Origin of the sequence: Mycobacterium sp. NS-7484 (genome assembly GCF_001953975.1) — a bacterium.
Lineage (GTDB): Bacteria > Actinomycetota > Actinomycetes > Mycobacteriales > Mycobacteriaceae > Mycobacterium.
Genome location: NZ_MBEJ01000051.1, coordinates 1 through 57,386 on the forward strand (window position 1 = coordinate 1; position 57,386 = coordinate 57,386).

Below are 57,386 nucleotides of genomic sequence, written 5' to 3' on the forward strand. Positions count from 1 at the left end.
ACGACCGCGCCCCGGCCGATCCGCACGCCCGGCATCAGCACACTGCCCTCGACGATCGCGCCGTCGTCGATCACGACGTTGGAGGACAACACCGAATTACGCACGGAGGCAGCCGAGATGATGCTGCCGGCACCGACCACCGACTCCTGGGCCGATCCGCCGTTGACGAACTTGGCCGGCGCCAGGTTCTCCGACTCACCGCGGATCGGCCAGCGCTTGTTGTACAGGTTGAACACCGGGTGCACCGACACCAGGTCCATGTGCGCGTCATAGAACGCGTCCAGGGTTCCGACGTCACGCCAGTAGCCGTGGTCGCGTTCGGTGGCTCCGGGCACCTCGTTGTTGTCGAAGTCGTAGACCGCGGCCATGCCGTCGGCCACCAGCCGCGGGATGATGTCGCCGCCCATGTCGTGATCGGAGTGGCCGTCGTCGGCGTCGGCGCGGATCGCGTCGATCAGCACCTTGGTGGTGAAGATGTAGTTGCCCATCGACACGAAGGTCTGCTCGGGGTCGTCGGGCGTGCCCGGCGGATCGGCCGGCTTCTCCAGGAATCCTCTGATCCGGCCGGAGTCGTCGGCGTCGATGCAGCCGAACGCACTGGCCTCCGCCCGCGGCACCCGAATCCCGGCGACGGTGGCGCCGGCCCCGCTGTCGATGTGGAACCGCAGCATTTGCTCGGGATCCATGCGGTACACGTGGTCGGCGCCGAAGATGATGATGTAATCCGGATCTTCGTCGTAGATCAGGTTCAGCGACTGATAGATCGCATCCGCCGATCCGGTGTACCACCGCGGGCCGAGCCGCTGCTGGGCCGGAACCGGGGTGATGTACTCACCGGCCAGGCCCGACAGCCGCCAGTTCTGGCTGATGTGACGGTCCAGCGAGTGCGATTTGTATTGCGTCAGAACGCAGATCCGCAAGTACCGGGCATTCACCAGGTTCGACAGCACGAAGTCGATGAGCCGGTACGCACCGCCGAAGGGAACTGCCGGCTTGGCACGATCGGCGGTCAACGGGTAAAGCCGTTTTCCCTCTCCCCCGGCCAGAACGATGCCCAGCACATGTGGCAACTCCCTCATGGGTCCAAACCTATCCGTGAACCAGGATGGCGGCCAGCCAATGGCAACTTCAAGTGTGCGGTGTGTGGCTGTACCCACTACGACCTACTACCGTCTCGGATATGCGGGTGGCGATGATGACTCGGGAATATCCACCCGAGGTGTACGGCGGTGCCGGAGTACACGTCACCGAACTCGTGGCGCAGCTGCGCCGGCTCTGCGAGGTCCACGTCCACTGCATGGGCGCGCCACGCGACGGTGCCGTCGTCGCCCAGCCCGATCCCGCCCTGCGCGGCGCCAACCCGGCCCTGTCGACGTTGTCCGCGGACCTCAACATGGTCAACACGGCTGCGGCGGCCACCGTGGTGCACTCGCACACCTGGTATGCCGGGATGGCCGGGCACCTGACCGGGTTGCTGTACGGCATTCCCCACGTGCTGACCGCGCACTCACTCGAGCCGCTGCGTCCCTGGAAAGCCGAGCAGCTCGGCGGCGGCTACCGCGTGTCGTCGTGGGTGGAGCGCACCGCCATCGAGGCCGCCGACGCGGTGATCGCGGTGAGTTCCGGGATGCGCGACGACGTGCTGCGCACGTATCCCGCCCTCGACCCTGACCGGGTTCACGTGGTACGCAATGGAATCGACACCGACGTCTGGTACCCGGCCCCGCCGGCCGATACCGACTCGGTGCTCGCCGAACTCGGGGTCGACCTGAGCCGGCCGATCGTGGCGTTCGTCGGACGCATCACCCGGCAGAAGGGCGTGGCGCATCTGGTCGCCGCGGCCCACCGGTTCAGCCCCGATGTGCAATTGGTGTTGTGTGCCGGCGCGCCGGATACCCCCGAGATCGCCGCTGAGGTGTCGGCCGCGGTGGCCGAACTGGCCCGGGCCCGCAGCGGGGTGTACTGGGTGCGCGAAATGCTGCCGATCAACAAGATCCGCGAGATATTGTCGGCGGCAACAGTTTTCGTCTGCCCGTCAGTCTACGAACCGTTGGGAATCGTGAATCTGGAAGCGATGGCATGCTCGACGCCGGTGGTCGCCTCCGATGTCGGCGGCATCCCTGAGGTCGTCGCCGATCGGCAGACCGGGCTGCTGGTGCACTACGACGCCACGGACCCGCGCTTCTTCGAGATGCGGTTGGCCGACGCAGTCAACTCACTCGTGGCCGAGCCGGAAACCGCGCGAAAGTACGGTGTAGCCGGACGCCAACGGTGCATCGCGGAGTTCTCCTGGGCACACATCGCAGAACAGACCCTGGAGATATACCGCAAGGTGTCCGCCTGAGCGGACACCTTGCGATTCGATCAGCTTGTGACGGCCTTGAGTTCGTCGCCGAGCGCGGCGGCCTCGTCGGGAGTCAATTCGACCACCAGGCGCCCACCACCCTCCAGCGGTACTCGCATAACGATTCCTCGCCCCTCTTTGGTTGCTTCCAGTGGACCGTCACCGGTCCGGGGCTTCATCGCCGCCATCGAGTGCTCCCTCCAACTGAGCCGACCCGCGGTCAGCGGGCCAGGTTGGGGCCGAAGCCGTCCACTCGTTGACGGCACCCGGCGCTGAACTGCTACTGAACTTCCCCTATTGTTCCTTATCCGCGGTGGTGGGTGTGCAAAGACCCTTCGGATACCGACTGATGTCACTTTCGATCGACTGCCGGGACCCAGCAGGATGCGACGTGATCGTCGACCATTCCGGTCGCCTGCATCAACGCATATGCCGTGGTGGGGCCCACGAATCTGAAGCCCCGCCGCTTGAGTTCCTTGGCCATTGCGGTCGATTCCGGGGTGACAGCAGGCACTTGATCCAGGTCAGCGGGCCGCGGCCGGGTCGGCGGCGCGAAGGACCACAACAGCTCACCCAGGTCGACATCGAGCTCGGTGACCGCCCTGGCGTTGGCGATGGTCGCCAGGATCTTGGCCCGGTTACGCACGATGCCCGCATCGGCCATCAACCGCTCGACATCGGCGTCGGTGTATTTCGCGACCGCGGCCACATCGAACCCGTCGAACGCGGCGCGGAAGTTCTCCCGCTTACGCAGGATGGTCAGCCAGCTCAGCCCGCTCTGGAATGCCTCCAGGCTGATCCGCTCGAACAGTGCGCCCGAATCCCGCAACGGCCGGCCCCACTCGGTGTCGTGGTAGTCGCGGTAGAGGACGTCGCCTGATTGCACGGCCCAGCCGCAGCGGATGCGTCCATCCTCGGTCACGGCTCCTCCGCGGTGCGCAGTTCCCCGGCGGTCGCCGAGACCTCCTCGTCCTCGTCGTCGTCGAGGTCGTCGGGCACGCCGTAAGCCGCGCGCACCGCCGCCAGCTCGCCACGCACCGCGTCGAGTTCGCGGCCCAGCCGATCCAGGACCCAGTCCACCTCGCTGGTCTTGTAGCCGCGCACGACCTGGGCGAACTTGAGCGCGTCGACATCGGCGCCGGTGACGCCCGAGGCCGGCAACACCGTCGCGGTGGTACCCCGGGGAAGCGGCGGCAGCGTCTCACCCCGGCCGAAGAGGACGCTGCCCAGCCCGAACAGCACCGTGGCCACCAGAACCAGCACCACCAGGTACAGCAGTATCAGTGTCACGCCCTCGATACTGCCTCACACCTGCGACACCTGGCGCGGGCGCTGCCTGACCGCGGACCTCGGCACGCGCCGAACGTGCACACAGATCGTGTTCGCCGCGATTTTCGCGATCTGAGTGCACCGTCGGCGTGCAAGGCCCAACCTCAGCGCGGCCGCAGGGTCACCATCGGCGGGCGGTCGGCCAGGGACACCGAGGACACCCGCGGGGTGAAGTCGTCGCCGTCGGCGTAGAACTGCGTCAGCCCCATCCCCGAATCGGCGATCCCGCACCGCGACAACAAGGTCGCGATGACCTGCCGGCTCATCGAGGCCAGCTCGGTCAGCGGCCGGTTGCGATGCGCCCGAACGCCGAGGTTCACCTGGGCGATGGCGTCCAGACCGAGCCGGTCGTACGTGTCGACCAGCAGACCGATCTCCACGCCGTAGCCGGGCGCGAAGGGCACCGACGTGAGCAATTCACGGGTACCGGCGTATTCACCACCAAGCGGCTGCAACACGCAGTTCAATTCGGGGCGCAGCGAGGCCAGCAGTGGGCGCGCGACGAGCTCGGTGACCCGGCCGCCGCCGTTGGCGTCCTCGGCGCCGCTGACCTTGAGCGGCCGCCGGTAGAACCCCTTGACCAGGTGCACGCCGTCAGCGGTGAGCAGCGGGCCCAGCAGCTTGGGGACGAACATCGGATCGGGATCGATCAGGTCGGAATCGACGAACGCGATGAGGTCGCCGGTGGTGGCAGCCAGTGACCGCCACAGCACCTCGCCCTTGCCTGGCTGCGGCGCCACCTCGGGCAGCGCCACCTCCCGGCTGACCACCCGGGCCCCGGCGGCGACCGCGCGGATCTCGGTGTCGTCGGTGGAGCCCGAATCGAGCACGATCAGCTCGTCGACCAGGCCACCCAGCAGCGGGGTGATGGTCTCGACGACGGAGGCGACGGTTTCTTCCTCGTTGAGCGCCGGCAGCACCACCGAGACCGTACGGCCGGCCTTGGCGGCTTCCAGCTCGGCGATGGTCCAGCTCGGCCGGTTCCAGCTGTGGTCGGTCAACCAGCGGTGTCCGATCACGCCGTCGGTGACGTCCAATTCGGGTATTGCAGTCATGCCAGTCCCCTCACCGTTCGTGCGGGTGCCCGCACTCCCTGGATCGACGCGACCATCTCCAGCACGCGCCGTGTGGGTCCGACCTCGTGTACCCGGAACATCGCGGCTCCATCCGCGGCGGCCAATGCCGTCGCGGCCAGGGTGCCCTCCAGGCGTTCGGTCAGATCCACACCCAGAGTCTCCCCGACAAAATCCTTGTTGCTCAGTGCCATCAGGACAGGCCATCCGGTCTTAACAAGATCTTTTACGTGGCGCAACAAACTAAGACCGTGATGAGTGTTTTTGCCGAAATCGTGGGTCGGATCGATGAGGATCTTCTCGCGTGGCACACCCGTTGCCACGGCCCGCTCCGCGGCGGCGGTCACCTCGGCGATGACGTCGTCGACGCCGCCGCGCTCGGTGATCCCGTAGTTCACCCGGAACGGCCGGGTGCGCGGTACCGCACCCCCGGTGTGTGAGCACACCAGGCCCGCACCGAACTCGGCAGCCACCTCCGGCAAGCCCGGATCGGCGCCGGCCCAGGTGTCGTTGATCAGGTCGGCGCCGGCCGCGCAGGCCTGCTTGGCCACGGTCGCGCGCCAGGTGTCGACGCTGATCAGCTGGTCGGGGTAGGTGTCGCGCAGCCATTCGATGAACGGGACGACGCGGGCGATCTCCTCGTCGGCGTCGACGGTGCTGCCGGGACCGGCCTTGACCCCGCCCACGTCGATGACGTCGGCACCCTCGTCGATCACCCGTGCCGCGGCGGACTTGGCGGCCTCGTCGGTGAAGGTGGCGCCGCGGTCGTAGAACGAGTCCGGCGTCCGGTTGACGATCGCCATGATCAGCGCACGGTCCGCCGCGACCGGGCGCCCGCAGAACAGGCCACTGGACGTCGTCAACACGCCTCCATAGTGCCCGGTGGCTCAACCGCAGCAGTATTCGCGCCAGCTTCCGCGCCGTTTTCTACCTGTTGGTCGTCACCGGACGCGATCGACGACCCAGGCGTGGAAATCGGCGCGGAGCTGCCCGCCCCGCCTACTTGGGTCGTTTGCCCGCGGTCACCTCGTCGGGGTATTCGGCATAGAACGGCACATAACCCTCGTCCCGCCCGGCCAAGACATACAGCGGATCCTCGATGTCGTCGCCGTAGCCCTGCTTGCGCAGATCGACCTTCTGGCTCTTGAAGGTCGAGGTGTGGGCCAGTTCAGGGACGACGCGGACGAACAACGGGACGGCATACGCCGGCAGGTGCCCGTAAAACGCGTCGGCCAACGCCTTGCCGTCGAACTCTTTGCCGCCCTTGAGCTGCACCGCGGCCATCCCGGCCCGGCCGCCGGCACCCGGCACCTCCACGCCGAACACCGTGCATTCCTCGATCAGCGGATTGCTTGCCACGGCAGCCTCCACCTCGGTGGTGGCCACGTTCTCGCCTTTCCACCGGAACGTGTCACCGAGCCGGTCGGCGAACGCGGCATGGCCCAACCCCTGCGACCGCATCAGGTCGCCGGTGTTGAACCAGACGTCGCCGTCCTTGAAGGCGTTGCGCACCAGCTTCTTCTCGCTGGCGGCCTTGTCGGTGTAGCCGTCGAACGGCTGCAGTGCGCTGATCTTGGACAGCATCAGGCCGGGCTCGCCGCGCTTGACCTTGCGCAGCCGGCCGTCGGCGCCGCGGGCGGGTTCACCGCTGTCGGCGTCGTACTCGACGAACGCCACCGGGCTCGGGCAGATGCCGGTGGACTTCGAGACGTTGAAGACGTTGACGAACGCGGTGTTTCCCTCGCTGGCAGCGTAGAACTCACACACCCGGGCGATGCCGAACCGTTGGGTGAACTCGTCCCAGATGGCCGGACGCAGCCCGTTGCCGACGATGACGCGAACCTTGTGCGCACGGTCGGTCGGCTTGGGTGGCTGGTTGAGCAGGTAGCCGCAGATCTCACCGATGTAGACGAATGCGGTGGCCCCGTAGTCGATGACCTCGTCCCAGAACCGCGACGCCGAGAACGACTTGCCCAGCGCCAGGGCGGCGCCGGAGTTCAGCGCCGAGCCGACCGAGACCGTCAGGGCGTTGTTGTGATACAGCGGCAGGCAGCAGTACAGGGTGTCGTCGCTGTGCAGCCGCAGCCCGAGACCGCCGAAGCCGGCCAGGGCGCGCAGCCAGCGGTAGTGCGTCATGACACTGGCCTTGGGCATGCCGGTGGTGCCCGAGGTGAAGATGTAGAAGGCCTTGTCCTTGGCCAGGACCGCCGATGTGGTGGCCGGGTTGGTGGTCGGTGCCGTGGCGGCCAGCCGGCGCAGCTCGTCGACCGTCATCAGCCCGTTGGCCTCGGCATCGCATTCGGTGACGTGCTCGATCAGATCGGACTCGGCGATCATTGCCGTGGCATTGAGCAACCCGATGCTGTGGGCGAGCACCTTGCCGCGCTGGTGGTAGTTGAGCATGCCTGCCACGGCGCCGCATTTGACGATCGCCAGCATCAACAGCACCGCGTCGGGTGAGTTGCGCAGCATCACCCCGACCACGTCGCCGTGGCCGACGCCTTTGGCGGCCAGGACCGCGGCATAGCGGTTGACCGTCTCGTTGGCCTCGCGATAGGTGATGCGCTCGTCACCGAACTTGAGGAAAACCCTGTCGGCGTATTGGGCGGCCCGTTCCTGGAACACCTTGCCGATCGAGGTCTTGGCAGTGGGCCGCGCCATCACACCGGTGAGCACACCCCGGACGATGACCGGCGCGTCCATCAGCAGACCGGGCACCTGGCCGGCGAGGTCGAGTAAGCCGACGCTGCTCCTGGTGCCCGATTTCCGGTCGGTCATGCCGTGTCCCCCTGCGCGTTGTCGTGGGCCGCTCGTGTGGCCAACACCTTAAACCGCGCCGGTTAGGGCCGTTACCGGCGGTTCTATGTAACCGGTGCGCACACGTCCAGCGCGGCGGCGACCTCGTCGACGACCACCAACCGATCCAAGGCCGCACTACTCACATAACCGGAGTCGACAAGTCCGCGCAGCCAGTTCAGCAATCCGTCGTAGTGGCCGAACGGATCGAGCAGCACCAGGGGCTTGTCGTGCATTCCCAGATAGCCGGCGGTCCAGGCCTCGAAGAACTCTTCGAGCGTGCCGATCCCGCCGGGCAGCGCGATGAACGCGTCGGACCGGTCCTCCATCACCTTCTTGCGTTCCCGCATGGTGTCGGTGACCACGAGTTCTTCGGCGTCGACGTCGGCGAGTTCCCGGTGCACCAGTGCCTTGGGGATGACGCCGACCGTACGGCCGTTGCCCGAACGCGCAGCCCGGGCCACCGCCCCCATGGCCGAGACGTTGCCTCCGCCGGAGACCAGGGTCCAGCCACGCTTGGCGATCGCGACGCCGACCTCACTGGCCAATGCCAGCAGTTCGGGGTGGGTGGGACCCGAAGCGCAATAGACACACACCGCCCACTGGCGGTCAATTTCACCGGACACGTACACAACGTAGAGGGTGCTGGTGAACCATCGATGTCCGGAGGGCGATGGACCTGGGATGGACTGAGCAGGTGTGCCCAGGGACACTGGGCTGAACTCGAAAGGCGATCTGGTGACTGATGATGTCGATCAACCGACTCGGTTGAGCCGCGAGTTCATCTTGGACACCGCGATCGAGCTGATCGACCGTGATGGTCTGGCGAAGTTGACCATGCGACGGCTGGGCACCGCCTGCGGCGTGGAGGCCATGGCGCTGTACCGCTATGTACACAGCCGGGGCGACCTGTTGACGGGCGTGGTCAACCACATCGTGGACCGCTTGTACGCCGATCAACTGGCCGCGCGCCGGCAGGAGGACGGTTGGCAGGACTTCCTGTTGCGGCTGGCTCACGGCGTGCGCCAGATCGCCCTGGAGCATCCCGAGGTGTTCCCGTTGGTCGCCACCGAGGCTCCCGAGGCGCCGTGGGTGCGGCCGCCGCTGCGCAGCCTGCGCTGGATGGAGACGTTCCTGGAGACGTTGATCTCCTATGGCTTCAGCGATACCGCCGCCGTGTCGGCGTATCGGACCTACACCACATTCCTGGTTGGCCAGCTGCTGCTGGAGGTGTCGGCGCGCGGGGTGGAGCTGAGCCCGGACGAGTCCAGCCTGCGCAACGAACCGCGGCCGGACACCTCGCTGGCCGACTATCCGAATCTGCGGCGCCTGCAACCGCTGCTGGCCGAGGATCACAGCACAGACGAGTTCGAAGAGGCCCTCGAGGCGCTGCTCGACCGCATCGAAACCTGGCTGCACAGACACTGACGGGTCCGTTTACAACGTAAACGGACCCGGTTATGCTGGGTTTCACCGTGGAATCGAACCAGCTGAATCACGAGCTGCACTGGACGGCTCGCATCGCTCCCGAAGGCCTCATCGTGCAGGTCTTCGGACAGGTCGATGCCCATAACGAGTCGTCCTGGCAGCGCATGCTCACCGAGCAGGCCGACGCCGCGCCCGAATCCTCGGTACTCGTCGTCGACGGCGGATCTCTGGATTTCATGAGCTGCGGAGCGCTGCTCGCCTTGGCCAAGCAGGCCGTCGACTGCCGTCAACGTGGGATCACGGTGCGGCTGGCCATCGGTCAGCCGAGCATCAGGCGCGTCATCGCCGAATGTGGCTTGGACGACGCGATCTCGGCGTACCCGGATCTCGATTCCGCGTTGAACGGCGGCGGCCCGCCATAGGATTCGGTGGATGGCTGTCGATTGGGTGATCGCACCGCGTGACCGCGTTCTCGACGGCTTGGAGACGGGCCTGCACGAGTGTGGCGGCGCGGCTCTGCTCGGACCGGCCGGGGTGGGCAAGACGTCGGTGGCCCGTACCGCGGCCGAGCACCTCGGACCGGACTTTCGTCGGGTCGTGTGGATCACCGGCACGGAATCAACGGCGGCGGTGCCGTTTGCCGCGGTAGCCCATCTGATCGAGATCCCGGCAGCGGGTCGGACCGCCGACGTGCTGCGGGCCGCGCGCGAGGCGCTGGGCTCCGAGTTGCTGCTGATCGTCGACGACGCGCATCTGCTGGACCGGTTGTCGGCGGCCCTGCTGTACCAACTCGCTGTCAGCCGAGCTGCCAAACTCATCGTCACTTCATCCGAAGAAGCACCCGACCATGTGGCGGCGCTGTGGGCCGACGGACTGGTACACCGCGTCGACATGTCACCGCCGGGCCATGATGACGCCCGACTCGCCGATCAGGTGGCCACCTTTTTGTCGGACCTCCCCGAGGCCGCGCTCGACGTGCTACGCCAATTGGCAGTGCACGAACCGCTGGCGGTCTCCGACGTCACCGCGCTGACCGGTCCCGACGCCGTTCAAGAGGCGCAGCGATGCGGCGTGGCCCGCGTCGAAGGACTTCAGGTGCGGTGTGTGCATCCGCTGTTCCTCCGCGCCGTACGGGCCGCCGTGGGCGGGCCCGATCTGCGACGGCTGCGCAACGCTGTGGTCGAGCAGCTGGCCGCCGGGCCACGTCCCGGCGTGGTGGACCGGCTGCGGGTGGCGGTGCTGGCCCTGGACAGTGACGTGTCCCTGCCCACCGACGAGCTTGTCGACGCCGCCGGCGAGGCATTGCGGTTGGGCGATCTGGAGTTGAGCGAGCGACTGGCCCGCGTCGCGGTGGAGTCCGGCGCATGTTTCGCGGGGCTGCTGACGCTGGCTTACGCATTGGCCTGGCAGGGACGCGGCCGGGAAGCCGACGCGGTGTTGGGGCAGATCGATCCGACCGGCCTGGACGACGACCAGCTGATGGCGTGGTCTTTGCCGCAGGCGGCCAACCAGTTCTGGATGCTGTCCGAGCCCGAACGCGCCACGGCGTTCCTGCGGGCCATCCGCCGCCGCGTGACGACGCCGAGCGCACAGATCACCATCGACGCGCTGGCGGCTACCTTCGCGATGAACGCCGGTGCGCCACAACGGGCTTTGGGTCTGGCACAGGAAGTGTTGGACTCCCCCAATGCCGACGACACCGCGATCGGATGGGCGGGGTCGACGGCAGCCCTGAGCTGTGCGCGGACCGGGCAGTTGGCCCGCGTGGAGGCCATGGCCCAGCGTGCGCTCGCTGCCGGGCATCCGGGGCTGTTGCGGTTCACCAGCGGCTTCGGGCAGACGACGGCGTTACTGATGACCGGTGAGCTCGACAAGGCCTGGGAATTGGCCTGCAACATCACCGATTTCACCCAGCTCCTGCAACCGGGACGAGCCATCGGTGAGGTGCTCATGGCTGACGTGTTGCTGGTCCGCGGTCAACTCGACGACGCGATTGCCTTATTGCGCAAGGCGGCCACCGCCTTGGCACCCACCGGCTACTCCTGGGGGCCGCTGGCCTGGATGCTGTTGGCCCAGGCGCTCGGCCAACGCGGGATGCCGATGGAGGCCGCCAAAGCACTCTCGCGGGCGGAATCCCGGCACGGGCTCAAGTCGATGTTGTTTGCGCCTGAGCTGGCCATGGCCCGGGCCTGGACGTGCTCTGCCCGTAACGATTCGGTGGGCGCGGTGACAGCGGCGCGCGAGGCGGCCAAGACTGCGGAGCGGGGCGGCCAATCCACGGTGATGCTGCGGGCCCTGCATGACGGTGTCCGACTGGGCGACACCCGCGCCGTCGACACGCTCGCCCGGATCGATGTGGACTTCGTGTTCGGTCAGCTGACGACGGACCACGCAAGCGCGTTGGCAGCCGGGGACGCCGCGGGATTGCAGTCGGTTGCGGGGCGATATCGCGAGGTCGGGATGCTCGCCGCGGCCGAGGATGCCGCACGTCAAGCCGGTAGCTGAACGCGGGTGACCAGGCAACTCTGGTCACATCAGCCACAGATTTCGGCCGGGTATCCGATGTGCCCGCCTACTAGCGACTTCTCAGCGACAATCGCCACATGGGCAACGCAGGTATCGACAGCCCCATTGTCGCTGGCCGATTTTGACACTCATGCACCACTGGCCCCCCGAGCATCACCTGTCCAGTGCCCGCATGCGAGCGACTCCGTCGCTGATAGCTGGACAACGCGAGTTTCGTGACAATTGAGGCGCGAGGACCCTGAAGTGACACAAGTAGTCAGTCGTCCTGCGACAAATGGTGCCCCTGGTGCTGATGCGGCGATTGTCGCTGAGAAGTCGCTGCTAGGCGGGCAGATCGTCACCTACTTGCCCGGCCCGCCACGCCGAACTCTCGAGTGGAACTTGCCGCTCGGCGCCCAACCGCGCCGACCGTAGAATGCGCAGATAGACCGCACGATCACAGGGGGCTCGATGAACCAGTTCATCGCCGATACCGCCGCGATGGGCAACTGGCAAGGGATCGTCGACGGGGTCAGTGGAGACGTCAGCAGCTTCAAGAACGCTTTCGCCGGCCCGTCCGATCTGGCGTCCAGCCACGGCGCCATCGGCTTTCCCATGCAGAACGCGTTCAACGGCGCACAGTCGTCGCGTGACGGTGCCCTCGGCGCCACCCAGGTCGCCGCGTCGCGCATGGCCGAACTGCTCGGTCAGGCCTCCAAGGCCTACGAGCGTGGTGACCTGGCCGCCGCCGGCCGGCTCAAGGCGCAGGCCGATCAGATCGAGGGCGCGGCTTCCCCGGCGGCGGCCGGTGGCGGCGGGGGCGGGGCAGCCGGAGGTGCCGGAGGTGCTGGCAGTGCCGGGCAGATGATGGGTCAGTTCAGCCAGATGGCCGGACAGATGGCGCAGTCGATCACCCAGCCCCTGCAGGGCCTCACGCAGGCCATGACACAGATGCCCCAGCAGGTCATGCAGGGCGTGCAGAGCATCGTCGAATCCGCCACTCAAGCGGCCGGTAGCGGCGGCGAGGCCGCCGGTCTGGCGGCAGATGCCGGAGCCGACGCCGCCGGAGCCGGGGCCGAACAGGCGGTCAAGGCGTCCGACACACACGGCCCGGACGACGGTGGCCCGGCAGATCCGGACGGCAAGACCGACGACAAGGATGCGAAGCACGGCGACGAACGGGAGCGTCCGACCGAGGTGGGAGCCGGCGCCGGCGGTGGGTCGGCCACCGAACTACTCGGTAATCGCGCCTCCACCGGGGTGACGCCGGAGGACCGCTTCGGCGTCGGCCCGGTGCCGACTCAGGCCCACAACGTCACCGGTCGGCGATAGCGGTCAGCTCGCCCCGGTCCAGCCGCAACCATCTGTCGATGCCGATGGCCTCCAGAAACCGCTCGTCGTGGCTGACCACCACGAACGCGCCCCGGTAGGCGTTCAGCGCCGACTCCAGTTGCCCCACGCTCTCCAGGTCGAGATTGTTGGTCGGCTCGTCGAGCAGCAGCAGTTGCGGTGCGGGCTCGGCAAAGAGCACACAGGCCAGGGTTGCCCGTAGCCGCTCACCACCCGACAGCGCAGCGATCGGTAGGTTGATCCGGTCACCGCGAAACAGGAATTGCGCCAACAGATGCATGCGCCGGGTGTGCGACAGGCCGGGCGCCGCCGCGGCCAGACTCTCGGCCACCGTGCGGCCCTCATCCAACAGATCCAGCCGCTGCGACAGCGTTGCCACGCGTCCCCCGGCCCGTTGCACGGTCCCGGCGTCCGGTTCGACCGCCCCGTCGATGATCCGCAGCAGCGTGGACTTCCCCGCACCGTTGGCTCCGGTCAACGCGATTCGTTCCGGACCGCGGATCGATAGGTTGATCCCGTTGCTGCAAAACAACTTCCGGCCGCCACGGCTGATCTGAACCCCCTCGCCGGAGAACACCGTGCGCCCGGCCGGAACCACAGTATCGGGCAGGTCCAGCGCGATCACTTTGTCGTCGCGAAGCGCCCGCTCGGCTTCGTCGAGACGTGATCGGGCGTCGTCGACCCGACGAGCATGCACATCGTCGGCGCGGGCCGCTGATTCCTGCGCATCGCGTTTGAGCTGGCCTGCCACGATCTTCGGCAGCCCGGCATCCTTGAGGTTGCGTGCGGCATTCGAGGAGCGCCGGGCAGCCCGTTCGCGGGCTTCCTGCAACTGACGCTTCTCTCGCTTGAGCTGCTGCTCTGCGTTGCGAATGTTGCCTTCCGCCACCGTCTGCGCGGCCTCCACCGCAGCCCGGTAGGCAGTGAAATTCCCTCCGAAGAAGGCGATTTCGCCCCGGTACAACTCGGCGATCTGATCCATGCGGTCCAGCAGCATCCGGTCGTGGCTGACCACAAGCAGGCAGCCGGTGTAGCTGTCGAGGGCGTCGTACAGGCGGTGACGGGCCTCGCGGTCCAGGTTGTTGGTGGGTTCGTCGAGCAGCAGAACGCTTGGCCGCTTGAGCAGTTGAGCCGCCAGACCCAGCGACACCACCTCCCCACCGGACAACGTCCCCAACCGTCGGTCCAGCGCCAATCCGTCGAGGCCGAGCCGGTCCAACTGAGCACGGGAGCGCTCCTCGATATCCCAGTCGTCACCGATCGCCGTGAACACTGCGTCGCCGGCGTCACCGTCAGCCAACGCCGCCAATGCGTCGAGCACATCGGCGACTCCCAGCACGGCGGCCGCGGTGAGTTCCGCAGTGAGAGGCAGTGTTTGGGGTAGATAACCGATGGGGCCGTCCACGTGAACCGAACCTGACGAGGGTCGGTACTCACCGGCGATCAGCTTGAGCAGCGTGCTCTTTCCGGCGCCGTTGGGGGCGACCAGACCGGTACGGCCGGGCCCGACGGTGAACGACAGGTCCGAGAACACTTCGGTGTCGTCAGGCCAGGCGAAGGACAAGTGCGAACAGACAATAGACATGCTGGTACTCCAAGGTGATGCGGGCAGCAGACCCCGCATTGAGGGACAGAAACGACTCAACTCGCGGGATCACCCGGAGATGTCGTCGTCTCCCAGCATGTTTTCGGCCCACCTCGACTCGACAGCAGATGCAGTACCCATAGTACGCAGCGATGCAACCGATTTAAGGTTCAGAATGTTCCGCGCAACCGATCCAGTTGTCGCCGTTCACGTTTCGTAGGCCGGCCGGCCCCTCGATCACGGACCGGCACTGACGCCAGGATCTCCTTGGGCGGCGGTGGCGGGCTGCGGTCGATCATGCACTCCGACGCGAGAGCAGCCCCGACTCTCTTGGCGATCGGGCGGATGACCTCGACGATGCGTTCCCGTCCGTCCAGCCGGACCCGAACCTCGTCACCGGGGCTCACGTGTTGTGCCGGTTTGGCGGGCACGTTGTTGACCCGGACATGTCCGCCGCGGCAGGCGGCAGCCGCCGCAGACCGGGTCTTGGTGATCCGCACGGCCCAGATCCAGCTGTCGACGCGGACACTGCTCATGTCAGATAGCGCCGCAACATCTCGGCGACCGCAGTGATCTGGGCAGTCTCGACCCGCTCGTCGACCTTGTGCGCGAGGTTCGGATCACCCGGTCCGTAGTTCACCGCCGGAATCCCCAGGGCCGCGAACCGGGACACATCGGTCCAGCCGTATTTGGCGCGCACCTGTCCCCCGGCGGCGGCCACCAGCGCGGCCGCGGCGGGTTTGGCCAGGCCCGGCAAGGCGCCTGCGGCGGCGTCGGTCAGCACGATCGTGACGTCGAGCCCGTCGAACACCTCGTGCACATGGGCGACGGCCTGCTCGACGCTGCGGTCCGGGGCGAACCGGAAGTTGACGGTCACCGATGCGGCGTCGGGGATGACGTTGCCGGCGATGCCGCCGTCGACCCGCACCGCCGACAACCCCTCCCGGTAGACGCAGCCGTCGATGTCGACGCTGCGAGGCTGGTACGTGGTGAGCCGGTCCAACACGGCGCCGAGTTTGTGAATGGCGTTGTCGCCCAGCCATGATCGCGCAGAGTGCGCGCGGGTGCCCGCGGCGCTGACGACGACGCGGATGGTGCCTTGGCAGCCGGCCTCGATGAAGCCGCCGGAGGGTTCGCCGAGGATCGCGACGTCGGCCTGCAGCCAATCCGGAAGTTCGCGTTCGATGCGACCGAGGCCGTTTGCGCTGGACTCGATCTCCTCGCAGTCGTACATCACCAGGGTGATGTCGTGGCTGGGTTCGGCGATGGTAGCGGCCAGGTGCAGGAATACCGCGTCACCGGACTTCATGTCCGAGGTGCCGCAACCCCAGAGTTCACCGTCCTCGACGCGGCTGGGCAGGTTCTCCGCGACGGGCACGGTGTCGATGTGACCGGCCAGCATCACCCGCGAGGACCGGCCGAGATGGGTGCGGGCCAGGACGGCGTCACCGTTGCGGATCACCTCGAAGTGCGGCGCCTGGGCCCGCAGCGCGGCCTCGATCTCGTCGGCGATGTGCTGCTCGCGGCGGGATTCGCTGGGGATGTCCACCAGCGCGGCGGTCAGCGCGATCGGATCGGCTCGCAGGTCTAGCCCCATGGACGTCAACGGTACCCAGTAACCTAGGCCAACGTGACTGCAGCATCTGGCGTCGGCCTGGCCACCATCACCGCCGACGGGACCGTCCTGGACACCTGGTTTCCCGCCCCTGAACTCTCCGGTTCCGGCGATGCCGGCACTGTGCGGTTGTCGGTGGCCGAGGTGGCGCAGGCGCTGGCCGTCCTGACCGGCCCCGACGCCGACCGCGACGTCGAGGTCGTCGCCGTGCGCACCACGATCGCCTCGCTGAATGACAAGCCGGCCGACGCACACGACGCCTACCTGCGGCTACACCTGCTCTCCCACCGGCTCGTCACCCCCCACGGTGCCAACATGGACGGCATCTTCGGCCTGCTGACCAACGTGGTCTGGACCAACTTCGGCCCGTGCGCAGTCGAGGGTTTCGAGGCCGTGCGCGCGAAGCTGCGCCGCCGTGGCGCGGTCGCGGTCTACGGCGTGGACAAGTTCCCCCGGATGGTCGACTACGTGTTGCCGTCGGGCGTGCGGATCGCCGACGCCGACCGGGTGCGGCTGGGCGCGCACCTGGCCTCCGGCACGACGGTCATGCACGAGGGCTTCGTGAACTTCAACGCCGGCACCCTGGGCACATCGATGGTCGAGGGCCGGATCTCCGCCGGTGTCGTGGTCGACGACGGCTCCGACATCGGTGGCGGGGCCTCGATCATGGGCACCCTGTCCGGCGGCGGCAAAGAGGTGATCAAGGTGGGCAAGCGCTGCTTGCTGGGTGCCAACGCCGGCCTGGGCATCTCGCTCGGTGATGACTGCGTGATCGAGGCAGGGCTGTATGTCACCGGCGGCACCAAGGTCACCACGGCCGACGGGCAGACCACCAAGGCCATCGAACTGTCCGGGGCCAGCAACCTGCTGTTCCGCCGCAACTCTCTGTCAGGCGCGGTCGAGGTCGTCAAACGCGACGGCACCGGCATCACGCTCAACGAGGCACTGCACGCGAACTAGCTGTTGGGGCCGGCTCACGAGCCGCTCAGGTGCAGGGAATCCCATGGGGGCCGCCGATCCAGTGACCGGGCGGTGAGTGCCACGGGCACCACTTCTTGACCTGGCCAGGCGGAAGGTTGGGGCCCTGATGTTTCATCAAGGTGCCACCCACCATGTGGTCGATGGCCTCCTGCGGGTTGTTGCGCATCATGTCGGTATCGACCGGCCCCGGCGCCAGGGCGTTCACCCGGATACCGAGCGGGGCGAACTCGGCGGCCATCGACCGGGTGACCGACATGAGCGCGGCCTTGCCCGAGGCGTAGATCGACAGCGACGGCGCGAAGTTGAACGCCCCGACCGACACCATGTTCAGCACTGCTGCCTTGGCGCTGGCCTTCAGATGCGGCAAGGCCTCCTGCACGAGAAACACCGGTCCGCGCAGGTTCACCTCGTAGGACTTCGCCCAGGCTTCCGGCGTCATCTGGCCCAGGGGCTGGGCCAGTGCGTTGGCGGCGTTGTTGACCACCACGTCGATCCCGCCGAACTCGGCGACCGTGCGTTCCACCAGGGTGCCGAGGTCGTCGATGCTGCCGCTGTGGGTGGGCACCCCGATCGCCTGACCTCCGAGACCACGCAAATGCTCGGCCGCCTTCTCGCACGCATCCGGCTTGCGGCTGGCGACCACCACATTCGCACCGGCCAGGGTGAAACCCTCGGCGAGGGCCAATCCAATGCCGCGGGTACCGCCGGTGACGATCACGGTCCGGTCGGTCATGTCGAACAGATGGTCAAAGGTCTCCCGGTTCACCCCGTCAGTAGAACACCCCGACGGGGGGTGGATTGAGTCGCTACCACAGTGTCAGCATGGAGGGGTAGCCAAGATCGGAGGGACCAGGCTGCATGAGAGTCAATCGGCGTCGCTGGTGGGTGCTACGGGCACTCGGCCGGAACCCGCTCGTCCGGCGATCCGATCGGCTCGAAGCATGGGCCATGGTGCTCGTCGCGATCTTCGTCGTCCTGGTCATCCCGCACGCCGTCACCGTCGGTGAGAACGTCTACGCACACACGCTTCGCACCGCCGAGATCCAGGCGCAGACCCGCAAGCCGGTGCAGGCGACCGTGGTGGACGACACCCCCGCGACAGCCATGCCCGACGAGGGCACGACCGCCACAGCCACCGTGACGTGGACGGCGAACGGCACCCCGCACACCGGTGCGGTGCGCCCGACTCGCTCATTGAAGGCGGGTGACACCGTGCCGATCTGGGTCGACGAAAACGGGCGCCGCGTGCCGGCGCCGCTGTCGCCGTCCAGCGCCGGAACCTATGCGATCGCCGCCGCCGTGTCCGTCTGGCTGGGCACAGCGGTGTTGTGCGGCCTGGCCATCGCCGGGCTGCGCGCGCTCCTCGACCGGCTCCGGATCCGCACCTGGGCCGCTGAGCTTCGGGTACTGCTCGACCGTGGCGACGGCCGAACCAGATGGCACCACTGAATCTCAACCCAGAGTTCGCGTGCTGACGAACTCGCGGTCGGCGCCGCTGACCGGGTCCGTGAACGCCAGACGCTGGGCCAGCAGCTGCAGCGGATGGTCAAAATCGTCTGGGCTGACCTCGATCACGTTGGGGTACAAGGAATCACCGACAATCGGCAGGCCGATCGAGGCCATGTGCACGCGCAATTGATGCGTCTGCCCGGTACGCGGGGTGAGCCGGTATAGCCCATTCCCGAGGGGTTCGACGTAGGTTTCGGCATTGGGTTCACCGGGTTCCTCGAAAGCCTGTAACCGACCGCGCTGCTTGATGATCCGACTTCGCAGCGTGGTCGGCAGAGCCACCGTCGGGGTGCCGGTCGCGCGGGCCAGATAGGTCTTGCGCACCCGGCCCTCGGCGAACAGTCGCTGATAACTCCCCCGAATCTCACGGCGCACGGTGAACAACAGCACGCCGGCGGTGAGCCGGTCCAGCCGATGCGCCGGACTCAGTTCCGGCAGGTCCAGATCCCGGCGCAGCCGCACCAACGCGGTCTGGGCGACGTGCGCGCCGCGGGGCATGGTGGCCAGGAAATGAGGTTTGTCGACGACGACGATGTCGTCGTCGCGGTAGAGCACCGGGATGCCGAACGGAACCTCTACCTCCTCGACCAGGTCCCGGTAGAAGTAGACGTACGCCCCGGCGGGAAGCGTCGTCGTCTCGTCGACGATCGAGCCGTCCGGTAGAACCACTTCGCCGGCAAGCACTTTCGCGCCGATGCCGAAACGGCTGTCCAACTCGTCGCGCACGTTGCCCCCGAGAAGCCGCAACCGGGCCGGGCCCAGACCGTCCCGCACCGGTAGCGGGGGCGGCTTTCTCAACGCACCCTCAATTCAGCGGCACGGGTTCGAGGATCTGCGCGCGGGCCTCGGGCGCGGCCTGGCGCAGCGCGTCGGCGGACTCGTCATCGGGCTGGCGTTGCGACTGCACCTCGGCCTCCACCCGGGCGATGTAGGTGGCCACCTCACGATCGACATCCTCGGCGCTCCAACCCAGCACCGGGGCAACAACTTCGGCGACCTCGCGGGCACAGTCGCGGCCTCGGTGCGGATACTCGATCGAGATCCGCATCCGCCGCGCCAGGATGTCCTCCAGATGCAGCGCCCCCTCGGCCGCGGCGGCATAGTAGGCCTCGACCTTGAGGTAGACCGGTGCATCGGTGATGGGTTCCAGCAGATCGGGCCGCCCTTCGGCCATCTGTAGCACCTCACCGATCAACGAGCCGTAGCGGTCCAGCAGGTGCCGAACCCGGTAGGGATGCAGCCCGTAGTGCTTGCCCACCGACTGGGTCTGATTGATCAGGGCGAAATACCCGTCGGCGCCCATCAACGGGACTTTCTCGGTGATCGACGGTGCCACCCGGGCCGGGATGTACTCTGCGGCAGCGTCTATCGCGTCGGCCGCCATCACCCGATAGGTGGTGTATTTGCCGCCGGCAATGGCCACCAACCCCGGTGAAGGCACCGCGACGGCGTGCTCACGCGACAGCTTGGACGTTTCCTCGCTCTCACCGGCCAGCAGCGGACGCAAGCCGGCGTAGACACCGTCGATGTCGTCATGGGTCAACGGCGTGGCCAGCACGGTGTTGACATGGCCGAGGATGTAGTCGATGTCGGCTTTCGTCGCTGCGGGATGCGCGAGGTCGAGATTCCAATCCGTATCGGTCGTGCCGATGATCCAGTGTGTCCCCCACGGGATCACGAACAACACCGACTTCTCGGTACGCAGGATGATCGCCACTTCGCTGACGATCCGATCGCGCGGCACCACGATGTGCACACCCTTGGAGGCGCGCACGCGAAACCGCCCACGCTCCTTGGACAGTGCCTGGATCTCGTCGGTCCACACCCCGGTGGCATTGACCACGACGTGGCCCCGCACTTCGGTGACGGCGCCGTCCTCGGAGTCACGCAGCGTCACCCCGACCACCCGATCACCCTCCCGCAGGAGGTCGACCACCTGACTCGACGAACGCACCACCGCGCCGTAGTGGGCGGCGGTGCGGGCCACCGTCATGGTGTGACGGGCATCGTCGACGACGGTGTCGTAGTAACGGATTCCGCCGATCAGCGAGCTCCGCTTGAGCCCGGGCGCCAGCCGCAGGGCCCCGGACTTGGTCAGATGCTTTTGTGCCGGAACGGATTTCGCGCCACCGAGCTGGTCGTACAGAAAGATCCCGGCCGCCACATACGGCCGCTCCCACCACCGGTTGGTCAACGGGAACAAAAAGGGCAGCGGCTTGACGAGATGCGGTGCCAGCGTGGTCAGGCTCAGTTCCCGCTCGTGCAACGCCTCACGGACCAGACCGAACTCCAACTGCTCCAGGTAGCGCAGCCCACCGTGGAACATCTTGGAGCTGCGGCTCGATGTCCCGGAGGCGAAATCGCGGGCCTCCACGAGCGCCACCTTGAGGCCGCGGGTCGCGGCATCGAGGGCCGCACCGGCCCCCACCACACCGCCACCGATGACCACTACGTCGAATTGTTCACCGCCGAGTCGTTGCCAGGCTTGCGCCCTTTGCTGCGGACCGAGGAAGGTTTGCCCGTCGCCCGGTGCTGAGATCGGGTCAGTCACAATTCCCAGGCTACGTGGACGATGGGGTATCCGCCTGATTCTCTAGTCCAGGTCGTCGTGTTTCATCAACTGGCGCGCCGCCTCGGTGATCGAGCCCGACAGCGACGGATACACCGAGAAGGTCTGGGCCAGGTCGGTGACCGGAATGCCGTTCTGCACGGCCAACGCGATCGGCAGGATCAGCTCGGAGGCGATCGGCGCCACCACCACGCCGCCGATCACCACACCGGTGGCCGGGCGGCAGAAGATCTTGACGAAGCCGCGGCGCAGGCTGGACATCTTGGCCCGGGCATTGGTGTTCAGCGGCAGGGTCAGGGTGCGGGCCGGCACGGACCCGTCGTCGATCTTGGCCTGCGGAACACCGACCGCCGCGATCTCTGGCCGGGTGAACACCGCCGCGGCGACGGTGCGGAGCCGGATCGGGGCCACCGCCTCACCGAGAGCGTGGTACATCGCGATGCGTCCCTGCATGGCGGCGACCGAGGCCAGCGGCAGCAGACCGGTACAGTCGCCCGCCGCGTAGACACCCGGCACCGACGTCCGCGACACCCGGTCGACGGTCAGGTAATTGCCGGGGCCGAGCTCGATGCCGACCCGTTCCAGGCCCAGACCGCTGGTGTTGGGCACCGAACCGACCGTCATCAGGGCGTGGCTGCCCTCGACGACGCGGCCGTCGTTCATCGTCACGCGCACCCCGCTGTCGGTACGGGTCACCGACTCCGCGCGGGCGTTCTTGACCAACGTGACACCGCGTTCGGAGAACACCTCCTCCAGCACCGCGGCGGCGTCGGAGTCTTCGTGCGGCAGGATCTGGTCGCGGCTGGCCACGACCGTCACCGTCACGCCGAGCTCGGTGTAGGCGTTGACGAACTCGGCGCCGGTGACCCCCGACCCCACCACCACGAGATGCTCGGGCAAGGTGTCGAGGTCGTACAACTGACGCCAGTTGAGGATGCGGTCGCCGTCGGGCGCGGCGTTGGGCAGCACCCGCGGGCTGGCGCCGGTGGCGATCAACACCACATCGGCGGTGAGCTGGCTGACCTCGCCGTCGTCGGCAGTGACCTTGACCCGATGCTGGGCCATGCCCGGCACGTCGTCGATCAGCTCGCCGCGGCCTGCCACCAGGTCGATGCCCTCGCTGCGCAGCCGCTGGGCGATGTCCACGGACTGCGCGGCGGCCAGCGTCTTCACCCGCTCGTTGATCTGGGGCAACGAGATGATGGACTGCTCGAAGTCCAGCGAATAGCCCAGGTTGGGTGCGCGCCGCAACTCGGTGCGCACCCCGGTGGAGGCGATGAAGGTCTTCGACGGCACACAGTCCCACAGCACGCACGCGCCGCCGATGCCGTCGCTGTCGACGACGGTGACGTGGGCGACCTCCGGGCCGCGGGCGGCGGCGACCAGCGCCGCCTCATATCCGGCGGGTCCGCCGCCGATGATCACGATGCGGGTAGCCACTGGACCAACCTAACGAACTTCGCCGATTAAGCTGTCTAACCGTGCCGCTGTACGCCGCGTATGGATCGAATATGCACCCGGAGCAAATGCTCGAACGGGCTCCGCACTCGCCGATGGCGGGTACCGGGTGGTTGCACGGCTGGCGGTTGACGTTCGGCGGTGAAGACATCGGCTGGGAAGGCGCGCTGGCCACCGTCGTCGAGGACCCGCTGTCCAAGGTGTTCGTCGTCCTCTACGACATGACATCGGCCGATGAGCACTCGCTGGACCGCTGGGAGGGCTCCGAACTCGGATTCCACAAAAAGATCCGCTGCCGGGTGGACCGGTTGTCGTCGGACACCACCACCGATCCCGTGCTGGCCTGGCTATATGTGGTCGATGCGTGGGAAGGCGGTCTGCCCTCGGCCCGCTATCTGGGGGTGATGGCCGACGCCGCGGAGATCGCCGGCGCGCCGGAGGAATATGTGCACGATTTGCGCACCCGCCCGTCCCGCAACATCGGTCCCTGACTGGTCTGACGCCGCGCGAGCGTGATTCAAGCGGGGTCGACGTAAGGCGCGGATCTGAGCACTGGCGAGATCAGGCCAAGATGTCCGCGCGTTCGGCTCGCAGCAGGGTCAACTCGTGGTTGGCCGCCTGCGCGCGCTGATCGAGTTGCCTGAGGATCTGCTTGACGCCCGTAATGGCCTGGCCGACTTTCCCCTGCGCCTCGATGATCCGGTCGCGCACCATGAAATCGGTGAAGAAATTGTCGAACCACACGTCGAAAACGCTGGTCATGGAGCGGAGTTCGACGAGCCGCACGCCCTCCATATGGACGTCGGCCAGCTCGACGGTGAACTGCTTGAGATGGGTGTCGGCAGAACGCAGCGACCATGACACGCTGTCGAGCCTGCCCTCCTTGACGATGCTGGCGATCATGCCGCCGTCGAACCAGGTGTCATATGCCGACCATGACCGTGCGCTGTCGAGCTGTTCAGCGGCGGTGCGCAGATCCGTCAACGCCAGTCGGCCGGCCGAGGTGGCCTCCGCCATCTCGTTGAGCTCAGCCGTCAATTCTCCACGGCGACCAGCGATTTCAAGGAGCCTGGTCGACCCGGGACGATGGTTGTCCTGAAGCCAGCGTTCCTTGGCGCTCAGCGCCTGCTCCAATGCGAGAGCCACGTCGCCGAGTGCCGCGAGGCGGGCGGTCAGATGCTCGACGAGGCGCTCGTCGGCCTCGGCACGCGCCCGCTGGGTCAGGTACTCGTACTCCGCGGCCTGGTGTTCGGCGGTCTCACGCGCCAGGTCGTCGTGGTGCGAACCTTTGAGGTGGGCCCAGATCTTGGTCAGCGAAAACGATTCCAGCTTGTGGACGTCGCGCGCCTCTGCGCCCAGGCGGCCGCCCGCTTCACCGGCGCGCGCAGCCGACTCCTCGGCATGCGCCCGCGCCGCGGCCAGTTGCCGTTTGAGCGACTCGGACTCCCGTATCGCCGCCGTCGCCGAAGCCAGTTGATCGTCAGGCGCAGCTGTCATGTCGACAGCCTAGGAGCGCTCATGCGCGACGAGTGACACCAAAATGTCGACGAAATGCGGCGTGTCTGGAGGCAAACACGCACGCTCGCGGGGCAGAGGGGGCCGAAAGTTACCCAGAGGCGGCGACGATGTTGACCATCGTGCGCACGCCCACGCCGAGCGCGCGCTCGTCGATGTCGAAGGTGGGCTGATGCAGATCAAGTTGTGGCCCTTGACCGCTCCACACCCCGAGACGGCCCATGGCACCGGGAACGTCTTCGAGGTACCAGGAGAAGTCCTCCCCGCCGCCGGACTGATGGGTGTCGGCGAGGACGTCGGGGCCGACGGCCTCGATCGCGTGGGTGAGGATGCGCGTGGACACCTCTTCGTTGACCACCGGGGGCACCCCGCGCCGGTAGTTGAGGCTGTGGGAGATGTTGAGCGGGGCCAGCAGCGACGTAACTGTCTCTTCCACAATGGATTCCAGCGTGAGCCAGGTGTCGCGACTGGCGGTGCGAATGGTTCCGGCCAGGGTGCCGATCTGCGGGATGGCGTTGGCGGCCACGCCCGCATTGACCGCGCCCCACACCATCACGGTGTCGTGGCGCGGGTCGATGCGACGCGACAGCACGCCGGGCAACCCGGTGATCAGCGTGCCGAGCCCGTAGACCAGGTCACCGGTCAGGTGCGGCCGGGAGGTGTGCCCCCCAGGTGAGTGCAGGGTGATCTCGATGGAATCGGCCGCCGAGGTGATGGGGCCGGGCTTGGTGGCCACCTTCCCCACCGCCAGCCGCGGATCGCAGTGCAGGGCGAAGATTCGGCTCACCCCGTTGAGCACGCCGGCATTGATCGCGTCGATCGCGCCGCCGGGCATCAACTCCTCGGCCGCCTGGAACAGCAGGCGCACCCCCACCGGCAACTCGGGGACCGACGACAGGGCCATCGCCGCGCCGAGCAGCACCGCAGTGTGCGCGTCGTGCCCGCAGGCATGTGCGACGTTGGGCACCGTCGAGGCGTACGACGCGCCGGTCCGATCGGCCATCGGCAAGGCGTCCATGTCAGCCCGCAGGGCGATGCGTGGCCCATCCTCCGGCCCGAAGTCACACGTCAACCCGGTACCGCCGGGCAGCACTTTGGGATTCAGCCCCGCGTCCGCGAGGTGGTTGGCGACGAATTCGGTGGTGGCGAACTCTTGGCGGCCCAACTCCGGATGTGCGTGCAGATGCCGACGCCACGACACCATCTCGTCGTAATGGGCCGACAACCAGCGGGCAGCGGCGTGCTGCAACACACTCATGACGCCCGCCTCACCCGCTGGGCCTCCAGCACCCGGTCGCGCTGCGCCGGTGTCTCGGCCAGCGCAACCACGGTGCGCGCCAACATGATCGCGCCTTCCACCACAGCCTGGTCGGCGCTGGGGCCGGCCGCTGCCGCGGTGAACGCCGGCTGGTGGATCGCCGCCCCGCCCGAGTCGATACCGATCACCGGATGGATTCCGGGCATCACCTGGCTGATGTTGCCCATGTCGGTACTGCCCAGCGGCACACTTGCCTCCACGTTCTCCGGTAACGGGTTTCGGCCCAACCGCACCATCTCGGCCCGGATGGTCTCGGAAAGCCATGGGTCGGGCACCATTTCGGCATAGGCCGGTCCGATCTCGGTCACCCGGTGTTGGCAACCCGTGGCCAGCGCCCCGGCCGAAAAGCACCCGGCCATCCGCTCTTCCAACTCGCGCAGCGCCGGCAGGGCGGTGGCCCGCATGGTGTAGCGCATCTCGGCGTGCCCCGGGATGACGTTGGCGGCCTGCCCGCCGTGGGTGACGATGCCGTGCACCATCTGCCCGGGCATGAGCTGTTGACGTAACAAGCCGATGGCCACCTGCGCGACCGTGACCGCGTCCCCGGCATTGACCCCCAGATACGGCGCCACGGCCGCGTGCGACTCCCGGCCGACGTAATCGACGGTCACCTCCGACAGCGCCAGGGAGCGGGCGGCGGCGATGTCCACCGGGCCGGGGTGCAGCATCACCGTCGCGGCGATGTCGTCGAACACTCCGGCGTTGAGCAGCAACACTTTTCCGCCGCCGAGCTCCTCGGCCGGAGTACCGACCAGAACCACGGTCAGGCCGAGGTCGTCGGCCACGTCGGCCAGCGCCAGCGCGGTACCGACAGCCGAGGCCGCGATGATGTTGTGCCCACAGGCGTGACCGATCTCGGGCAGGGCGTCGTACTCGGCGCAGACGCCGATCACCAGCTCGCCGCTGCCGTACGACGCGCGGAACGCGGTGTCCAACCCACCGGCACCCGCGGTGATCTCGAAGCCGTACTCGGCCGCCAGCGCCTGGGACTTGGCGCAGCTGCGGTGCTCGGCAAACGCCAGCTCGGGCTCGGCGTGGATCGAATGAGAGAGCTCGATGAGGTCGCCACGACGCCGGTTGATGGCGTCTTCGACGCTCAGCGAGGCGGTGGCGGACGGCATCCTCGCAGTATCTCACTGCTCGTTTCCGACGGTTAAGCTCGCCTATCGTGACCGATCTCGAGGCCTCAGCGCTGTCATCTGCCGAAGCCATCGCCGAACGCACCGGAGTTCGCCACCACGATGTCGCCGTCGTGCTCGGCTCGGGTTGGGCGCCCGCGGTCGCCGAGCTCGGAGATCCCGTCGCCACGGTGCCGATGGCCGACATCCCCGGACTCGTCCCGCCCAGCGCGGTCGGGCACCGCGGTCAGATCCACTCCACCCGCATCGGCGCTCACCGGGTGCTGGTGCTGGCCGGCCGGATCCACGCCTACGAGGGTCATGACCTGGACCATGTCGTGCACCCGATCCGCACCGCGGCGGCCACGGGTGTGTCCACCGTGGTGCTCACCAACGCCGCCGGCGGCCTGCGGTCCGAGTACGAGGTCGGCCAGCCCGTGCTGATCAGCGACCACCTCAACCTCACGGCCCGGTCTCCGCTGGTGGGCGCGCAGTTCGTCGACCTGGTCGACGCCTACTCCCCCCGGCTGCGTGCGCTGGCCCGCGAGATCGAACCGGCCCTGACCGAGGGCGTCTACGCCGGGTTGCCCGGCCCGCACTACGAGACCCCGGCCGAGATCCGGATGCTGCGCACCCTGGGTGCCGACCTAGTGGGCATGTCGACGGTGCTCGAGACCATCGCGGCCCGGGCGGCCGGCCTGGAGGTGCTGGGTGTGTCGATGGTGACGAATCTGGCCGCGGGGATGACGGGTGCGCCGCTCAGCCATGCCGAGGTGCTCGAGGCCGGGCGGCAGTCGGCGACCCGGATGGGTGCGCTGCTGCGTTCGGTGATCGAGCGGATCCGGCCGCTCACCTGACCGCAGCGACCGGTTCCTCGATCGGCCGGCCGTGTCGACGGCCCAGCCGGGCCATGCCGCGTGCCATCAGTGGCGCCGCGAACAGCATCAGAAGTACCCGCAGCACCTGCGCGGTGATGATGAAGGTGACGTTGGACCCGGTTTCCACCGCGGTGGCCAGCACCGCGTAGACGCCGCCCGGGCTGGTCGCCAGATAGCCCTCGAGCTGCGTCATGCCGGTGACGTTGGCCAGCAGTACGCCGAGCCCGGCGGTGGCCGCACCGAGCACCAGGATCAAGGTCAAGGCCACCGGCAGGATGCGGCCGATGGCGCGCAGCGATTCTCGGGTGAAGGCGATGCCGGCCTGCCAGCCGATCACCATGTAGGCCGCCTGCACCAGCAGCGACGGGACGGTGAGTCCGAAGGACAGGCCACTGAGTTCCAGCGCCACCGTCAACGCCAACGGACCCAGTAGCCCGGCACCGGGAAGCCTGGCCAACCGGCCGAGCACCACGCCGACCCCGACGATCGCGATCAGCATGAGGATACTGAGATACCAAGGAGCCGAATCGGTTTCAGCGGCGACCGGCGCGGGGTGGGACCGGTCGGCGCGGAAGATCAGGGTCACCACGAGCGGAATGGTCGCGGTGACGAGCGCCACCCGCAGGTACTGGACGACGGAGACGACGCGATCGTCGCCGCCGAGTTCGCGCGCGATGGCCACCAGACCCGACGCACCACCGGCCACCAGGGCCAGCGACCCGGTCAGTGGGCTGACGTCACGGTGCAATCCCAGCAAGCCGCCGGCCACGACGCTCAGCACCAAGGTCGCCACGGTGACCGCCGCCACGATCAGCCAGTCCGAACCCATGGCGTCGACGGCATCCTGATGCACCATCGTGCCGATGTAGACGCCGAGTACGCCTTGGGCGATCACCCCGGCCGGGCGAGGCATCCGCTCGGGGGCGAATGCGGCCAAGGCCAGCGTGATGCCGACCGCGAGACCGGCGAACAACGCCGCCGACGGAACGCCGACGAGGTTCAACGGGACGGTGACGGCGGCAGTCGCGACAACCAGCAGCACCCACCGCAACGTCCGAGTCATCCGTGCGTGCACCTCCTGCTCACATAATAAGTAATCCCTTGGCATTAGTCACCGCGAAAGGCGATCAACATGCAAATATCAGGGTAGATACCAAGGTATAACTTGATTATGTCTGCGACGTCGGCAACGGAACTCCGCGAGTCGATCATGGCGGTGGCCCGCCAGATGCGGCGTCATCGTCCCGATCACGGGCTGACCTTGAGCCAGTTGGAACTGCTCGGCGAGGCCGGCCGCAGCGGCACCACCGCTCCCGCCGAGATGGCTGCCCGCCTGCACGTACGCGTCCAGTCGCTGACCGACAGCATCAACGAGCTCGTCCGTCGCGGTCTGATCGCCCGCCGCCCCGACGACGCCGACCGCCGCCGCCAGCTGATCGAGATCACCGACGAGGGCACCGCACTTTTACAGGCCGACCGGGCCGAACGAGACGCCTGGCTGCACGCCACCATGCGGGAGAACCTGACCGATCTGGAAGTCGACCTGTTGATGCTGGTGGCGCCGGTCCTGCGCAAGCTTGCTTACTCCGACGCCAGTGCGGGCACACTTGGCACATGACCTCCATCGCGACTGCCTCCGCCGATTGGATCGCCCACGACCCCGATCCGCAGACCGCGGCCGAACTGGCCGCCTGCAGTCCCGACGAGCTTGACCGCCGGTTCAGCCGGCCGCTGACGTTCGGCACCGCCGGGCTGCGCGGGCCCCTGCGCGGCGGGCCGGACGCGATGAACCTGGCCGTGGTCATGCGAGCCACGTGGGCCGTCGCGCAGGTACTCAAGGACCGAGGGTCCGGCGGCACGCATGTGGTGGTGGGTCGCGACGCGCGGCACAAATCCGACGAATTCGCCCTGGCCGCTGCCGAAGTGCTGGCCGGGGAAGGTTTCGACGTGCTGCTGATGCTGGCCGCCGTCCCGACACCGGTCATCGCCTACGCCGTCCGGCACCTGCCGACGGCGGCGGGCATCCAGATCACCGCCTCACACAATCCGCCGACGGACAACGGCTACAAGGTGTTTCTGGGCGGTGGCATGCAGATCATCTCCCCCGTCGACCGCGAGATCGAGGCGGCGATGGCCCGGGCGCCACATGCCGACGAGATACCCCGGGTGCCGGTAGAAGTCGGCGGCCTGCGCCAGATCCACGGTTACGTCGAGCGGGCCGCGCGGGTGCGTCGCAGTGCGGGGTCCGTGCGGGTGGCGCTGACGCCGCTGCACGGTGTCGGCGGGGAATACGCGCTGGATGCCATGGCCCTGGCCGGATTCGACGACGTCCACGTCGTCGAAGAACAGTTCGTGCCCGATCCGGACTTCCCCACCGTCGGCTTCCCCAACCCCGAGGAACCCGGTGCGGTGGACGCACTGCTGGCGCTGGCCGACGACATCGACGCCGAGATCGCCATCGCGCTGGATCCCGACGCCGACCGATGCGCCGTCGGTGTCCCGGGTCCGGAGGGCTGGCGCATGCTCACTGGTGACGAAACCGGTTGGCTGCTGGGCGATTACATCTTGTCTCAGCTGGAGCCCGGCCCGGTCAGCGAGGCCGCCCTGGTGGCCAGCACCGTGGTGTCCTCCCGGATGCTGGCCGCGATCGCCGAGGCGCACGGCGCCCAACACGCCGAAACCCTCACTGGTTTCAAGTGGTTGGCCCGTGCGCAGAGTCCCGGCAACACCTTGGTGTACGCCTATGAAGAGGCGATCGGCCATTGTGTGGACCCCGCCGCGGTGCGCGACAAGGACGGGATCAGCGCGGCCATCCTGGCCGCCGACCTGGTTGCGGCGCTGCGTGATCAGGGCCGCACCATGCTCGACGCGCTCGACGATCTGGCCAAGAAGCACGGCGTGCACGTCACCGGCGCGGTGACCCGCCACGTCGACGACGCCGACGCCGCCATGGCCCGGTTGCGCTCGAACCCGCCGACCGAGCTGGCCGGCTTCGCCGTCGCCGTCGAGGATCTGCAGCAACGGCCCGGACAGCTCTGCACCGATGCGCTGATCTTCACCGGGGACGAGGCGGGTACGTCGGTGCGGGTGGTGGTGCGGCCCTCCGGAACCGAGCCGAAACTCAAGTCCTACACCGAGGTTCGGTGTGCCCCGACCGACGATGTGCGCACCGCGCGGGCGCACGCCGAGAAGCTGAGTCAGGCCCTGGCCGACGCGGCGGCGCGCTGGTAGGCAGCCTCAGCGCGGGCCGAACTGACGATCCCCGGCGTCACCCAGGCCCGGGACGATGTAGGCGGCGTCGTTGAGCCCCTCGTCGATGGACGCCGTGATCAACCGGATCTCGGGCGCCGCTTCCTTGAGGGTGTCGATCCCCCGTGGCGCACACACCACGCACACCGCGGTGATGTCGACGGCGTTGCGCTCGCGCAGCAGGCCGATGGTGTGGGCCATCGAGCCGCCGGTGGCCAGCATCGGGTCGAGCACGAACACCGATCGGGCACTCAGGTCGTCGGGCAGCGAGGCCAGATACGGCGTCGGCTGATGCGTCGTCTCGTCGCGGGCCATCCCGACGAACCCGACCTGCGCCTCGGGGATCAGGGCGTGTGCCTGATCGACCATGCCCAGACCGGCCCGCAACACCGGGACCAGTAGCGGCGGGTTGGCCAGCCGGAACCCGGTCGTTTCGGTCACCGGGGTTCGTACCGAGATCGCCTCGGAGGCAGCATCGCGGGTGGCCTCGTACACGAGCATCATGGTCAGGTCACGCAGTGCCGACCGGAACCCGGCGTTGTCGGTGCGCTCATCCCGCAGGGTGGTCAGCCGGGCGGCGGCCAGAGGGTGGTCGACGACGCGTACATCCATGCGCCGACCTTAACGGGGTCGCTGCCCGCAGTGGCCCACGGACCACGGACCACGGGTTTTCAAGGGTCCGCTACGGGGTTGGCCCGGACAGTCTGAGATGGCGTCAATCCTGCCCCCTCGACTCTGGAGAACTGACATGGCGAAAGTCGTAGACATCGGACCGACCGGCTCGCCCACGGACCCCACCGTCGAGGAGTCCGTCGCACAACTGGCCGACAGGTTCGCTCGTGAGGCCATGCCGTTTCAACCCGTCCTGTTGCGCACCGCGCGACGGCTCACTCTCACCCAGGCCGACGCCGAAGACCTGGTGCAGGACACACTGATGAACGCCTACGCCGGTTTTCACCGGTTCGAGCCGGGCACCAACGTGCGGGCGTGGCTGTTCCGGATCATGCACAACCGCTGGATCAGCACGCACCGGATGAAGCAACGGCGGCCGGACACGTTCACCGTCGGCGAGATCACCGACAGCGACATGTGGACCAACAGCAGCCATGGCAGAGCCGCAGAGCGTTCCGCCGAAGATCACGCTCTTGACCTGTTCTGCGACAACCGGATCCGTGACGCGGTGCTGACGCTGCCCGAGGGCTTTCGCACGGTGCTGTACTACGCCGACATCGAAGGTTTCACCTACGCCGAGACCGCGGCCCGGATGGAAATCCCGCTGGGAACGGTGATGTCACGGATATCGCGCAGCCGAGAACGACTGCGCGCCACGCTGGCCGACACCCAATGTGTCGCCTGAGAACAACGAGAGGACACCATGGAATCGGGATCGACCGAACTCAAGGGGTACACCGCGCTGATCACCGGCGGGACTGCCGGCATCGGCCTGGCATGCGCCGACCTGCTGGCCGGTGCCGGCGCAACTGTGATCATCACCGGCCGAGACGAGAAGCGAGGACGTGACGCCGCGGTCGCGCTGGGCGGTGACGTCGACTTCGTCCGCGCCGACCTCGCCGACCTGGAATCGGTGAAATCACTTTCACAACAATGTGATCAGACCGACATCCTGGTAAACAACGCGGCCGCGTTCCCGGGCGCGCTCACCGTCGAGCAGGGCATCGACTCCTTCGAGCAGACCTTCGACACCAATGTGCGCGGCACCTATTTCCTCGTCGCCCAGCTGGTGGGCGGCATGCTCGACCGTGGCCGCGGCAGCATCGTCAACGTCACCTCGATGGTCGCCTCCAAAGGCGTGCCCGGAGCATCCGCCTACAGCGCCTCCAAGGCCGCGGTGGAATCGCTGACCCGCACCTGGGCCGCGGAATTCGGGGCCGGCGGGGTGCGGGTCAACAGCGTGGCCCCGGGACCGACCCGCACCGAAGGTGTGGCGGCGCAATGGGGCGACACCAATGAGGAGTTGGGTCGTGCCCTGCCACTGGGCCGCACCGCCACGCCCGAGGAGATCGCCCACGCGGTGTTGTTCCTGAGTTCGCCGCGCGCGGCCTTCATCACCGGTTCGACGCTGCACGTCGACGGCGGCGGCACGGCCATCTGAACCCGACACTCAGCCCGACGCGATTCAAGGGAACCGAACGGCGTCGGCGGGCGTCCTAACCACATGCCCGCCGACACCCTGCGCGCCGACCTGGCGGCCATCCGCGCACTTGGCGCCGCCCTTGCCGCGCACGCCGCCGACCTGAACACCGTGGCCGCCGCCCTGCGGTCGATGCCGTCACCGGCCGATGCTCTCGGCCCTGTCGCTGAACGATTCGTCATCGCGTTCACCGAGGCGGTGACCGAACACAGTGCCGCAGTTGCGGCGCTCGGAACCCACACCGGCTCCGGTGCGCTGCACGCCGAGGGCACCGTCAACGTCTTCCACGCCGCCGGTGAGCGAGCCGCCGAGCTGTTGCCGCAGGTGTAGCGGTGCCCATCACCCTGGCCGCACCGCTGTACGAGCTGCGTGATCTCGTCGGGTCCGGCCACCACGTCCCCGCGGTGACGGCCCTGGACGGCGCGCACACCACGCTGTCGGACATCGCCGTCGCGCTGCGGCATTCCTGGGAACGGACCGGGGACTGGTCCGGAACCGCCGCCACCGCCGCCGCGGAGTTCACCGCGGGTGCCGCGGCTCAGGCGAGCAGCCTGGCCGAGCGGGCACGGGTGCTGAGCGCCTCGGCCCGGCACGCAGGCACCGCAGTGGCCGACGCGGGTGCGCGGCTGCAGGCCATCATCGACCGCTTCGAGCAACGCGCCGGGGCATTGGCGCCGCACCTCGCAGAGCCGGGGGTGGCCGAAGAACTCGAGGCCGAGGCACAGCGGGCGATCAGCGAGGCGTCAGCCGTCATCGAGGAACTCCGCGCCGAGCTGGATGTTCAGGCCGGCTCGCTCACCGGCGCCGTCACCGCCCCGGCTCCGGCCGGGTTCTCGGGTGGCACGGGGTTCTCGGGTGGCACGGGAAGTGCCGGCGGTGCGGGCCACGCGGGCGGTTTCACCCCGGCCTCGTTCAGCGGGGGTATGCCATCGGCTGCCGATCGACCCGAGGCCGCCGTCGGCCTACGCGACCCCGGCATGTTCGGTGACGGCGTCGCGGTACGCCTGCCCGACGGCAGTACCGCGGTGGCGCCCAATGCGGTGGCCGCCAGCGCCGTGCGACACGCCCTCACCCAGCTGGGCGTGCCCTACCGGTGGGGCGGCACCACACCGGGCGTCGGACTGGACTGCAGCGGCTTGACTCAATGGGCGTATCACGAAGCCGGACTGGACATTCCACGTCTGGCTCAGGAGCAGGACATCGGCAAGGCGGTGTCGGCCGGGTCGCTGCGCCCGGGTGATCTGGCCGTGTGGGACGGCCATGTCGCGATGATCGTGGGTGAGGGCACGATGATCGAGGCGGGCGATCCGGTGAAGCTGTCCCCGATCCGCACCACCAATGCCGGTCAGGGCTTCCAGGGCTTCTGGCGGCCCACGGCGTAGACCAACCTGACCGGGCGCGCAGGCCGTCCCATTAGGCTGTGCCGCATGGCTGCTGACATCGTGCCGGTCCGGCTCGGGCTGACCAAGGGCGACCTTTACACACTCTGGGCTCCGCGGTGGCGCGATGCCGGCGACGAGTGGGAGGCCTTCCTGGGCGAAGGCGACGCCCTCTATGGCTTCGAATCGGTCGCTGACCTGGTCGCATTCGTCCGCACCAACACCGACAACGATCTGGCCGACCACCCGGCATGGGACAAGCTGACCGCGGCCAACGCCCATCGGCTGCAACCGGCCGACGACCGTGAGTACGACATCGTCGGGCTCCCCGATCTCGTCGCCGACAAGCCGACGGAGGAGTCTGTCGCGACCCTGCACCGCACGCTGGTCGTGGTGTCCTCGATCGGCTCGGTCTGCGAGCTGGCGGCGATCAGCAAGTTCTTCAACGGCAACCCGGTGCTCGGCACGGTCGGCGGCGGGTTGGAGGGCTTCACCGGCCGCTCCGGTCGCAAGCGCTGGGCCGAGATCGAAGCCGTGATCGCCCGGGGCTGGGACGGTGTGCTCGATGCCATCGACGAGATCGTCACGGTGCCCGAGGATCTCGAGGCCGACGCCGTCAAGAAGGCCGAGGCCGAGCTGGAGGAGCCCGCTCCCGAAGAGGACGATGACGAGCTCACCGCCGAGACCGAAGACGCCGACGATGAGGGTGACGGCGAGGACGAGGCGGTCGCCGGTGAGTCTGCCCGCAGCGCCGCCGATACCGCGGTCCTGGGCGACGACGAGGATTTCTGGGCGAAGGTCGGCATCGATCCGGTGCGGATCATGACCGGTTCGGGCACCGTCTACACCCTGCGCTGCTACCTCGACGACGAGCCGGTCTTCCTCGGCCGCAACGGCCGTATCAGCGTGTTCAGCTCCGAGCGCGCGCTGGCCCGGTACCTGGCCGACGAGCACGACCACGACCTGTCGGACCTGGCGACCTACGACGACATCCGGACTGCGGCGACCGACGGCTCGCTGCGGGTGGAGGTCTCCGACGAGAACGTCTACGTCCTGTCCGGCATCTCCGATGACATCGCCGACGGGCCCGACGCGGTCGACCACGACCAGTTGGAGCTGGCCGTCGAACTGCTGCGCGACGTCAGCGACTACTCCGAGGACAAGACCGTCGATGAGACGCTGGCCGACACCAAGGCCCTCGGCAAGTTCGTCGGCTATGTCCTGGGCAACGACAACGCCCGCAAACCCGAAGCGCCCTACGCCCAGGCCGTCGAGCAGTGGGACGCGCTGGAGCGCTTCGTGGAGTCGCGGCTGCGCCCGGAGTAGCCGCGCGGACGAGCTCGGATCGACGTAGACATCTGAATTTCAGATCAACTACATCGATTACTGTTGTTTTACAGATGGGGGTTTCCTCATCCATCGTGGTCCTCATCACCACCGCGGGCCACAGGTTTACCGGGCCCAGATCCCGGAGGACCAGATGGCCGACATCCACAGCCAGACCCCGCCGATGCTGGAACAGCACACGATCGGTTTCGTACCGGCGTCCGACCGGCACGGCAAGGTGCGCGACCTGTTCACCCTGTGGTTCGGCACCAACATCGCGCCGCTGCCCATCGTCACCGGAGCGCTCGGGCCCAGCCTGTTCGGCTTGAACCTGTGGTGGAGCCTGGTGGCGTTCGCCGTCGGGCACGTGGTCGGCGGTGCGCTGATGGCGTTGCATTCGGCGCAGGGCCCGCAGATGGGCATTCCACAGATGATCCAGAGCCGTGGCCAGTTCGGCACGCTGGGCGCGCTGATCATCGTGGTGATCGCGGCCGTGATGTATCTGGGCTTTTTTGCCTCGAACATCGTGCTGGCCGGTCAGTCCATCCACGGGATCGCCGGTGGCGTGCCCGTGAACGTCGGCATCATTGCCGGCGCGGTGGGCTCGGCAATCATCTGCATCATCGGTTACCGATTGATCCACTTCCTCAACAGGATTGGCACCTGGGTCCTCGGATTGGCCATCGCCGCAGGCTTTGTCGCGATCCTGACGTCGGACCTACCCGCCGATTTCCTGACCCGCGGCGGCTTCAACTTCGCGGGATGGTTGGCCACGGTGTCCCTCGGCGCGCTGTGGCAGATCGCCTTCGCGCCGTACGTGTCGGACTATTCGCGCTACCTGCCGAAGGAGGTGGGCGTGGCCTCGACATTCTGGACCACCTACCTCGGCTGCGTGCTGGGATCGTTCCTGTCCTTCGCCTTTGGTGCCGTCGTCGCCCTGGCCGCCCCGGTCGGCATGGACACGATGGACGGCGTCCACGCGACCACCGGCGCGCTCGGCACCACCATGCTGGCGTTGTTCGTGTTCAGTGTCATCAGCCATAACGCACTGAATCTCTACGGCTCGGTGCTGTCGATCATCACCAGCGTGCAGACGTTCCGGGCCCGGTGGATTCCCACCGCGCGGGCCCGGGTGATCCTGTCGGTGGTGATCCTGATCGGTGCGTCGGTCGTCGCGATCGCCCTGTCAGCGGACTTCGTGTCCCACTTCGTCAATCTCGTGGTGGCGCTGCTGGTTGTGCTCGTGCCGTGGACGGCCATCAACCTCATCGACTTCTACATCGTCCACAAGGGCGTCTACGACCTCGAATCGATCTTCCGATTCGACGGCGGAATCTACGGACGCTACAACCGCGCAGCCATCATTGCCTACGTCATCGGCATCGTCGTTCAGATTCCCTTCATGGCGACGTCGCTGTACACCGGCCCGGTGGCCGCGCATCTGGGCGGCGCCGATCTGTCCTGGCTCGCCGGCTTGATCGTCACCGGACCCATCTATCTGCTGCTGGTACGACGCACCTCCGGCTCGACCGCCACGGTCAGCGTCCGCCAGCACGTCGAGACCTCGCCCAAGACAAGCGATCTCGTCGTCCAGCCCGAACGCTGACCAACGCCACGGCCAGGCGCACGACGATCGACGCGTCCATCTAGATCGTTTTTCGCGATGCAACACATCGAATATATGAACTGTACAGATGCAGTGAGCAACTGAATCATGGAATCAACGAACGAATCTTTCCCAACAACGGAGGTTGCGATGTCGAGCCAAGAGACCGAGGTTCTCGTCGTCGGTGCGGGTCAGGCCGGAATTGCGATGAGTGAACACCTCGGCCTGCACGGGGTGCCGCACATCGTCGTCGAGCGCGACCGGGTGGCCGAGCGCTGGCGTTCCTGGCGGTGGGATTCCCTGGTGGCCAACGGACCTGCCTGGCACGACCGCTTCCCCGGCCAGGAGTTCAACATCGACCCCGACGCCTTCGCCGGCAAGGAAGAGGTCGCCGACTACCTCGCCGCGTACGCGGAGAAGATCGACGCCCCGATCCGTACCGGCGTCGAGGTGCGGTCGGTACGCAAACACGACGGGCGGGCCGGCTTTCATGTCGAGACCTCGGCCGGAACCATCGACGCCCGCTTCGTCGTGGCGGCCACCGGCGCGTTCCAGAAACCCGTCGTCCCACCGGTCGTGCCGGAGAGCGCCGGCGTCACCCAGATCCACTCCAGCGCCTATCACAACCCCCAGCAGTTGCCGGAAGGCTCCGTCCTGGTGATCGGGGCCGGCTCGTCCGGCGTACAGATCGCCGACGAACTGCAGCAGTCGGGGCGCGACGTGTACCTCGCCGTCGGGCCGCATGACCGACCGCCGCGCAGCTACCGCGGTCGCGACTTCTGTTGGTGGCTAGGGGTTCTCGGCAAGTGGGACATGGCCGCGCCGCCGCGCGGTGCCGAACACGTGACCATCGCGGTCAGCGGGGCACACGGTGGGCACACGGTCGATTTCCGGTCGCTGGCCGCAAGCGGCATCACGCTGCTGGGCATGGCGGGCGAATTCGGTGACGGTGTCATGCGTTTCGCACCCGACCTGCGCGCCAACATCGAGGCCGGCGACGCGAACTACCTCTCGATGCTCGACGAGGCCGACGCGTACGTCGCCCGCAACGGACTCGATCTGCCCGAGGAGCCCCAGGCCCGCGTGCTCGGCCCGGATCCGGAGTGCATGACCGATCCCGTCCTCGAACTCGATTTCGCCGCGGCCGGGATCACCTCGATCGTCTGGGCCGTCGGTTTCGCGTTCGACTACGGCTGGCTGCAGGTCGACGCGTTCGACGAGTCGGGCAAGCCCAAACACCAACGCGGGGTGTCTTCAGAGCCCGGTGTGTATTTCTTGGGGCTGCCATGGCAATCCCGGCGCGGATCGAGCTTCATCTGGGGCGTGTGGCACGACGCCAAGTACATCGCCGACCAGATCGCGATCCAGCGCAGCTACCTCGCGTACACAGCCGCCGATTAGGAAAGGACGTCGACCATGACCGACATCGCAGCACCCACGCACACCCGGATCCGGCCCTTCAACACCAAAGAGACCTACCCCGAACAGAACCTCGACAACGACCTGTGCCAGGCGGTCGTCGCCGGCGGCGTGGTCTACCTGCGCGGCCAGATCGGTCAGGACCTCGAGACGCGCGAGTCGGTGGGCATCGGCGACGTCGCCGCCCAGACTGAAAAGGCCATGAGCAACATCGCGATGCTGCTCGACGAGGCCGGCAGCTCGCTGCGCGACATCGTGAAGGTCACGGTGTATCTCACCGACATCCGCTATCGCGAAACCGTGTACCGGATCATGGGCCGCTGGCTCAAAGGCGTTTTCCCGGTATCGACCGGTCTGGTCGTGGAGGCGCTCGCCCGTCCCGAATGGCTTGTCGAGATCGACGCCACCGCCGTGATCTCCGGGGAAGACAAATGACATTCTCCCTCGTGGCCCGCGACCCCGGCACCGGCGCCTTCGGCATCGTCATCTGTTCGTCGAGCCCCGCGGTGGCCTCGCGCTGCGCCCACACCCGGGCCGGAATCGGGGTGGTCGCCTCGCAGAACGTCACCAATCCGGCCCTCGGCACACTCGCACTGGACGCGCTGGCCGGCGGCTCCGATGCCGATGCGGCACTCAAAGCCGCACTGGCACAAGAACAATATCCGGACTACCGGCAGCTCACGATCGTCGACGCCAACGGCAACACCGCGGTGCACTCGGGGCCGAACAGCCTGGGCACCCACACGCATCTCGAGGGTGCTCAGGCCGTCGCCGCGGGCAATCTGCTGGCCGGCGAGAAGGTGATCGCCGAACTCCTCGGCGGATACGCGGCCAGCCCGTCGGACGCCTTCGAGGAGCGCCTGCTGGACGGTCTACGGGCGGCGCTCGCCGCGGGCGGTGAGGCCGGCCCGGTGCACTCCGCGGGAATGCTTGTGGTGGAAGATGTTCCGTGGCCGGTGACCGACCTGCGGGTCGACTACGCCGACGACCCGATCGGCGACCTTGTCGAGTTGTGGCAGCTGTGGCAGCCGCAGAAAGCCGACTACCGCATCCGCGGCCTCGACCCGACCCGCGCGCCGTCCTATGGAGTTCCCGGTGACCAGTAGCGACACCGCCATCGCGGCGGGTGTCGCCGCGGCCCACTCACAACTTGTCCAGCTGTCCCGCGACCTCTACGAGCACCCTGAAATCGCCTGGGAAGAAGAGTATTCCGCCCGCCGGGTGGCCGAAGCCCTCGCCGATGAGGGTTTCGACATCACCGAACGCTACTGCGGTCTCGACACCGCGTTCAGCGCCCGGATCGGCACCGGTGACCTGCACATCGCGTTGTGCGCCGAATACGATGCGCTGCCGGGCCTCGGCCACGCCTGCGGACACAACTTGATCGCGGCCATCACGGTCGGAGCGGCACGCGCCGTCGCGCCCTTGGTCGACGATCTCGGCCTGACGCTCACGGTGATCGGCACCCCCGCCGAAGAAGGCGGCGGTGGCAAGATCGAACTGCTGGAACGCGGTGGCTTTCGCGGGCAGCACGCCGCCGCAATGGTCCATCCCGGCCCGGTCGACGTGGCCAGGGCCCGTCCATTCGCGGTGTCACACAGCCACATCGGGTACCACGGCAAGTCCGCCCATGCCGCGGCGTATCCGGAACGCGGGGTCAACGCGGCCGATGCGTTCACCATCGCCCAAGTGGCGATCGGGCTGCTGCGGCAGCAGTTGCCCTCCTCGGTACGGGTGCACGGGATGATGACCCGCGGTGGGGAGGCCCCCAACGCGATCGCCGAACGCACCGAAGGGCGTTGGTATGTGCGTGCCGAGACGCTCGCTCAGCTCGCCGAGGTCGAGCCGAGGGTGATGCGTTGCTTCGAAGCCGGCGCATTGGCATCGGGCGCCGAGCTCACCGTGACACCGGAGTCCAAGCCGTACGCCGAGTTCCGCACCGACGAGGAGCTGCTCGCCTGCTATGAACGGCGGGCCGCAGCCGCGGGCCGGCGCTTTGCGTCCGGGCCCGACACCATGATGGCCCGCGCGTCCACCGACATGGGCAACGTCTCGCAGGTTGTGCCCGCTATCCATCCCTACATCGGTATCGACTCGTTGCCCGCGGTCAATCACCAGCCCGAATTCGCCGCGGCCACCCTGACTTCGGCTGCCGAGGCAGCCATCGGGCAAGGCGCGCTCGCGCTGGCAGGCACAGTGCTCGATGCCTGTACCGAAACCCACATTCGCCATCGCCTGCTGATCCGGGAGTGAACGTGTCCCCTCTGACCCGCACCGAACACGACCTGCTCGGTGACCACGAGGTACCCGCCGATGTGTACTACGGGGTGCACACCGCGCGGGCGTGTGAGAACTTTCCCATCAGCGGCGTGCCGATCTCCCGGCACCGCGATCTCGTGGTCGCCCTCGCCTCGGTGAAACAAGCTGCCGCAGAAACCAATCAGCAGCTCGGCCAGCTCGACACCCGGATCGCCGAGGCCATTGTCGCGGCCTGCATCGAGATCCGTGACGGTGCGTTACACGACCACTTCGTCGTGGACCAGATCCAGGGCGGGGCCGGCACCTCGACCAACATGAACGCCAACGAGGTGATCGCCAACCGCGCCTGCGAGATCCTGGGCCATGAGCGCGGCGCCTACCACGTCGTGCACCCACTCGAGCACGTCAACCTGGGGCAGAGCACCAACGACGTCTACCCGACCGCGGTGAAGGTCGCACTCGGAATGGCGGCGCGCTCCCTGGAACGCGCACTGCGGGACCTGGCCGCCCAGTGTGCCGCTAAGTCCGTCGCTTTCGCCGACATGCTCAAGCTCGGACGCACCCAGTTGCAGGACGCGGTACCGATGACCCTCGGGCAGGAGTTCGGCGCGTTCGCCGTGACCATCGTCGAAGATGCCGACCGGCTCGGTGAGGCGATGGCTCTGATCGCCGAGATCAACCTGGGCGGAACCGCAATCGGCACCGGGCTCAACACCCACCCGAAGTATGCGGCGCTGGTGTGCGAGCGACTGCGCGATATCACCGGCCTGCCGTTGATCACCGCGGGCAACCTCGTGGAGGCCACCTCCGATGTGGGAGCTTTCGTTCAGCTGTCCGCGGTCGCCAAACGCGCCGCCGTGAAGCTGTCGAAGATCTGCAACGACCTGCGACTGCTCTCGTCGGGACCGCGCGCCGGGTTCGGCGAGATCAACTTGCCTGCGGTACAGGCCGGATCGAGCATCATGCCGGGCAAAGTGAATCCGGTCATCCCGGAAGTGGTCAACCAGGTGGCCTTCGAGGTGATCGGCAACGACCTCACCGTCACCATGGCGGCCGAGGCAGGGCAGTTGCAGCTCAACGCATTCGAGCCGATCATCGCCAGGGCACTGCTGTCTTCACTCAACCACCTCACGGCCGCGGTGACCGTGCTGGGGGAACGTTGCATCCAGGGCATCACCGCCAATGCCGACCGCATGCGCGATACCGTCCTGCGATCGGCCAGCATCGCAACCGCCCTCAACCCGGTTCTCGGCTATGAGGCCGCCACCGCGCTGGTCGCCGAAGCCATCGCCACCGGAGCATCGATTCCGGAACTGGTGCGACGCTCCGCGCTCCTCGACGACGCGGTTCTGGCCAGGATGCTCAGCACCGAGAATCTCTGCCGGCCAAACGATCATCAGGCGCGCTGAGCGCCTCACGCGTCCGGATCGGCGAAGATGGCTCGTGCGGTGTCGGCGACCGCACGAGCTCGTGCAGTGCTCCGCACCGACTGTAACCGGGCCAGCACGATGGGCAGGCCGGGCAGATCGTCACGGATGGAGACGGCGCTGACGGCGCCACCGTCATACGTTCCCTGGTGCGCGGGCAGCTGGTTGAGGATCGAGAAACCATGCCCACGGGCCACGAGCCCGCGCACCGCCTCATAGCTGGCCGAACGATATCGGATCCGAGGCGTCACACCCGCTTTGGCGAGGATCGACTCGAAATAGTCACGGCTGTCGGGAAGGTCGAGCAAGACCATCGGCTCGTCGGCCAACTCCGTCAGCTCGATGCATTTGCGCTTCGCCAACCGATGATCGAGGGGCAATGCGACGTACGGGGCGGCGACCCCGAGAGGCTCCGCATCGACACCGGCCCCCAGTCCGAGGTCATACGTCAACGCCAACTCTGCTGTGCCATTGCGCAACACCGTCGGGATCGCGTCGGCCGACGTCTCGATCACCTCCACCTCGAGATCTGGGTGCCGCGCCGCAAGCTCGGAGAGCAACCGGGGCAGGACGAACGGTGTCAAAGTGACAAAGCAGGCCAACCGCACCGTCCCGTGCACCTGGTCGACACTGCCGCTCGCGCTGTCGAGCACCTCATCGAGGTGCGCCAGCAGCGCGCGTGTATCGCGCAACATGTCCTCGCCGGCGGCGGTCAGCGCCAGGCCGCGGGCCCGGTGCCGGATGAACAACTGCGTGCCGATCTGCTGTTCGAGCTGGCTGATGGCGGCCGAGACCGCCGACTGTGCGATGTGCAAATCGTCGGCGGCCTTGGTCATGGACAGATGGGTGGCAGCTTTCACGAAGTACCGCAGCTGGGTGAGCGTGACGTCAGGACGTCGGCGCATGCTGATACTCCCTACTGGCTCGCCCTCTGAGACGCGGGATACCAGCATTACAGCTGCGCGGCCTCGTTACCAAGAACCCCGCTCGCCGGGTCTGGCGCATCGCCTGCGACGGGTCGTTCGGCCCGCACGGAACGCGCCCGCAGATAACCCACTGCGCCGAGGAGGCCCAGCACCACCAGAGTGCCGAGAGTGAAGACTTCGAAGGTCACCTGGCTGACGCCCCAGGTGTCGACGAAGTCGTAGTCGAGGCCGAACAGACGCTCCAGGGTGCCGGGGAATACCGCAACCCACGACCCGAGGGCGACCCATGCGAAGCACAACCCGCCCAGGATGCGGAACCCGGTGTCGCCCAGCGGCACCCGGAACGGTCGCACCACGTCCGGGAATCGGGTGCGCAACCGCACCACTGCCGGGATCGCGATGACGTAGCTCAGCAGGAAAGTGGAGATCGAGATGCTCAGCACCACACCGAAGATCGATGCCGACGATCCGGTGACCTGCATGGCGACCAGACAAAACACCGTGGCGACCGTCCCAGAGAGCAGGTTGACGCGCACCGGGGTGCCCAGTTCAGGGTGGAACCGGCCGAAGAAACCACCGAAGAACGCGCCGTCCGCGGCGGCCATGGCCTGCATGCGGTCGCTGATGATCATCCACGCCGAGCCCTGTGTCATCAGCACGATGGCGAAGATGACGCCGGTGAGGGAGAGCATCGCCGGCGCCGCCGACCCGTACACGCTGAACACCGTGGCGACCGCCTCCATGAGCCCGCCGATTCCGGTGATCTGGTCGGCCGGCAGCACGATCAGGATGGCGAAGATGGGCAACAGGTATGCCGCCGCGGCGATTCCCGCCGACCGGGCGATGGCGAACGGAACGTCACGGGCCGGATTCTTCATTTCGCCGGCCGCGCTGTTACCCGATTCGAAACCGAGATAGGAGAACAGCAGCAGCGGGGTCACACCCAGAAGTCCTCCGACCGTCGGCGCGAAGTCGCTGGCAGACAACCCGGCAACGCCGTTGCGGGCCGCGTAGATCCCAGTGGTGACCAGGAAGACCGCCAGGAACGCGATCTTGAGGATCGCACCGATGTTCGGGATCCACTTGCCGTGCTGCAGGCTGATGATGGCGGCCAGCACCGTCAGCCAGATGAACACCAGCTTGAACGCGTAGTCCACCAGCGAGCCGTGTTCGAAGGGCGCCACATAGGTGCTCCACGCCTCCGAGGCGATGAAGGCCATCGATCCACCGACCCAGACGGGTTGGGTGACCCACGTCAGCAGCGAGGCGACCGCCGCTGCCGGCCGTCCGAAAGCCTTTCGGCACCAGACGTATACGCCTCCCTCGCCGGTGAACGCCGCACCGGTCTCGGCAAAGATCAGGCCGTACGGAACCAAGAAGGTCACCGCGAGCACCAGGGCCCATGTGAAGGTCTCGGCACCGAATCCGGAAACTTGTCCCAGCGCCTCGATGGAGACGACGGCAGCCACGATCAGAAATACGATGTCGAGGCGACCCAGGGTCTTCTTGAGGTGTTTCACCTCGCGATCGGCCTGGGCGGTCTGCGACTCCAATGCCGGTTCGGATGTCGGCTTCGATGCTGGTTCCACGACGGCCTTCTATTCTTGTTGTGGATGTGACGGCCCCCACAGTGACCGGTCCCGGGCACAGCTGTAAAACATCCATTTCCGCGAATACGCATCAAAAGTTTCGATGCGGCGCAGCGCGCTGCCCTTCGCTCTCTCGAACCGGGCACGCGGACGTCATCGGAAAATCCGATCCAGATCAACTGAAACCACTAGTTGAACTCCGTTACCAACGGCACCACGATAGCTAGCAATCGCGTGAGCCAGATCACGCACGCAGCCCCACAGCCATACAGCCCTAGGAAGTGACCCATGCGAGACCCTCGGTACGACATCCTGTTCGAGCCTGTGAAAATCGGGCCGGTCACGGCACGAAACCGCTTCTACCAGGTGCCGCACTGCAACGGGATGGGCTACCGCGACCCATCGGGTGAGGCCTACATGCGCCGGATCAAGGCCGAGGGCGGCTGGGCCGTGGTGTGCACCGAACAGGTCGAGATCCACCCCACCTCGGACATCGGCCCGTTCATCGAGCTGCGGCTGTGGGACGACCAGGACATCCCCGCCGTCGCCCGCATCGCCGACAAGATCCACGAGGGCGGGGCGCTCGCCGGCATCGAACTCGCCCACAACGGTCTGAACTCCCCCAACCTGATCAGCCGGGAAACCCCGCTCGCCCCGCAGAATCTGCCGGTCGTGTCGTGGAACTACGACCCCGTGCAAGCGCGCGAGATGACCAAGGCCGACATCGCCGACATGCGCTTCTGGCATCGCGAGGCGGTGCGCCGGTCCCTGCAAGCCTCCTACGACATCGTCTACGTCTACGCCGGCCACGCCATCGGCGGGCTGCACCACTTCCTGTCCCGGCGCTACAACAATCGCACCGACGAGTACGGCGGCAGTCTGGAGAACCGGGCCCGCCTGCTGCGCGAGATCCTCGAGGACACCCGCGAGATGTGTGATGGCAAGGCCGCGGTCGCGTGTCGCATCACGGTCGACGAGCTGCTCGGCGACGAGGGCATCACCCGCGCCGAGATCGAGGACGTGATCGGCATGCTGGGCGAGCACCCCGATCTGTGGGACTTCGTGCTGGGCAGCTGGGAGGACGATTCGGTCACGTCCCGCTTCGGGCCCGAGGCCGAGCAGGAGCCGTATGTGCGCGGCCTCAAAGCGCTGACCACGAAACCTGTTGTGGGCGTGGGACGTTTCACCTCGCCGGACATGATGGTGCACCAGCTCAAAACCGGTGTGCTCGACCTCATCGGCGCCGCCCGGCCCTCCATTGCCGACCCGTTCCTACCCAGCAAGATCGAATCGGGCCACCTCGAGGACATCCGCGAGTGCATCGGCTGCAACATCTGCGTGTCCGGTGACTTCACCATGTCCCCCATCCGCTGCACCCAGAACCCCACCATGGGCGAGGAATTCCGGCGCGGCTGGCACCCCGAGAAGATCCGGGCCCGCTCCAGCGACTCGACAGTGCTCGTCGTCGGGGCCGGCCCGGCCGGTCTGGAGGCGGCCCGCTCCCTGGGTAACCGCGGCTACACCGTGAGCCTGGCCGAGGCCACCCGGACCCTGGGCGGCCGGGTCGCCCGCGAGTCGAAGCTGCCTAGCCTGTCGGCCTGGATCCGCGTCGTCGACTACCGCGAGGCGCAGCTGGCCAAGCTCGACAACGTCGAGGTGTTCATGCAGAGCGAGATGACCGCCGACGACATCATCGAGAACGACTTCAACCACGTCGTCGTCGCCACCGGTGCGTCCTGGCGGCACGACGGGGTGGGCCGGTTCCACACCCAGCCGATCGACATCGCCGAGGGCGCTGACGTTTTGAGCCCCGACGACATCATGGCCGGCACCCGGCCGCGTGGACAGCGCGTGGTCGTGTTCGACGACGATCACTACTACCTGGGTGGAGTGATCGCCGAACTGCTGGCCAAGGAAGGCCTGGCGGTCACGTTGGTCACCCCGGCCGCACATGTCTCGCAGTGGACCACCAACACCCTGGAGGTGGCACGCATCCGCAAGCGGGTGATCCGGGCCGGCGTCGACGTGCAGACCAATACCGCCGTCACCGCCGTCACGCCCGACGGTGTGACGACCGCCTGTGTGTACACCGGTGACGAAGGTGCGCTCAGCGCGGACTCCGTCGTGATGGTGACCGCCCGGCTACCGCACGACCTCCTGTATCAGGACCTGATGAACCGGGAAACCGAATGGGCCGACGCCGATCTGCTGAGCGTGCGCGCCATCGGCGACGCCTGGGCCCCGGCCACCATCGCCGCGGCGGTCTGGTCCGGACACCGCTACGCCGAGGAGCTCGACGAGCCGCAAGCGCCGGGTCCGGTGCCGTACCTGCGCGAAACGTCCGAGCTCGCCACCGAACCTGTTGTCTACCTACCCATCACGCCGGTCCAACCGGTCAACGTCTGAAGGAGAATGCACATGGCCACCCTGATCCCCGCCGGGCCCGACGCCGTCGCGGCGATGACCCCCAGCAGCTATGTCACCCCCGAGACCCTGCGGGAAGGTGACCCGGCCGAGCGCGAAGCCGTACATCTGGCCAGCGGCGACGAAAAGTTCACCGTCGGTTCGTGGAGCGCCGAGCCCTACGCCGAGTTCATCGAAAGCTATCCCGGCGACGAGTACACCCGGGTGCTGCAAGGGTCGATCACCCTGACCGGTGAGGACGGCGTCGCGCACACGTTCGGCCCGGGCGACTCCTTCACGCTGGCCAAGGGCTGGCGCGGTGAATACCGCGTCACCGAGCCCCTGGTCAAGCAGTTCGCGATTTACGTTCCCTGAGAGGCAGGCAGATGAGCACAGTTGAGGACTGGACCCGGCTGGCCGCCGAGATCACCCCGCGTACAGAGGCTTTCATCGACGGCAAGTACCGGCCCGCGCGGTCCGGCGCGACGTTCGACTCGATCAACCCCGCCACGGGCGAGCTGATCGCGCCGGTTGCCGCAGGTGACACCGAGGACGTCGACGCCGCGGTGGCCTCGGCCCGCGCCGCCTTCGACACGGGTGTCTGGTCGAAATCCTCGGCGTCGCATCGCAAGCGCGTGTTGCGGCGGCTGTCCGATCTCATCCTTGAGCACGGCGAAGAACTGGCGCTGCTGGATTCGATCGACATGGGCAAACTGGTCGCCGAGGCGCACACCGTCGATGTGCCCTCGGCCGCCGAGCTTTTCGCGTTCTACGGCGAGGCGCTCGACAAGCAGTCCGGTGAGATCGCCCCCACCGAACCCGGCAACCTCGCGCTCGTGACCCGGGAGCCACTTGGCGTCGTCGGCGCCGTGACGCCATGGAATTTCCCGTTGGACCTCGCGGTGTGGAAGGTGGCGCCGGCCTTGGCGGCCGGCAACTCCGTCGTCCTCAAACCCGCTGAGCAAGCGCCGCTGTCGTCGATCAGGCTGGCCGAACTCGCGGTCGAGGCCGGCGTGCCCGAAGGTGTGCTCAACGTCGTGCCCGGCCTGGGCCCCACAGCGGGCGAAGCACTGGGCCGTCACCCCGACGTCGATGTCATCGCGTTCACCGGTTCGACCGAGACCGGCAAGCGGTTCCTGCGCTACGCCGCTGATTCCAACGCCAAGCAGGTCTGGCTGGAATGCGGCGGTAAGAGCCCGAACGTGGTGTTCGCCGACGCCGATCTGGACGCCGCGGTCGACAAGGCGATCTTCGGAGCCTTCTACAATCAGGGTGCGGTGTGCTCGTCGAATTCCCGGCTGCTGCTGCAGGAGTCGATCGCCGAGGAGTTCCTCGCCGAACTCGTCAAGCGCACGGCCGAACTGCGGCCCGGAAACCCACTGGATCCTGCGTCCACGTTGGGCGCGCTCGTCGATGAGCAGCACACGCAGCGGGTGCTCGGCTTCATCGACCGTGCCCGCGCCGACGGCGAGATCCTCACCGGGGGCACCCGCGAAACCGTGGCCGGCCGTGGTTGTTTCGTCGCTCCCACCATCGTGGCGAATCTTCCTTCTACTGCCGAGCTGGTGACCGAGGAAGTCTTCGGACCGGTGCTGGCAGTACAGCGATTCGCCGACGAGGCCGAGGCGATCGCGATGGCCAATGACACGGTCTACGGCCTGGCCGCGTCCGTGTGGACTCGGGATCTGTCACGCGCACATCGCGTCTCGTCCGCGCTGCGGGCCGGCACGGTGTCGGTGAACACCGTCGATGCGTTGAGCCCCCAGACCCCGTTCGGTGGATTCGGACAATCCGGATTCGGACGCGATCTGTCCCTGCACGCCCTCGACAAATACACGGGCCTGAAAACGACATGGATATCGCTCTGAAGTGTGATGCGTCAGGAACTCTCGTGCTCATACGAAACTTGACGGCAATATTTCCCTAACGTTTTCGTCATCGCGAAAAGCGATGAATAACTTCGGAATTGCGCACTTTATGTTCACGACGACAACGCGAATACTGACGTGATCCGCAAAGAGAAAGCAGCCGCCAGTTGAACGAGAAGACGCCGGTCCCCGCGCCTGTCGAACGCAGAACCATCGAGCACGTCCCGGTCGACGAGCGCCACGGGCGGGCGCGTGATCTGTTCACCGTCTGGTTCGGATCGAACATCATGCTGCTGACCATCATCACCGGCGCGCTCGCGACGACGGTGTTCGGTCTGCCACTGTGGGCCGGCGCCCTGGCAATCGTGTTGGGCAACGTCATCGGTGGCGTGGTGATGGCTCTGCACGCCGCGCAAGGACCCCAGATGGGCGTGCCGCAGATGCTGCAGACTCGAGCCCAGTTCGGCTCGTACGGCAGCCTTCTCGTGGTCATCCTGGTGGTGTTCATGTACCTGGGCTTCTTCGCGTCCAACGCGGTTCTCGGTGGACAAGCCCTGGCCAAGGTGACCGGGTTGCCCACAAACTGGTCCATCACCGTGATCGGTTTGATCAGCGTGGTCGCCACGATCGTCGGATACCGGCTCATCCACCGGGTGACAGCGCTTCTCTCCGTCGTGGCCGGCGCGGCACTGGTCATCGCATTCGTCTGGATGATCGGGGTCAACGGCGTGCCCACGGATACCTGGCACACCAGCGGCTTCAGCTGGGCCGGGTTCATGGCCACCCTTTCGGTGGCGGCGCTCTGGCAGATCGCGTACGCGCCCTATGTTTCCGACTACACCCGGTACATGCCCAAGGACACGGGCCAGCGTGCCGCCTTCTGGGGCACGTACTCGGGGTGCGTGTTGGGTTCGGTTCTACCCATGCTGCTCGGGGTGCTGGTGGGCGCGGCACTACCCGCGGACGACACCCTGGACGGGCTTTCGACCCTGACGCACGGCGTGAGCACCGGGGTGTTCACGATCTTCGCGACCGGTATCGCGGCCACCAATGCCATGAACCTCTACTGCGGTTCATTGTCGGCGATCACCGTGGGCCAGAACCTGTTTCCGCGTTGGCGGCCCGCCGCGATGAGCCGTGCGGTGACGGCGGTGATCCTGTTCGTCGTCGCGATCGTCCCGGCACTGGTGAGCGCCGACGACTTCCTGGCCAATTACGCGAGTTTCCTGGCGTTGCTGCTGTGCGTGCTCATCCCCTGGACTGCAGTCAATCTCGTCGACTACTACCTGTTGCGCCACGGCGACTACGACATCGACTCGTTGTTCGAACAGGACGGCGGCCTCTACGGCAAGTTCAATTGGGCTGCCATCTCGTGCTACTTCGTCGGGATCGCCGTGCAGATCCCGTTCCTGTCGACCACGTTGTTCACCGGGTTCTGCGCCGCGGCCCTCGGTGGGGTGGACATCTCGTGGATCGTCGGGCTGGCGGTGATCTGCCCGTTGTACTACGTCCTGATGCGCCCGAAAGTGTCCGCACCGGTGGCGCCGACCGCCGTGGCAGCGGAGTCGGCAGCATGAGCGATTATCTGATCGTCGGCGGCGGTACCGCCGGATGCATTGTGGCATCCAGGCTTTCGGAAGACCCGGGGATCACGGTCACCGTGCTCGAAGCGGGCCCCTCCGATCGGGAGGAGCCCCGCGCCCGAGATATCCGGCGGTGGGCCCAGATGCTCGAAAGCGAGTACGACCTCGACTACCGCAGCGTGCCGCAACTACGTGGCAACTCCGGTATACGGCAAGCCAGAATGCGGATCCTCGGAGGCTGCTCGACGGCCAACACGATGATCACCTGGCGACCGCTCGCCGCCGACCTCGACGAGTGGGCAGCACTTGGCGTCAGCGGCTGGGATACCGCTACGGTGCACGGCGCATTCGACCGACTTCTCGCCCCCGTCGAACCCGTCGCCGACAAGGACCGCAACCCGTATGTCAGCGACGTAGTCGATTCAGCCCGTCGTGCGTTGAACCTTCCGGCCCGCCGGTCCTGGAACTCCGATCCGGATTTCGCCGTCACCGGCGTCGGGGCGGGGTTCTTCGAGATCGGCTACACACCGCACAATCACCTGCGGTCCTCCACGTCGGTGCACTATCTGCACGATGCGATCACCAACCGCGACAACCTCATCGTCGAACACGGCCAGCAGGCCGAGCGGCTCGTCATCGAGGACGGCAGGGCCGTCGGCGTCGTCACCCGCGACGGCGATGGCAACCGGAACGAGTTCCGGGCCGACCGTGAAGTGATCGTGTGCTGCGGCGCCATCGATACACCAAAGCTGCTGCAACTGTCGGGGATCGGTCCTGAGATGGTGCTCGAGGCGTCCGGTGTGCAGACGATCGTGAACGCTCCGGGCGTGGGCGAGAATCTGATGGACCACGCCGAGGGTCTGATCGTGTGGGAAGCCGCCGTCGACGTTCCCGATACCTGTGCGACGGGGTGGGATGCCGGTGCCGCGGTGCGGTTGTCGGACGACGGCCCGGCGCGGCCCGAGGTGCTGATGCACTTTCCGGTCGAAGCCGTCGCCGACCACGCCGTCGCCCGCGGCGTCGAGATGCCCGCGCGCATCGTGTCGATCGCCCCCAACGTCGCCAAGCCGAGCAGCCGCGGCCGCGTGTGGATCACCTCGGCCGATCCTGCCGAGCGACCGTCGATCGACTACCGGTACTTCACCGATCCGGATGGGCACGACGAAGCGGTCCTGATCGCGGGCATCCGCCTGGCCCGCCGGATCGCCGCCACCGAACCAATGGCCAATTGGCTGGTCCGCGAGGTCTTCCCAGGGCCGGACGCACAATCGGACGAGGAACTGTCGGAGGCACTGCGGGCCACGCACCAGACCGTGTACCACGTCTCGGGCACCTGCCGCATGGGCGCCGACGACGATCCGATGGCGGTGTGCGATTCGCGACTCCGCGTCCGCGGCGTACACGGCCTGCGGGTCGTGGATGCCTCGGTGTTCCCCACGATCCCGTCGGTCAACCCGGTGGGCACCATCATGGCAGTCGCCGAACATGCCAGCTCCCTGGTGCTCGCCGATCGCCGAGAAATCACAGCCTGAGAGACACCATGTTCGCTGATCGCATCTTCACCAACGCGGCCGTGTTCCCGGCCGCCGGAGCCGAGCCCGCCGACACCGTGGCCGTCCACGGCGACACCATCGTCGCCGTCGGCCGCCGCGTGGACCGCGACATGGTCGGAAAACACACGGAAGTCACGGATCTCGGCGGCGCCAGCCTGCTGCCCGGATTCGTCGACGCGCACGCACATCCCGTCGCCGCGGGCATGGCGGCGCTGCGGTGCGACCTGTCCGGACTGGCCCACGATCGCCAGGCGTACCTCACCGCCATCGCTCGCTACGCCGCCGACCACCCCGACGAGCCGGTGATTGCCGGGGCCGGCTGGTACGGCGACGCCTTCCCCGACGGCTTCCCGACCCGACACGACATCGATTCCGTCGTATCCGACCGACCCGTAATTCTCACCAGCCACGACTACCACGGCGCATGGGTCAACTCCCGAGCCCTGGAACTCGCCGAGATCGGTGCTCACACTGCCGATCCCGTCGGCGGCCGGATCATCCGCGATCATGCAGGTGAACCCACCGGGGTGCTCCTCGACCGCGGCGGCGATGCCGTCAATGGTCTCATCCCCGAGGTGACGCCGGCGTTCATGCGGCGTGCTCTGCTCGAGGCGCAACGGCGGCTGCATTCCGTGGGTGTCACCGGCTGGCAGGACGCGGCCGTCGGTGCCGAGTTCTTCGGGCTGAAAGACAACTTCGACACCTACGTCGAAGCCGATGAAGCCGGCGAACTGACAGCTCGGGTGGTCGGCGCCTTGTGGTGGGAGGCCGGACGCGATACCGAGCAACTCGCCGACCTGTGCGCCCGCCGAGAGCTCACAGGCCATTCGCGATTCATCGCGAGCATGGTCAAGGTCATGCAGGACGGCATCTGCGAGAACTGCACGGCCGCGATGCTCGCGCCGTACCGGGCCGTCGCCGGTCACGACATTCCGAGCGGGCAGTCGTTCATCGATCCCGACGACCTCCACAAGATCACGGCCCTGCTTGCCGGAGCGCGGTTCGGCATCCATATGCATGCCGTCGGCGACCGCGCGGTGCGTGAATGTCTCGATGCACTCGAACACGCCGCCGCACAGCATCCTCAGTTCGACGCTCGCCACCAGATCGCTCACCTGGATGTGGTGGATCCACTCGACATTCCGCGATTCGGCCAGCTCGGGGTCATCGCCAACATCCAGGCCCTTTGGGCACGGCGGGACAAAGAGATCGTCGAGCGCAAGCTCCCGCTGCTCGGGCCCGAACGTGAACCGTGGCACTTCCCATTTGCGTCCATCCAGCGTCACGGCGCCACGCTCGCCATGGGTAGTGACTGGCCGGTGACCGACCCGAACCCCTTGTGGGCCATCCACACCGCCGTGCACCGCACCGGCACCCGTGCCGATCCACACGCGATCGGCGACGGCGTCTTCGACACGCCGCTGCAACCTCAGGAGGGCATCAAGCTGGCTTCAGCGATCCATGCCTACACCGCGGGATCGGCCTACGCCAACGGTCAGGATCGGACCGGGCGCATCGCCGAGGGCATGCTGGCCGACCTCGTGGTCCTCGACCGAGATATCCGCACCGCCGCCGACATCGGGGAGGTACGGCCGGTGGAGACGATTGTCGGCGGACAGACCGTCTATGCCGCGCCGTGACCCTCAGCCGACCAGCACCGCGTACCGAGGCTTGATCACCTCGTCGATCAATGCGAGCCGTTGGTCGAACGGGATGAAGGCCGATTTCATCGCGTTGATCGTGAACCGCTCCAGATCACTCCAGCCGTAGCCGAACGCCTCGACCAGACGCAGCATCTCCTGGCTCATCGTGGTGTCGCTCATCAGCCGGTTGTCGGTGTTGACCGTGACCCGGAACCGGAGTCGGGCCAGCCGGTCGAAGGGGTGCTCGGCGATGCTTGGTGCCGCCCCGGTCTGCACGTTGCTGCTCGGGCACATCTCCAGCGGGATGCGCTTGTCCCGCAGAAGCGAGGCCAGCCGGCCCAGGTGTTGGGTGCCGTCGTCGAGCTCGGTGATGTCGTCGACGATGCGCACGCCGTGGCCCAGCCGGTCGGCACCGCAGAACGCGATGGCCTCGTGGATCGACGGCAGACCGAACGCCTCGCCGGCGTGAATGGTGAAGCGCGCGTTGTTGCCCCGCATGTACTCGAAGGCATCCAGGTGCCGGGTGGGTGGGTAGCCGGCCTCGGCTCCGGCGATGTCGAATCCGACCACGCCCTTGTCGCGGAATCGGATTGCCAGCTCGGCGATCTCACGTGACCGGGCCGCGTGGCGCATCGCGGTGACCAGGCAGCGCACGGTGATCGTGCGACCCGCGGCCGCGGCTGCCTTCTCCCCGTCGGCGAACCCGGCCAGGACCGCATCGACGACGTCGTCGAGCGACAGGCCGCGGTCGATGTGCAGCTCGGGGGCGAACCGGACCTCGGCGTACACCACGTTGTCGGCCGCCAGATCCTCCACGCACTCGTGGGCCACCCGATGCAACGCCTCAGGGGTCTGCATGACGCCGACGGTGTGGGCGAACGGTTCCAGGTAACGCTCCAGCGAGCCGCTGTGGGCGGCGGTGCGGAAGAACGTGGCCAGCTCGTCGACCTCCGTGGCGGGTAGGTCGTCGTACCCGAGCTCACCGGCCAGCTCCAGCACGGTGGCCGGACGCAGCCCACCGTCGAGGTGGTCGTGCAGCAGGGCCTTGGGTGCGTGCTGAATCTTGTCCAAGGTCAGCGGGGTGCTCATGCCCCCCATCATCCCTCGGCACCGCAGCCGTGGGTGCCCGTCAGACGATTCGGTCGATGACCAGGGGCCGCTGCGCCGGTGCCGAGTCGTCGACCGACCAGGCGCCGTCGAGTTCGGCGAGCGCGCCGGGTAGCCGCTCCGCGGTCTCGGTGTAGAGGGTGAACAGCGTCTCTCCGGCGGCCACGGGCTCCCCCGGCTTGCGGTGAATCCGCACCCCCGCGCCGAGCTGTACTGGCTCCCCCGGCTGCGCCCGACCCGCACCCAAGCGCCACGCCGCCATCGCCACGCCCATGGCGTCGATGTCACCCATGATGCCGCCGTGCGGGGCCGTCACGGTCTCGGTTGCCGTCCCGATCGGCAGCGGGCGGCTCAGGTCCCCGCCCTGCGCTGCCACCAGCGCCCGGAACCGATCCATCGCGGTCCCGTCACGCAGCGTCTGAGCCGGGTCGGCGCCGTCGACACCGGCGGCGCCGAGCATCTCGGCCGCCAGCGTCAGCGTCAGCTCGACCACGTCGGCCGGGCCGCCGCCGGCCAGCACCTCCAGCGATTCGGCCACCTCCACGGAGTTACCGACGGCGCAGCCCAGCGGGCAGTTCATGTCGGTGAGCAGGGCCCGCGTCGGGACCCCGTCGGCATTCCCGAGGTCGACCATGATCCGCGCCAGCTCCCGGGCGTCGGCCTCGGTCTTCAGGAACGCACCCCGGCCGACTTTGACGTCGAGCACCAAGGACCGGGCACCCTCGGCGAGCTTCTTGCTCATCACCGAACTGGCGATCAGGGGCGTCGAATCGACGGTGGACGTGATATCCCGCAGGGCATAGATCTTGCGATCGGCCGGAGCCAGCTCACCGGCGGCGAAGATCGCTCCGCCGACATCGGAAAGTTGCTGGCGGATACGGTCTTTGGACAGCTCCGCGGTGAACCCGGCGATCGATTCCAGCTTGTCGAGCGTGCCACCGGTATGCCCCAGGCCGCGGCCGGATGCCTGCGGAACGCTGCCCCCGCAAGCCATTACGACCGGCAGCAGCGGGATGGTGATCTTGTCGCCGACCCCGCCGGTGGAGTGTTTGTCGACGAGGGCGAGCGGCTTGCCCTCACGACGCAGGTCGGTGAAATCGAACCGCTCCCCGGAAGCGACCATGGCGGCGGTCCAGCGGGTGGTCTCGGTCACCGTCATCCCGTTGAGGAAGATCGCCATCAACAGGGCCGACATCTGCTCGTCGGCCACCCGTCCGTGGGTGTAGCCGTCGATCACCCAGTCGATGGCGGCGTCGGACAGCACACCGCCGTCCCGTTTGGTCCGAATGACAGACGGCGCGTCGAAAGGCATGGCCGTCAACCTACTCGTCGGTAACCGGAGTTGTTGGACCACTTGGCCTTACCGACGTTCCAGATCCTGTGGGCCGAAGGCGTCGGGCAGCAGCTCGGCCAGCGGCCGCGGGCCACTCGGATGGTCGACGAGCATCCCCGGCCCGCCGTGTTCCAGCAACACCTGACGGCACCGTCCGCAGGGCATGAGCAGGGCGCCATCCGGGCCCACACACGACAACGCGACGAGCCTTCCACCCCCTTGCGAATGCAAGGCGCAGACCACAGCGCACTCGGCACAGAGACCTAGGCCATATGAGACATTCTCCACATTGCAACCGGCCACCACGCGACCATCGTCGACGAGGGCCGCGGCGCCCACCGGAAATCCGGAATACGGCGCGTAAGCCCGCCCGGAAACGTCAATTGCCTTGTCACGCAATAACTTCCAGTCCACATTCGCCGTCATACGGGCATCCCCCACATAGGTTCTGAATGCATTCCGAAACCCCCGTCCGCGGCTCTCGCATTAAGATAGGTAAGCCTAACTTTTGCCTGTTCAGTGGGCCGAACAGGTCAACCGTAATTCGTTCGCCACTACAAATGGGTTTAGAGTCGCCCCGAGGTTTGGGGCTAATCCTGAGCAGTCCCAGACGTCCCACCGATGGCGTTGGAGGGCCCGATGAGTACTCAGACGGAGGTACCGGCTCCGCAACCCAGGAAAGCACGACGGCGCACCCTTTATCGCGGTGATCCGGGAATGTGGTCCTGGGTGCTGCACCGTATTACCGGTGCCACGATCTTCTTCTTCCTGTTCGTACACGTCCTAGATACCGCGTTGGTCCGCGTGAGCCCGCAGGCCTACAACGAGGTCATCGAGACGTACAAGACCCCCATCGTCGGATTGATGGAGATGGGCCTGGTCGCCGCCGTGCTGTTCCACGCACTCAACGGCATCCGCGTCATCCTCATCGACTTCTGGCAGCAGGGTCCCCGCTACCAGCGGCAGATGCTCGCGGTCGCCGTCGGCGTCTTTGCCGTGGTTCTCATCGCCGCACTAGGAGTTCTCGGTATGCACATGGTGGAGCGGTTCCTGTGAGCGCGCCAGGAGCAGGTGAGTCGCGGCTCGGCCGCCCCGCACCGGTGATGGAACGCGAACACGACCGGCCGGCTGCGCTGGACCACCCGCGCGCGCCCCGTCGTCCCCGCGGTATCCCGTACTTCGAAAAGTACGCG

The 57,386-nt window shown here is 67.3% G+C and carries 55 protein-coding genes (1 of these 55 running past the window's edge); 30 read left to right on the forward strand and 25 right to left on the reverse strand.

What is annotated here, in order from left to right; translation table 11 throughout:
- Nucleotides 1-1,079 (reverse strand): glucose-1-phosphate adenylyltransferase (glgC, locus tag A5733_RS09310; protein ID WP_076239948.1); only part of this gene is annotated, 1,079 nt, incomplete at its 3' end.
- Nucleotides 1,080-1,180: 101 nt separating this feature from the next.
- Between glgC and glgA the strand changes: the two genes are divergently transcribed.
- Nucleotides 1,181-2,344: a glycogen synthase gene (gene glgA / locus A5733_RS09315; RefSeq protein WP_076239900.1), complete on the forward strand. Its 1,164-nt coding sequence runs from the start codon at nt 1,181-1,183 to the stop codon at nt 2,342-2,344.
- A gap of 20 nt (nt 2,345-2,364) precedes the next feature.
- Here the strand turns inward: glgA and A5733_RS09320 are convergent, their stop codons facing one another.
- The 7 genes from A5733_RS09320 to A5733_RS09350 form a co-directional block, all read right to left on the reverse strand.
- Entirely contained in the window at nt 2,365-2,532 is a 168-nt protein-coding gene (locus A5733_RS09320; protein ID WP_003885506.1) for a DUF3117 domain-containing protein, read from the reverse strand.
- Nucleotides 2,533-2,696: 164 nt separating this feature from the next.
- Nucleotides 2,697-3,266 carry a DNA-3-methyladenine glycosylase I gene (locus A5733_RS09325; protein WP_076239901.1) on the reverse strand — a complete coding sequence of 190 codons (570 nt, stop codon included), beginning with the start codon at nt 3,264-3,266 and terminating at the stop codon, nt 2,697-2,699.
- A complete protein-coding gene (locus A5733_RS09330; protein WP_067765856.1) occupies nt 3,263-3,634 on the reverse strand; it encodes a DivIVA domain-containing protein in 372 nt (123 codons plus the stop codon). The genes A5733_RS09325 and A5733_RS09330 overlap by 4 nt, the downstream gene beginning before the upstream one ends.
- 143 nt (nt 3,635-3,777) lie before the next feature.
- Nucleotides 3,778-4,728 (reverse strand): glucosyl-3-phosphoglycerate synthase, encoded by a 951-nt coding sequence (locus tag A5733_RS09335; protein ID WP_076239902.1) that lies wholly within the window; start codon nt 4,726-4,728, stop codon nt 3,778-3,780.
- The gene (gene folP / locus A5733_RS09340; RefSeq protein ID WP_076239949.1) at nt 4,725-5,549 is read right to left on the reverse strand and encodes a dihydropteroate synthase; all 825 of its coding nucleotides are present in this window, start codon (nt 5,547-5,549) and stop codon (nt 4,725-4,727) included. The genes A5733_RS09335 and folP overlap by 4 nt, the downstream gene beginning before the upstream one ends.
- Nucleotides 5,550-5,745: 196 nt before the next feature.
- Nucleotides 5,746-7,524, reverse strand: coding sequence for a long-chain-acyl-CoA synthetase FadD6 (fadD6, locus tag A5733_RS09345; protein ID WP_076239903.1), 1,779 nt, complete (start codon nt 7,522-7,524; stop codon nt 5,746-5,748).
- An 83-nt stretch (nt 7,525-7,607) separates the two neighbouring features.
- Entirely contained in the window at nt 7,608-8,168 is a 561-nt protein-coding gene (locus A5733_RS09350) for a TIGR00730 family Rossman fold protein (RefSeq protein WP_067765895.1), read from the reverse strand.
- Between the two features lie 112 nt (nt 8,169-8,280).
- Here A5733_RS09350 and A5733_RS09355 point away from each other — a divergent pair, with 112 nt between their 5' ends.
- From A5733_RS09355 to A5733_RS09370, 4 genes are all read left to right on the forward strand, one after another.
- Entirely contained in the window at nt 8,281-8,970 is a 690-nt protein-coding gene (locus tag A5733_RS09355; RefSeq protein WP_197508183.1) for a TetR/AcrR family transcriptional regulator, read from the forward strand.
- Between the two features lie 47 nt (nt 8,971-9,017).
- Nucleotides 9,018-9,392, forward strand: a complete 375-nt coding sequence (locus A5733_RS09360; protein ID WP_233152659.1) for an STAS domain-containing protein — start codon at nt 9,018-9,020, stop codon at nt 9,390-9,392.
- 10 nt (nt 9,393-9,402) lie between these two features.
- A complete protein-coding gene (locus A5733_RS09365) occupies nt 9,403-11,475 on the forward strand; it encodes an AAA family ATPase (RefSeq protein WP_076239904.1) in 2,073 nt (690 codons plus the stop codon).
- A gap of 471 nt (nt 11,476-11,946) precedes the next feature.
- Nucleotides 11,947-12,807 carry an ESX-1 secretion-associated protein gene (locus A5733_RS09370; protein ID WP_076239905.1) on the forward strand — a complete coding sequence of 287 codons (861 nt, stop codon included), beginning with the start codon at nt 11,947-11,949 and terminating at the stop codon, nt 12,805-12,807.
- Here the strand turns inward: A5733_RS09370 and A5733_RS09375 are convergent.
- From A5733_RS09375 to dapE, 3 genes are all read right to left on the reverse strand, one after another.
- Nucleotides 12,791-14,410: an ABC-F family ATP-binding cassette domain-containing protein gene (locus tag A5733_RS09375; protein WP_076239906.1), complete on the reverse strand. Its 1,620-nt coding sequence runs from the start codon at nt 14,408-14,410 to the stop codon at nt 12,791-12,793. The genes A5733_RS09370 and A5733_RS09375 overlap by 17 nt on opposite strands.
- Nucleotides 14,411-14,580: 170 nt before the next feature.
- On the reverse strand, nt 14,581-14,946 hold the full coding sequence (locus A5733_RS09380) for an RNA-binding S4 domain-containing protein (RefSeq protein WP_076239907.1): 366 nt from the start codon (nt 14,944-14,946) through the stop codon (nt 14,581-14,583).
- Nucleotides 14,943-16,007: a succinyl-diaminopimelate desuccinylase gene (dapE, locus tag A5733_RS09385; RefSeq protein ID WP_076239908.1), complete on the reverse strand. Its 1,065-nt coding sequence runs from the start codon at nt 16,005-16,007 to the stop codon at nt 14,943-14,945. The genes A5733_RS09380 and dapE overlap by 4 nt, the downstream gene beginning before the upstream one ends.
- A 33-nt stretch (nt 16,008-16,040) precedes the next feature.
- On the opposite strand from dapE, the gene dapD reads away from it, so the two are divergent.
- Nucleotides 16,041-16,985 (forward strand): 2,3,4,5-tetrahydropyridine-2,6-dicarboxylate N-succinyltransferase, encoded by a 945-nt coding sequence (gene dapD, locus A5733_RS09390; RefSeq protein ID WP_076239909.1) that lies wholly within the window; start codon nt 16,041-16,043, stop codon nt 16,983-16,985.
- A 25-nt stretch (nt 16,986-17,010) separates the two neighbouring features.
- Here the strand turns inward: dapD and A5733_RS09395 are convergent, their stop codons facing one another.
- Nucleotides 17,011-17,772 (reverse strand): SDR family NAD(P)-dependent oxidoreductase, encoded by a 762-nt coding sequence (locus tag A5733_RS09395; protein WP_233152660.1) that lies wholly within the window; start codon nt 17,770-17,772, stop codon nt 17,011-17,013.
- Nucleotides 17,773-17,864: 92 nt separating this feature from the next.
- On the opposite strand from A5733_RS09395, the gene A5733_RS09400 reads away from it, so the two are divergent.
- A complete protein-coding gene (locus A5733_RS09400) occupies nt 17,865-18,455 on the forward strand; it encodes a hypothetical protein (protein ID WP_076239910.1) in 591 nt (196 codons plus the stop codon).
- Between the two features lie 3 nt (nt 18,456-18,458).
- Here the strand turns inward: A5733_RS09400 and A5733_RS09405 are convergent, their stop codons facing one another.
- Genes A5733_RS09405 through A5733_RS09415 form a run of 3 tightly spaced genes read right to left on the reverse strand, consistent with a single transcriptional unit; the run spans nt 18,459 to nt 22,524 of the window.
- Nucleotides 18,459-19,313 (reverse strand): pseudouridine synthase, encoded by an 855-nt coding sequence (locus tag A5733_RS09405; RefSeq protein WP_076239911.1) that lies wholly within the window; start codon nt 19,311-19,313, stop codon nt 18,459-18,461.
- Between the two features lie 7 nt (nt 19,314-19,320).
- A complete protein-coding gene (locus A5733_RS09410; protein WP_076239912.1) occupies nt 19,321-21,066 on the reverse strand; it encodes a glycerol-3-phosphate dehydrogenase/oxidase in 1,746 nt (581 codons plus the stop codon).
- Between the two features lie 42 nt (nt 21,067-21,108).
- Complete coding sequence (locus tag A5733_RS09415) at nt 21,109-22,524, reverse strand: NAD(P)H-quinone dehydrogenase (RefSeq protein ID WP_067769631.1); 1,416 nt, start codon at nt 22,522-22,524, stop codon at nt 21,109-21,111.
- Nucleotides 22,525-22,565: 41 nt separating this feature from the next.
- Here A5733_RS09415 and A5733_RS09420 point away from each other — a divergent pair, with 41 nt between their 5' ends.
- The gene (locus A5733_RS09420; protein WP_067769629.1) at nt 22,566-23,033 is read left to right on the forward strand and encodes a gamma-glutamylcyclotransferase; all 468 of its coding nucleotides are present in this window, start codon (nt 22,566-22,568) and stop codon (nt 23,031-23,033) included.
- 70 nt (nt 23,034-23,103) lie between these two features.
- Here the strand turns inward: A5733_RS09420 and A5733_RS09425 are convergent, their stop codons facing one another.
- From A5733_RS09425 to A5733_RS09435, 3 genes are all read right to left on the reverse strand, one after another.
- On the reverse strand, nt 23,104-24,039 hold the full coding sequence (locus tag A5733_RS09425) for a hypothetical protein (RefSeq protein WP_076239913.1): 936 nt from the start codon (nt 24,037-24,039) through the stop codon (nt 23,104-23,106).
- Nucleotides 24,040-24,148: 109 nt separating this feature from the next.
- Nucleotides 24,149-25,315: a M20 family metallopeptidase gene (locus tag A5733_RS09430; protein WP_067769625.1), complete on the reverse strand. Its 1,167-nt coding sequence runs from the start codon at nt 25,313-25,315 to the stop codon at nt 24,149-24,151.
- Nucleotides 25,312-26,496, reverse strand: a complete 1,185-nt coding sequence (locus A5733_RS09435; protein WP_076239914.1) for a M20 family metallopeptidase — start codon at nt 26,494-26,496, stop codon at nt 25,312-25,314. Before A5733_RS09435 ends, A5733_RS09430 begins: the two co-directional genes overlap by 4 nt.
- Before the next feature lie 44 nt (nt 26,497-26,540).
- Between A5733_RS09435 and A5733_RS09440 the strand changes: the two genes are divergently transcribed.
- A complete protein-coding gene (locus A5733_RS09440; protein ID WP_369830917.1) occupies nt 26,541-27,350 on the forward strand; it encodes a purine-nucleoside phosphorylase in 810 nt (269 codons plus the stop codon).
- On the opposite strand, the gene A5733_RS09445 is transcribed toward A5733_RS09440, so the two are convergent.
- Nucleotides 27,343-28,434, reverse strand: a complete 1,092-nt coding sequence (locus A5733_RS09445; protein ID WP_076239916.1) for an AbrB family transcriptional regulator — start codon at nt 28,432-28,434, stop codon at nt 27,343-27,345. The genes A5733_RS09440 and A5733_RS09445 overlap by 8 nt on opposite strands.
- Before the next feature lie 108 nt (nt 28,435-28,542).
- Here A5733_RS09445 and A5733_RS09450 point away from each other — a divergent pair, with 108 nt between their 5' ends.
- Nucleotides 28,543-28,989 (forward strand): MarR family winged helix-turn-helix transcriptional regulator, encoded by a 447-nt coding sequence (locus A5733_RS09450; protein ID WP_076239917.1) that lies wholly within the window; start codon nt 28,543-28,545, stop codon nt 28,987-28,989.
- Nucleotides 28,986-30,602 carry a phospho-sugar mutase gene (locus tag A5733_RS09455; protein WP_076239918.1) on the forward strand — a complete coding sequence of 539 codons (1,617 nt, stop codon included), beginning with the start codon at nt 28,986-28,988 and terminating at the stop codon, nt 30,600-30,602. The genes A5733_RS09450 and A5733_RS09455 overlap by 4 nt, the downstream gene beginning before the upstream one ends.
- 6 nt (nt 30,603-30,608) lie before the next feature.
- Here A5733_RS09455 and upp read toward each other — a convergent pair whose 3' ends face one another.
- A complete protein-coding gene (gene upp, locus A5733_RS09460) occupies nt 30,609-31,232 on the reverse strand; it encodes a uracil phosphoribosyltransferase (protein WP_067769615.1) in 624 nt (207 codons plus the stop codon).
- 136 nt (nt 31,233-31,368) lie between these two features.
- Between upp and A5733_RS09465 the strand changes: the two genes are divergently transcribed.
- The 11 genes from A5733_RS09465 to A5733_RS09515 all read left to right on the forward strand — a co-directional run bounded on the left by A5733_RS09465 (nt 31,369) and on the right by A5733_RS09515 (nt 42,170).
- Nucleotides 31,369-31,977, forward strand: a complete 609-nt coding sequence (locus A5733_RS09465) for a sigma-70 family RNA polymerase sigma factor (protein WP_083666068.1) — start codon at nt 31,369-31,371, stop codon at nt 31,975-31,977.
- Between the two features lie 18 nt (nt 31,978-31,995).
- A complete protein-coding gene (locus A5733_RS09470; protein WP_067769612.1) occupies nt 31,996-32,733 on the forward strand; it encodes an SDR family NAD(P)-dependent oxidoreductase in 738 nt (245 codons plus the stop codon).
- Nucleotides 32,734-32,796: 63 nt separating this feature from the next.
- Nucleotides 32,797-33,102 (forward strand): hypothetical protein, encoded by a 306-nt coding sequence (locus A5733_RS09475; RefSeq protein WP_231965695.1) that lies wholly within the window; start codon nt 32,797-32,799, stop codon nt 33,100-33,102.
- A 2-nt stretch (nt 33,103-33,104) separates the two neighbouring features.
- Nucleotides 33,105-34,154, forward strand: coding sequence for a C40 family peptidase (locus tag A5733_RS09480; RefSeq protein WP_076239919.1), 1,050 nt, complete (start codon nt 33,105-33,107; stop codon nt 34,152-34,154).
- 45 nt (nt 34,155-34,199) lie between these two features.
- Nucleotides 34,200-35,477, forward strand: a complete 1,278-nt coding sequence (locus A5733_RS09485; RefSeq protein ID WP_076239920.1) for a primosomal protein — start codon at nt 34,200-34,202, stop codon at nt 35,475-35,477.
- Nucleotides 35,478-35,631: 154 nt separating this feature from the next.
- Nucleotides 35,632-37,083, forward strand: a complete 1,452-nt coding sequence (locus A5733_RS09490; RefSeq protein WP_076239921.1) for a cytosine permease — start codon at nt 35,632-35,634, stop codon at nt 37,081-37,083.
- A 150-nt stretch (nt 37,084-37,233) separates the two neighbouring features.
- Entirely contained in the window at nt 37,234-38,484 is a 1,251-nt protein-coding gene (locus tag A5733_RS09495) for an NAD(P)/FAD-dependent oxidoreductase (RefSeq protein WP_076239922.1), read from the forward strand.
- A gap of 15 nt (nt 38,485-38,499) precedes the next feature.
- Nucleotides 38,500-38,937: a RidA family protein gene (locus A5733_RS09500; protein ID WP_076239923.1), complete on the forward strand. Its 438-nt coding sequence runs from the start codon at nt 38,500-38,502 to the stop codon at nt 38,935-38,937.
- A complete protein-coding gene (locus A5733_RS09505) occupies nt 38,934-39,608 on the forward strand; it encodes a DUF1028 domain-containing protein (RefSeq protein WP_076239924.1) in 675 nt (224 codons plus the stop codon). Before A5733_RS09500 ends, A5733_RS09505 begins: the two co-directional genes overlap by 4 nt.
- A complete protein-coding gene (locus tag A5733_RS09510; protein WP_076239925.1) occupies nt 39,598-40,755 on the forward strand; it encodes a M20 family metallopeptidase in 1,158 nt (385 codons plus the stop codon). Before A5733_RS09505 ends, A5733_RS09510 begins: the two co-directional genes overlap by 11 nt.
- An 11-nt stretch (nt 40,756-40,766) precedes the next feature.
- The gene (locus A5733_RS09515; RefSeq protein WP_076239952.1) at nt 40,767-42,170 is read left to right on the forward strand and encodes an aspartate ammonia-lyase; all 1,404 of its coding nucleotides are present in this window, start codon (nt 40,767-40,769) and stop codon (nt 42,168-42,170) included.
- Nucleotides 42,171-42,175: 5 nt separating this feature from the next.
- Here A5733_RS09515 and A5733_RS09520 read toward each other — a convergent pair whose 3' ends face one another.
- Nucleotides 42,176-43,093 (reverse strand): LysR family transcriptional regulator, encoded by a 918-nt coding sequence (locus A5733_RS09520; protein ID WP_076239926.1) that lies wholly within the window; start codon nt 43,091-43,093, stop codon nt 42,176-42,178.
- Between the two features lie 47 nt (nt 43,094-43,140).
- Nucleotides 43,141-44,703: an APC family permease gene (locus A5733_RS09525; RefSeq protein ID WP_233152661.1), complete on the reverse strand. Its 1,563-nt coding sequence runs from the start codon at nt 44,701-44,703 to the stop codon at nt 43,141-43,143.
- Between the two features lie 288 nt (nt 44,704-44,991).
- Here A5733_RS09525 and A5733_RS09530 point away from each other — a divergent pair, with 288 nt between their 5' ends.
- The 6 genes from A5733_RS09530 (at nt 44,992) to A5733_RS09555 (ending at nt 53,750) form a co-directional block, all read left to right on the forward strand.
- On the forward strand, nt 44,992-47,109 hold the full coding sequence (locus A5733_RS09530; protein ID WP_076239928.1) for an FAD-dependent oxidoreductase: 2,118 nt from the start codon (nt 44,992-44,994) through the stop codon (nt 47,107-47,109).
- Nucleotides 47,110-47,121: 12 nt separating this feature from the next.
- A complete protein-coding gene (locus A5733_RS09535) occupies nt 47,122-47,481 on the forward strand; it encodes a cupin domain-containing protein (protein WP_076239929.1) in 360 nt (119 codons plus the stop codon).
- Nucleotides 47,482-47,492: 11 nt separating this feature from the next.
- A complete protein-coding gene (locus A5733_RS09540; RefSeq protein WP_076239930.1) occupies nt 47,493-48,974 on the forward strand; it encodes an aldehyde dehydrogenase in 1,482 nt (493 codons plus the stop codon).
- A gap of 167 nt (nt 48,975-49,141) precedes the next feature.
- Nucleotides 49,142-50,551: a cytosine permease gene (locus tag A5733_RS09545; protein WP_076239931.1), complete on the forward strand. Its 1,410-nt coding sequence runs from the start codon at nt 49,142-49,144 to the stop codon at nt 50,549-50,551.
- The gene (locus tag A5733_RS09550; RefSeq protein ID WP_076239932.1) at nt 50,548-52,089 is read left to right on the forward strand and encodes a GMC family oxidoreductase; all 1,542 of its coding nucleotides are present in this window, start codon (nt 50,548-50,550) and stop codon (nt 52,087-52,089) included. The genes A5733_RS09545 and A5733_RS09550 overlap by 4 nt, the downstream gene beginning before the upstream one ends.
- 8 nt (nt 52,090-52,097) lie before the next feature.
- Nucleotides 52,098-53,750 (forward strand): amidohydrolase, encoded by a 1,653-nt coding sequence (locus tag A5733_RS09555; RefSeq protein WP_076239933.1) that lies wholly within the window; start codon nt 52,098-52,100, stop codon nt 53,748-53,750.
- A gap of 3 nt (nt 53,751-53,753) precedes the next feature.
- On the opposite strand, the gene A5733_RS09560 is transcribed toward A5733_RS09555, so the two are convergent.
- Genes A5733_RS09560 through A5733_RS09570 form a run of 3 tightly spaced genes read right to left on the reverse strand, consistent with a single transcriptional unit; the run spans nt 53,754 to nt 56,619 of the window.
- A complete protein-coding gene (locus A5733_RS09560) occupies nt 53,754-54,842 on the reverse strand; it encodes an adenosine deaminase (RefSeq protein WP_076239953.1) in 1,089 nt (362 codons plus the stop codon).
- A gap of 40 nt (nt 54,843-54,882) precedes the next feature.
- Entirely contained in the window at nt 54,883-56,181 is a 1,299-nt protein-coding gene (locus A5733_RS09565; protein ID WP_198938760.1) for a thymidine phosphorylase, read from the reverse strand.
- A gap of 39 nt (nt 56,182-56,220) precedes the next feature.
- The gene (locus A5733_RS09570; protein WP_076239935.1) at nt 56,221-56,619 is read right to left on the reverse strand and encodes a cytidine deaminase; all 399 of its coding nucleotides are present in this window, start codon (nt 56,617-56,619) and stop codon (nt 56,221-56,223) included.
- A gap of 213 nt (nt 56,620-56,832) precedes the next feature.
- Here A5733_RS09570 and sdhC point away from each other — a divergent pair, with 213 nt between their 5' ends.
- Nucleotides 56,833-57,249 (forward strand): succinate dehydrogenase, cytochrome b556 subunit, encoded by a 417-nt coding sequence (gene sdhC / locus A5733_RS09575; protein WP_076239954.1) that lies wholly within the window; start codon nt 56,833-56,835, stop codon nt 57,247-57,249.
- A 47-nt stretch (nt 57,250-57,296) separates the two neighbouring features.
- On the forward strand, nt 57,297-57,386 hold the 5' portion of the coding sequence (locus A5733_RS09580) for a succinate dehydrogenase hydrophobic membrane anchor subunit (RefSeq protein ID WP_197508273.1). Its footprint extends 333 nt past the window's final position; 90 of the gene's 423 nt are visible here — the first part of the coding sequence; its start codon is at nt 57,297-57,299; its stop codon lies beyond the right edge, outside the window.

Excerpts from the sequence above, each read along its gene's own strand:
- A5733_RS09520 (WP_076239926.1), bottom strand. The coding sequence starts at position 43,093 with ATGCGCCGACGTCCTGACGTCACGCTCACCCAGCTGCGGTACTTCGTG.
- dapE (WP_076239908.1), bottom strand. The coding sequence starts at position 16,007 with ATGGGGCTAGACCTGCGAGCCGATCCGATCGCGCTGACCGCCGCGCTG.
- A5733_RS09495 (WP_076239922.1), top strand. The coding sequence starts at position 37,234 with ATGTCGAGCCAAGAGACCGAGGTTCTCGTCGTCGGTGCGGGTCAGGCC.
- A5733_RS09540 (WP_076239930.1), top strand. The coding sequence starts at position 47,493 with ATGAGCACAGTTGAGGACTGGACCCGGCTGGCCGCCGAGATCACCCCG.
- A5733_RS09555 (WP_076239933.1), top strand. The coding sequence starts at position 52,098 with ATGTTCGCTGATCGCATCTTCACCAACGCGGCCGTGTTCCCGGCCGCC.
- A5733_RS09445 (WP_076239916.1), bottom strand. The coding sequence starts at position 28,434 with ATGACTCGGACGTTGCGGTGGGTGCTGCTGGTTGTCGCGACTGCCGCC.
- A5733_RS09475 (WP_231965695.1), top strand. The coding sequence starts at position 32,797 with ATGCCCGCCGACACCCTGCGCGCCGACCTGGCGGCCATCCGCGCACTT.
- A5733_RS09450 (WP_076239917.1), top strand. The coding sequence starts at position 28,543 with ATGTCTGCGACGTCGGCAACGGAACTCCGCGAGTCGATCATGGCGGTG.
- A5733_RS09490 (WP_076239921.1), top strand. The coding sequence starts at position 35,632 with ATGGCCGACATCCACAGCCAGACCCCGCCGATGCTGGAACAGCACACG.
- glgA (WP_076239900.1), top strand. The coding sequence starts at position 1,181 with ATGCGGGTGGCGATGATGACTCGGGAATATCCACCCGAGGTGTACGGC.
- A5733_RS09320 (WP_003885506.1), bottom strand. The coding sequence starts at position 2,532 with ATGGCGGCGATGAAGCCCCGGACCGGTGACGGTCCACTGGAAGCAACC.
- folP (WP_076239949.1), bottom strand. The coding sequence starts at position 5,549 with ATGGCGATCGTCAACCGGACGCCGGACTCGTTCTACGACCGCGGCGCC.
- A5733_RS09500 (WP_076239923.1), top strand. The coding sequence starts at position 38,500 with ATGACCGACATCGCAGCACCCACGCACACCCGGATCCGGCCCTTCAAC.
- A5733_RS09425 (WP_076239913.1), bottom strand. The coding sequence starts at position 24,039 with ATGACAGCTGCGCCTGACGATCAACTGGCTTCGGCGACGGCGGCGATA.
- A5733_RS09455 (WP_076239918.1), top strand. The coding sequence starts at position 28,986 with ATGACCTCCATCGCGACTGCCTCCGCCGATTGGATCGCCCACGACCCC.
- fadD6 (WP_076239903.1), bottom strand. The coding sequence starts at position 7,524 with ATGACCGACCGGAAATCGGGCACCAGGAGCAGCGTCGGCTTACTCGAC.
- A5733_RS09570 (WP_076239935.1), bottom strand. The coding sequence starts at position 56,619 with ATGACGGCGAATGTGGACTGGAAGTTATTGCGTGACAAGGCAATTGAC.
- A5733_RS09550 (WP_076239932.1), top strand. The coding sequence starts at position 50,548 with ATGAGCGATTATCTGATCGTCGGCGGCGGTACCGCCGGATGCATTGTG.
- A5733_RS09375 (WP_076239906.1), bottom strand. The coding sequence starts at position 14,410 with ATGTCTATTGTCTGTTCGCACTTGTCCTTCGCCTGGCCTGACGACACC.
- A5733_RS09435 (WP_076239914.1), bottom strand. The coding sequence starts at position 26,496 with ATGCCGTCCGCCACCGCCTCGCTGAGCGTCGAAGACGCCATCAACCGG.
- A5733_RS09380 (WP_076239907.1), bottom strand. The coding sequence starts at position 14,946 with ATGAGCAGTGTCCGCGTCGACAGCTGGATCTGGGCCGTGCGGATCACC.
- A5733_RS09370 (WP_076239905.1), top strand. The coding sequence starts at position 11,947 with ATGAACCAGTTCATCGCCGATACCGCCGCGATGGGCAACTGGCAAGGG.
- A5733_RS09485 (WP_076239920.1), top strand. The coding sequence starts at position 34,200 with ATGGCTGCTGACATCGTGCCGGTCCGGCTCGGGCTGACCAAGGGCGAC.
- A5733_RS09335 (WP_076239902.1), bottom strand. The coding sequence starts at position 4,728 with ATGACTGCAATACCCGAATTGGACGTCACCGACGGCGTGATCGGACAC.
- sdhC (WP_076239954.1), top strand. The coding sequence starts at position 56,833 with ATGAGTACTCAGACGGAGGTACCGGCTCCGCAACCCAGGAAAGCACGA.
- A5733_RS09530 (WP_076239928.1), top strand. The coding sequence starts at position 44,992 with ATGCGAGACCCTCGGTACGACATCCTGTTCGAGCCTGTGAAAATCGGG.
- A5733_RS09465 (WP_083666068.1), top strand. The coding sequence starts at position 31,369 with ATGGCGAAAGTCGTAGACATCGGACCGACCGGCTCGCCCACGGACCCC.
- upp (WP_067769615.1), bottom strand. The coding sequence starts at position 31,232 with ATGGATGTACGCGTCGTCGACCACCCTCTGGCCGCCGCCCGGCTGACC.
- A5733_RS09365 (WP_076239904.1), top strand. The coding sequence starts at position 9,403 with ATGGCTGTCGATTGGGTGATCGCACCGCGTGACCGCGTTCTCGACGGC.
- A5733_RS09430 (WP_067769625.1), bottom strand. The coding sequence starts at position 25,315 with ATGAGTGTGTTGCAGCACGCCGCTGCCCGCTGGTTGTCGGCCCATTAC.
- A5733_RS09560 (WP_076239953.1), bottom strand. The coding sequence starts at position 54,842 with ATGAGCACCCCGCTGACCTTGGACAAGATTCAGCACGCACCCAAGGCC.
- A5733_RS09470 (WP_067769612.1), top strand. The coding sequence starts at position 31,996 with ATGGAATCGGGATCGACCGAACTCAAGGGGTACACCGCGCTGATCACC.
- A5733_RS09505 (WP_076239924.1), top strand. The coding sequence starts at position 38,934 with ATGACATTCTCCCTCGTGGCCCGCGACCCCGGCACCGGCGCCTTCGGC.
- A5733_RS09400 (WP_076239910.1), top strand. The coding sequence starts at position 17,865 with ATGAGAGTCAATCGGCGTCGCTGGTGGGTGCTACGGGCACTCGGCCGG.
- A5733_RS09535 (WP_076239929.1), top strand. The coding sequence starts at position 47,122 with ATGGCCACCCTGATCCCCGCCGGGCCCGACGCCGTCGCGGCGATGACC.